Raw genomic sequence first — 54328 nt, forward strand, 5'->3', positions numbered from 1 at the left:
GCCACAGGCGCAGCATGTGGCGCCGCCTGTCCGGGTCCGGCCAGTCGCGAAAACCCATGCGGTCGTGCAGCAGCGAATGATTGTAGACGAACTGCATGTCGCCGGGCCGCAGCCGCATCGACAGGTTCAGCCTGACATTATTGGCAAGGCTGTCGAAGAGATCCAGCGCTTCGACATGCGCCGCGCTCAGCCGCATGGCATCCGGGAAGCGCTGCGCGCTGTCGATGTACTGGCGCTGATAGATGCCGGTCAGCAATCCTGCATGCCAGTTGAGGACCGGGATTTCGAAATAGGGTTTTTCGCCCTCCGGTATCTCGCCGCGCCGGTCGGTGGCGATCGGATCAAACAGCAGGCGGGCGAGATCCGGCCGGCTTTTGCGCATCTCGTTGTAGATCGTCACCGAGCTGACCAGCAGGGACTCGCCGCCTTGCATGGCATCCCTCAGGCAGAGCAGGCCGACGACATCGGCGGAGTCTGTATGAAACGTCTGGCGCTCCGCCGTCTGGTAGATGCGCGTCGTGGCGGCCTTCGCGTCGGCGCCGATGTCGCGGACATGGCCGAGTATATGGCCCTGGGCATTCTGGGAGCGAGCGCTTCCCAGATGGGCGCCAATCCCGCAGAAGATCGTTGCCGTCATTTCAGCGGAATATCTTTCGACCGGGAGACCGCGCAGCACCTCGAAGCCAATGCCCACGACCAGTTTCTCGCGAAGGGCGGCAAGATGACCGGCAAGTCGCGGCAAGGGGAAACCGGCCCTGGTCAGGCCGCCGATATCCTGCGAGCCGGCAAGAAATCCGGTTGCCGCCAATTCCAACTCGGCGATGTCCCGGGGATCCAATTCGACCAGCCAATTCTGGGGATCTTTCGCCATGTCCTCGCCGATCCATGCGGCAGGAATGTCGATCCGGTCCGGCGGCAGGTTTGTTGTCTCACGCATGAAGTTCTCCTGCGGCTGGCTGGCCCTCGACGTCGGCCGGGATTTCCCGGATCGATGACCACGGCGGAGATTGCCGCAATCAGGCGGGTTTTTAAACCGGCTTTCCCTGGTTGGCGGTGACCGTCGCCTCAAGCTCCCACATGAGGGCGTGGATGCATCCTTGCGGGACGTTCGCCGCGGGAGGATAATTTCGTATCGGATGCATTTTCTGGGCGACAACCCGGATGCCCGCCCCGGCCAAGCCGCCGTGTCCGTGGCCCCGGAAGGAGGCGTACCATGACGACCTACATCATGCTGATGAACTGGACCGAGCAGGGCGCGAAGAACGTGCGCGATTCGCCAAAGCGCCTCGACGCTGCCAGGAAGCAGTTGGCCGAGATGGGCGGATCGTTCAAATCGTTCTTCCTGACCATGGGCGAATTCGACATGGTCGCGGTGGTCGAAGCGCCCGACGATGCGGTGCTGGCGCGTTTTGCGCTGATGCTGGCCGTGAGCGGAAACCTCAAGTCCCGGACGCTGAAGGCCTTCCCGGAATTCGCTTACCGCGAGATCATCTCGTCGCTTGGGTGAAAGCGGCCGGTTTCTCGACGGCGATGACCAGGTGACGGCGTGACGGCGCTTTGCCGCAGGACGGAACGCTTCGCCGTGATAGGATGCGCCAGGGGAGATCGCGATGAAGAAAGTCTCGATATTGGTTGTTGGCCTTGCCTTGATATCGGAGCCGCCAATCGATGCCTACGCCGTCGCGCAAAAGCCGGTCGGCATGGCCAATCCGGCATCCCTGCATTGCGGCGAGATCGGCGGGCGCGTGGTGATCAGGAAGGACAAGGCCGGCAACGAATACGGATTTTGCCGCTTGCCCAATGGGCGCCTGTGCGAGGAGTGGGCGCTGTTTCGCGACAACAAATGCGTCGGGCCAAAGGCGGCCATGCGCGGCAAGTGACGCGCAGCGCGATATAGGGTGAGATCATGTCCGAGCCGCATTCCCATTCGCATCTCTGGCCCGGTGTGCCGCTGGCGCTTGGCTCGGCTATCCTGTTCGGAGCGACGCCGCCACTTTCGAAGCTGCTGCTCGATGCCGTGAACCCCTTCATGCTTGCCGGCCTGCTCTATCTCGGCGCCGGTGTCGGCCTCGCTTTCTATCGCCTGCTTCGCGGCAAGCAGGCCGCCGCCGGCGAGGCGCAACTGGCTGCTCGGGATATTCCGTGGCTGGCGCTGGCAATCGGCATGGGTGGCATCGTCGCGCCGGTGCTGTTGATGTTCGGCCTGACGTTGAACACCGCGTCCAGTTCGGCGCTGCTGCTCAATCTCGAAGGGCTGGCGACGATGGCGATCGCCTGGCTCGTCTACCGCGAGAATGTCGACCGGCGGCTGCTCGTAGGCGCCTTCGCCATCCTTGCCGGCGCCGTTCTGCTGTCGTGGCAAGGCGACGGCGTCGCCTTCAACCTTGGCGCCATGCTGGTCGCCGGGGCATGCCTGGCGTGGGGGCTGGACAACAATTTCACCCGCAAGATCTCGGCCACCGATCCGGTGGTGATCGCCATGCTCAAGGGGTTGGTGGCGGGTGCCGTCAATGTCGGGCTGGCCATGGCAGCCGGGGCTTCGTTTCCTCCAGCGTCAATCGTGGCGGCGACGGCCGCCGTCGGCTTCTTCGGCATCGGCGTCAGCCTTGTGATGTTCATCGTCGCGTTACGCCATCTCGGCACCGCGCGGACCGGCGCCTATTATTCGCTGGCTCCGTTCATCGGTGCGCTGCTGGCCATCGCCATGCTGGGCGATGCCGTCACCTTCAATCTGGTGATATCAGGGCTGCTGATGGGCGTCGGCCTGTGGCTGCATCTGTCGGAGCGTCATGACCATCAACACGACCATGAGGAACTGGAACACGAGCACAACCATGTGCACGACGAACACCACCAGCACCATCATGACGGGCCGGTGAGCGAGCCGCATTCGCACTGGCACCGGCACGCACCGATGCGCCATCGGCATCCGCATTATCCGGACCTGCATCATCGTCACGGCCACGGCTGAGCGTGCCAAGATCATGCTCAAGCCCAGGCCTGAACTGACCGTCTGGTACAACACGCGGTGCCCCGTCTGCGATGCCGGCATTGTCAGGCAGAAGCGGCGGCTGATCGAGGCGGTCAAGGCCGGGCGGATCGAATTTCGCGATATCAATCCGGAGCCGGCGGCACTTGCCGGATTTGGCGTCTCGCTGGAGGACATCCGCCGCCGGCTGCATGCCACCGACGCGGATGGCCGGCTGCTGGTCGGCGCCGATGTCGCCATCGCGGTGTGGAGGATCACGCCGGGCGAGGGCTGGCTGGCCGCGCTTTTCGGCAATCCGGTTGCCTTGCCGCTGACGCGCTTTGCCTATGATCGCTTCGCCGGTCTGCTCTATGCCTGGAACCGCCGCAAGGGCCGCTGGTAACGGCTGATCCGCTGCTCAAGATTTGAACCTGGATGCAGTTGCATCTTCCTGATTGGGAATGGTTTTCCAAAAGCCGGCTCTCATTTTGCATCTAATGGTGCGAGTGCGCGCGCAACTGATCTGGAACCAAGCGCGTCGACAATCCTCCGGCCTCGATCCAGGCCAGCGTCGATTTTTCGGCGTCATCGATCAGGGCGGCGGTGCGGGTGAAATCGTAGGCCGAGCCTGCCAGGGGACAGAGCGACGGCACGATCGCGTAGTCGATGTCGCTCGCCAGCGTGTCCAGTTCCCGAACCAGTTGCCTGGCGATCAGCAATGTCAACGCGTGCAGGCCGTTGGCGACCGCACCTTGCGGTGGTGTGTGCAAATTGCAGGAAAATCCGGTCGGCAGCACGATCAGGCGGCTTGCACCAAGGCCGACGGCGACCCGAACGGGCGTGTTCGAGGTGACCGCACCGTCGATCAGCAGCCGCTCGCCAATGCGCACCGGCGCGAACGCTACCGGAATGGCGCAACTGGCGGCTATGGCGTCGGCGGCACTGCCCCGCGACAGCACGACCGCCTCGCCGGAGAAGAGATCGGTGGCGATGATATGGATCGGGATCGGCGCGTCCTCGAGATTGCGATAGGGCAGGTTGCGCTCGATGAGGTTGCGGATGCCATGGGAGGCCGACAGGAAATCCCGCCGTGCCGCGAAGCCCAGCATCGTGCGCCAACTCATGGGAAAGACGTCGTTGCGTGTGATGCCGCGCCATAGGGTCTCCAGCCGCGCGATGTTTTCCACCGTGGCGGCCGCGGCGTAGCAGGCGCCGTTGATGGCGCCGACGCTGGAGCCGACGACGAAGTCAGCGGTCACGCCGGCGGCGACAAGCGCCTTCAGCATGCCGACCTGCACGGCGCCGAAACTGCCGCCGCCCGCCAGCACCAGTGCGGTCTTGTTGTCTGTAGCTGACGGCATGGCAACCTCCCTGCAAGGCCTTGCTTGGGTTTCGCAGCGGATGTCCGGTTTGTTTCGTGGGCGCGCCAGCGTGACAGCACGGGTTCGTGAAGCGGTGCTGGCGCGACATTCAGATACATCGTAAGATATATCTTGACTTCACAAGAGGGCGCGCCTAATTAAGATATATCGTAAGATAGAACTTAAGGAGCAATCAATGCACAGACACAATCATTTCGGCGAACGCATCTTCATGCACATGGCCGGCAAATTTGGTGGCAGAGGGGGCGGCGGCTTTGGACCGTTCGGACATGGCGGTCGCGGTGGCGGGCGTGGTGGCCCGGGTGACATGTTCCGCGCCGGCCGCATGCTGGCCGATGGCGATCTCAAGCTGATCACGCTGTCGCTGCTGGCCGAGGCGCCGCGCCACGGCTACGACATCATCAAGGCGCTGGAAGAGCGCACCAGCGGCATCTACAGCCCGAGCCCGGGCGTGGTCTACCCGACGCTGACGTTCCTGGAAGAAGCCGGCTATGCCGCTTCCGCCGCGGATGGCAACAAGAAGGTGTTTTCGATCACCGAGGCGGGCCAAGCGCATCTTGCCGACAATCGCGAGATGATCGACGGCGTGCTCGAACATCTCGAACGTTTCGGCCGCAAGATGGCCAAGGCGCGCGACTGGTTCGGCTGGAACGACGATGGCGAGGAGCGCCGCGGTGGCCGTGGCGGCCGTGGTGAGCGCTCGGAAACGCGTGACGAATTCCGTACCGTGCGCCACCGCCTGCGTGCGGCTCTCGGCGACATCGTCGATGCGCCGGCCGAGAAGCAGGCCGAGGCGATCGCCATCCTCGAAGCCGCCGCCGAAGCGCTGGAAGCGCTGTCGCATCGCTGATCCAGGCGCGATAAACGCACGAAAAAGCCCGGGGAGACCCGGGCTTTTGCGTCAGGGCAGGCCGACATCATTCCTTGCCGACATATTCGCTGATCAGCTTTTCGTTGCGCGCTTTCTCGATCTTGGCGGTCATCTCGGCCGACAGGCGTTCGTCGGTGCGGTATTTGACCAGGTTCACCAAGCTACCGGTCAAGAGCAGGATGCCCATTGCCCAATAGCCTTTGGTCGACAGGTCGACCGGTGCCAGCCACAGCGACAGGCCGAGCATGAAATAGGCGGCACCGACAGCGGCGGTGTTGAACATGATGTAGGTCTGGTTGGCGTTCATTGGAGTTCTCCGTTGATTTGACGATGGTTGGCTTGATGGAAATCAGGTTTGGAAAGTCTGGTTTTCAGTTGATGGTCTTCAGGCGCTCGAGCACGTCCCTGGCGCGGACCTTAACCGCCGGGCCATGACCGGCGTCGGCGAGGCGGTCGCGGATCGCTTCGTGACGCAGTTCGCCGTCGATCTCGTCGAGAATGCCGGCCTCCTCGAACGGATCGCTGGCTCCCTTGATGCGGGCGAGCAGTTCCTCGGCATCGTTGATGCTGGCGGAATGGCCGATCGACCTGACCAGGCGTGACTGCGCCTTGCGCTCGGCGTCGATGGCGCGGGCCGAGATCATGCCCTGGTTGAGGTCGATAATGCGGCGATGCGCCCGCTCCACTGAAACGCGCATCCGCAACGTCTTTTCGCCAAGGCTCTGCACGGTGGCGCGGCGGACTTCGCGTTCATTCTCCAGCTCGGCGATTGCAGCCGCACCGCTTTCGGCAAGCCCGCTGTTGCCGGCGGCGAGCGCGCTGATGGTGCGGCTTTCCAGATCGGCGTGACGGCGGTCGAGCTGGTCGAGACCGGCCTGCTCGGCACGCTGGCGAACGATCAGCGAGGCAAGCGTCTGCTTGGCGGCGGCAAGCCCCGTCTCGGCGTCGCGGATGCGCTGCGCCAGAAGGTCGATGGCGAAGCGGTCCTTGAGGCCGTCCTCGGCTCGTGCGCTGGCGCCGTCGAGCAATGTTCTGATCAGGCTAAGCATGGTTCTTCTCCCTTCGAATGTTTGCGGTGAACAATGTTCACGAAGCCAACGTAGCAGGAAATGAACAGTGTTCAAGAAGATTTTGAACACTGTTCACGAAATCCCTTATATGGTAAACGAGGGGAGATGGCGGCTCGAACCAACCTGCCGCATAGGGCGTATCCACAAGGACTGATATGGCACTGGACAGGGAAGAAATAAGCGGGCGGGTGCTGGCCATTGCCGAGGTGCTGCTCAACGAGGGCGGCATGGACAATCTGAAGGCGAGGACCATCGCCGAGCAGGCGGGCATCTCCGTCGGCTCGGTCTACAATCTGTTTGCCGATCTCGACGGGGTGCACCGTGCCGTCAACATGCGGCTGCTCGACCGGCTGGGCGCGGCAGGCGCGGCGGCGATGGCGGATCTCGGCAAACGCGGCGTCACAGATGTGCGCCAGCGCCTGCTGGCGCTGGCCGACGCCTATGTGCGCTTTGTCGAGGCGCATCCCGGCAGCTGGCCGGCGCTGCTCGCCTTCAACAGGCGGCGCCCGACGCTGACCGAGCCTGACGCCGATGAAGCGCGGCTCGACCAGCTGTTCGAGATCATCGCCCAGGTGCTCGCCGGCGGCGACTTCGACCTCGACGACGACACGCGCGGGATCGCCGCGCGCACGCTGTGGTCGAGCGTGCATGGGATCGTCACCAGCGGCTATGCGGCCAGATCCGTGCGCCGGCAGGCCGACGAGATTGACCGGCAGATCGAGCTCCTGGTCGCTGTCTTCATCAGGGGGCTGGAACGCGGCGGCACATTCGCGCATTCTGGGACGAAAACGTCGTGAATCGCGAATGGACCGCGGTGTGCAGGACGAACAAGGAGATTTGAGCGATGTCTTTTCTGAAACGTCTTTTCGGCGGTGGCGGTGAAGCGGCGGCCGAGCCCAAAAGTGCCGCGCCCGCCAAGCAGGTCGAGCACAAGGGCTTCCTGATCAGCGCCACGCCCTACAAGGCCGAGGGCCAGTACCAGACCTGCGGCACCGTCTCCAAGGAGGTCGACGGCGTGATGAAGGAACACAAATTCATCCGCGCCGACCGCTTCGCCGGCCTCGACGACGCCGTCGACATCTCGATCAAGAAGGGCATGCAATTGATCGACGAGCAGGGCGAGCGGATTTTCGGGTAGGGGGTAGGCGGCTTGCACCAGATGAGGCCCCTGGCTTTCATGCGGCTTTGTCGCCCGGTTGCCACCGGGTCAAGAGCAGTTCGCGGGCCTGCGCGAGACGCGACATCACGGTGGCGAGTGGCACTCCGACCACCTCTGCGATTTCGCGGTAAGGCATATCGTTGAACTCGCGCATGGCCATGGCTTCACGCAAGGGCGCCGGCAACGAATAGACAAGCTGCCGGATGGCTACGCCTTCCCTGGGGTCGGGGATCTCGGAGCCTGGCTCGGCCGGCAGCTTTTGCGCCTGTCGAGGATCTGCCGGGTCCACCGGGGTCTCCTGTTCCACACGCCGGGCGAATTGCGTGTAGCAAACGCTCCTGAGAATGGAGAGCAGCCAGGGCCTGACGGCCTCGCCGCGCCGGCCTTCGAAGTGATGCAGCGCACGCCGGTAGCATTCCTGTACGGCATCTTCCGCGTCCGTGCGGTTTCGCAGCAGGAAATAGGCGAGCCTGTAGGCGTCATCGAGGCATGGCAGGGCCGCGTCTCGAAACCGGCGCACGCGCTCGCTGTCGGCATTGTGGCGGCCGGCTACGTGGTGGCCGGCGGTGTAATATCCAGTCATTTCGTACCGTCTCGCAGGTGGCTTTACCTGAAACCGGCGGGGTGGTACCAAGCGGCTTGACCGCAGTCGTGGACTATCGCGCCAAGCGTGTGGACTGTGGTGACATGCGCCTGCCAAAGCAAAAACGATTGGCGCTCGTTTAAACTCGAATGCTTCACGATTCACGGTACAGGTCATGCGCCAGGCGCAGCCGCCAAATCGCCTTTCGATCTTTCACCACGGCCTGGCCAAGGGATCGGCCTACGAGGCCTGGCGTGAAGGTATTTGCCGCGAGTTTTGCCGACTCGATGTTGGACCGGCGCAAGATAACTACATCGATTGCCACAATGAATTCGTGCTGCTTGACTCGATCGCCATTGCCACTCCGAAGGGGCGCTCGGCACGCTTTGCGCGCACCCGCGACCTCTTGGTCGATGGCTGCGACGATCTGGTGCTGATTTCCGCCACGCGCGGCAAGGTGCGCGTGACCCAGGAAATGAAGACGATCGATCTGATGGCGGGACAAATGTGCCTGACCGAAATGAACATCGCCGGCACCTTGGACCTCAACCAGACCGGCGGATTTACGACCACACGGTTTCCCAGACGCCTGCTCTTGCAGGTCGCGCCGTCCGCCGAGACGCAACTGGCCCGCACGCTTGGACACGACCGGGCCTGGGGCGTCATGATCGAGCGTTATTCAGCGCTTTGTAGCGAGATTGGTGGAGAGCTCGATCTTGCCGGCCAGAAGGCGGCGGCGCAGCATCTGGCGGATCTGGTCGGTCACTTCATCGGAACAAGTGCCGAGCAGAAGAACCTGGCCGGGCAAAGCGATGTCTTGATCGCACGGTTGAACCTGATGAAAGCCGACATTCTCAAAAATCTCGGCGAGAGCCGCCTGACTGTCGAGACCGTCGCCAAAGCGAACGGCCTCAGCCTGCGACAGGCGCAGCGAATGTTCGCGTCCTCCGGCACAACTTTCTCGGAATTTGTACTGGAGCAGCGTTTGCTGCTTGCTCGCCAGCTTTTGCTGGGTGGATCGGCTCGCCATCGCAAGATCAGCGATGTCGCCTTCACGGTGGGCTTCAACGACCTTTCCTACTTTCACAGGACATTCAAGCGGCGGTTCGGCGTCACGCCTGCGGATATCCAGATGGAGCCAGGTGCGGGTCTGACGCAGTAGGCCATCGGCCATCATGCGACATTGCGTGAACCCCAAAACGCTGGGCTGTGCGCTGACGGTCCCGCCGGTATCGGTGGAACCGCGAATCTGTGCTAAGCCGCCGCCCGACCAACCAGAGGACGACACCCATGACCGAAGTGACCGTGGCCGAGGCGACCGAAAATATCTATGCCTCGCTCCGGGCGGACAATGCCGAGCTCGACGCCCATATCGCGGCGCTGAAGGCGGCGCTGACCCGACAGGGGATAAAACAGGCGGTGTTCGATCCGACCAAGCTGGCGCAGGGCAACCGCTCGGGCCGCAAGTTGATGCAGGCTTATTTTCGCCAGCGCGGCGTGAGCGTGAGTTTTTCGGAGCAGTAGAACCACGCCGGCGAGCTTACGAGCGCAACAACCAGCTCCCTCAACCTATTCCAAGCATTCGCGCTGGACCGTTGTCGCGTCGCCGTGCGCTAGCCTCAAGGTCGGAGTATCTTGCGGGGGCCGTTGTAAAAACTATTGCGGCCGCGTTTCCAGCCGGCAATCACGGGCGCGGCTTCGCGCACGGCCGCTGACGGTCCTTCACATTCGAGCAGCACGATATCGGCCTGCGCCCCGACCACCAGACCATAGGGCGCTGACATCAGCCGGGCAGGGCCTGATGTCACCATGGCAAAGACGGCGGCGATATCCGCGTCCAACGTCAGTTGCGCGACGTTCGCGTAGAGATTGGCCATGCGGATCAGCGAGGCATCCCCGAATGGCGTGAAAGGGTTCAGCACATTGTTGGTGGCGATCGCCACGGCGACGCCTGCTGCCGCAAGACGATCGGCGGGCGCAATCCCGCGCGGAACCAATCTGTCGTGGCCACGTCCGTTGAGGAAGAGATCAGTCGCCGGAAGCACCGCGAGTCCTATCCCCGCCGAGGCCAGTCGCGCGCCGATTTGGGAGACCTGATCGGGCGCCATTGCCGAAAGGTTGGTGACATGGCCGAGTGCGACGCGCCCTTGCCAGCCTCTTTTCACGGTCTCGGCGATGACGAACGGCAGATCCGTTCTGTCCGGGTCGAGGGTGAAATCCAGGTGAAAATCCGCCGCCAAATCGTATTTTTCGGCGAGATCGAAGATGAGTTCGATATGGCGCCGCGGATCGGGGTCCGTGTAAGGGCATCCGCCAACCAGATCGGCGCCGTCGCCAAGCGCCTCGTCCAGCATGGCGAACGTTTCGGTTTCATTGGTCAGCCCGTCCTGGGCGAAGGCGCAAATCTCGATGTCGATGGCGAAAGAATAGTCGGTGCGGATGCGTTTGATCGCCTCGAAGGACCGGAAGCCCGCACGCGGATCGATTTCCACGAAGCTACGAATCCGCGTCGTGCCGTGGCCGATGGCCTTTTCAACCACGCGCGACGCGCGTTCGTAGACGTCCGCTTCGGTGAAACCGGATTTGGCTTTTGACGTCTCGCGGACCGCCTCGGCCAGCGTGCCTTCGCAGATGGCGCAGCGATCGAGAAGGCAGGCCTTGTCGAGATGCATATGGGCGTCGACAAAGCCCGCGCAGGCAAAATTGCTGCCGGCATCGAACTCTTCATCCGCTTTGCCGGGAATGCGCGGATGGATGGCAACGATCCTGCCATCGGCAACGGCGATGTCGACGATTGGACCGGCATCTTCGAGCCGGACATTGCGGATAATCAGATCGAGGGTCATTCGCGTGTCACAAGCGGTTGGCGCCGCGTCGCTGAAGAGGCGTGCGGAATATCCGAGTTTGAAACTCCTTCTGCTTCGATCCCAAACGAGCACCCCTGTAAAGCCCAGCAGAGCGGGGTAGCTTTTCCTGGAATTGCTCTAAAGCCTGAGCAGCGGCTGTATGATGCGGCCAAGCCGGCTTTGAAGCACGATGTTGCCCTGGAGTGCTACGATACAGATGCAGGGGTCGCCCTCACACACGGTCGGCTTGTGTTCCATTGTCTCGTCGGCCTCGTCGAAGTCACCAGGGCCGTAGCGGCCGAACTGGTGTTCGAATGCCCCTTCGAGCACGCATGTCCATTCGTAGCCGGTATGCTTATGGTGTGGCAGCCTGGTTCCTGGCGCCGCCTTCAGCATGAACACCTTGATGTTCGAGACTTCAGGCACCGATACCGAACGTTGGCGCACGCCCGGCCCAACCCAACGCCATGGCCCAAGCCGATAGCGGTCAAGCGGTTCTTTTGGTCTTGTCTCGGGGGCAGCGGAGTTCTCTTCGATCAGGCGCAAAACATTGCCCAGCGCGCCTGGCTCCATTGATACCGGTGTTGCCTGTTCAAGAAGCTCGCCACCTATCGCCTCGTACCCTTCCACCTTGCGGCTGCAGGCAGCGCACAAGGACAGATGCATCGAAACGACGAGCCCGCGCGCTTCATCAAGCGTGCCCGAAGCAAAGGCCGCGAGGGTCTCGTCGGTCGGATGATGGGCAATGGCCTCAGTCATTTCAGCTCACCAACTCTGTCTCTCAACCTTTGCAAGGCAAGCCTGATCCGCGACTTGACGGTGCCCAGCGGGATGCCGAGGAGATTTGCGATCTCGGCGTGTGCAAGGCCATCGAAGAATGAGAGGCGAATGACGCGCAACTGTTCATCCGGCAGTGCACCTATCGATGATCTGACATACGCTTCACGCTCAGCGACGAGCAGTTGACCCTCAGGCTCGTCATTGTCTTGCTCTTCCAGCATGCCATCGTCCTCGATCCATGCGGTGGCGCGGCCTTCGCGGCGACTCTCATCGACGCTGACATTGCGGGCGATCGCATAAACCCAGGCCGACGCAGTCGCTCGCTCGGGATCATATTGTGCAGCCTTGCGCCAAAGTCTGATCAATGTTTCCTGCGCCAGATCTTCTGCACGGTCACGACTTGCGCCTCGCCGGATCATCATCGCCTTGATGCGCGGCGCATAATGTTCGAACAGTTCCGCGAACGCGTCGCGATCCTGACTCGCCGCGACACGCCTGATCAGCCGGGCTGGATCGAATTCCACCATCGCTCTGCTATACGCTCTATCCTGCTCCGGCTGGCAAGGCAGCGTTACTGGCTTTCTCGAGTCCATTACGCGTCAGGCGGCCTTTTGGATCACTGATTTGACCCACCTCTGACTTTCAGATCACTTTTGTCCGCCAGCCATCCGTTTTTCAGCGAGCTGTGATCCATTTCGGCCCGGCAACCGTATTGCGACTGAAATGATCAGAACCCTGTGCGCCGAGGGCAGCTCCTAAGGAGGCAGGCATCGTGATCCTTGACGAAAGGTGTGCGTACACGCTCAGCAGGCGCGCACGGATCCAAGACGCAAACAGGAAGGGGGCCTGACATGCCAAATGTTGTCTTGATCGTCGGCAGCGCACCAGATGCCGTTCGATGCGGAGATTGGTCCAGAGGGGCGTTCTCCTCCATTGTCGTCATAAACAATGCCTGGCGAGTACGGCCTGATTGGGACTATTTGATTCACCCTGACGATTTTCCTGATGACCGCCTGCCGAACGATCAACGTTCCGGGCTGGCATCGATCATTAAATCCGATGCCTTCGTCCCCGCCCAGAATGCATTCGGTGGGTTTGTCTATGCGGGCGGCACAATGGCGTTCACCGCTGCCTATTGGGCTCTGAAGGCCCTCAAGCCTGATGTGATGGCGTTCCTGGGCTGCGACATGATTTATCCCAACAACGCGCCGACGCATTTCTATGGCGTTGGAACAGCTGACCCGCTGCGCGACGACGTGACATTGAGGGACTTGGAGGCGAAATCTGGAAGGCTGTTCGCCAAAGCCCTGCGTTGCGGAACAATCTGCCTCAATCTTTCAAACCTTCCTGAAAGTCGTCTTGCCATACCGCGGGTAACCCTGCGGTTTATCGAGCGACTTACCCCGCTTCGGATCAAGGCGATTAAAGCGATGCTTGATGGCGCCATCGATCCGATTTCCATCGAGACCGCCGACACACTCGAGGATGAACTCGGCTATTTTGTCGAACATGGCAGGTACTGGGAACAGGCGTCGGATTTCGACGAAGCCGCGCTGGAGAAGATCGATCAGCGCTGGCGTTCCTCGGTGAACCACCTGCCAGCGTCGGTTGCTCCGAGCGATGGTTGCTGGGGACGCGGTCGAGCGCGCAAGGGCGATATTGTTCAACCGGAGCGTCGGGTTGGTCGCGACGCCCCCTCCCATTCCGCCGAAGGCGCATAGATCCAAGTGGCTGAAGGACAGGAGCCGCTTTGGAAGAGGGCTGCGTCTTGCTGACTCGAGACGAGATAACAAAGCTCATCTTGCGAACGAGCATGCGTGATCGAGACGCGTTCGATCTGCTCTACAGACATACGTGCGCGAAATTGTTCGGTACATGCGTGCGTATTTTGGGCGACAAAGGGGAAGCTGAGGAGGCACTGCAGGACGTCTATGTAAAGATATGGACAAAGGCTGATCGATATGCGGCCTCGGAACTCAGTCCGATCTCCTGGCTTGCGGCGATTGCGCGCAATCATTCGATCGATCTTGTCAGATCACGCCGCCCTCCAGCTTTCGACCTGGCGGCCGCGGGCGATATTGCCGACATGAGACCATGGGCCGAAGAGCTGCTGATTGAAAGCGACCAGACCGCTCTTCTCGACCGATGCATCGACGCTCTGAGCACAGAAAAAGCAGCGGCCATAAGGGGCGCATATCAGCAGGGCATGTCCTACGCTGAGCTTGCACAGCGTCACAATGTGCCGCTCAACACAATGCGAACCTGGCTTCGGCGCAGCCTGATCAAACTTCGAGAGAGCTTGGAGGAATGACTTCGCAATGGAGTTTCTTTCATGAGTCGCCCCCTCAAACCGCCAGCGAATACCCCAGGTCGCGCAACGGCAGCCGGCGTACGTGCTCACCGGTGGCGGCGAAGATGGCGTTGCCGAGGGCTGGCGCCCGTTCGCGGCCATTTCACCAATCTCGGCAAATGGCTGCAACGGCTGTTCGAACTCGGTGCAGAACAGGGAGCCCTGCATCCTGAGGCATCCCCCGAAATCGATGCCCAAGCCTTCATGGCGACCGTCTATGGAGCCATGCTCGCGGCCCGCGCGTTTGACGACCCAGCGGTTCAACGTGATTGTAGAAACGCTTTTTCGTCGCATTCGCACCTGACGCCAACGGCCGCTTGGCGGCGTGCACCGGTCAGGCTGGCCAGCCGCGCGGCCTCCCGGGCAAGACAGATCCAGCTCTTTGATCGTTTGTCTTACGCCGAGCCATTCCTGGCCGACTTCGCCAGTTCCTGTTCCAGATCTACCAGTTCCTTGCCGCCCGCCATCAGATTGAGCAGCTGGTCGCGGGTGATTTCGCCTTTGGCATAAGTGCCGGTGCTTCGGCCGCGCTTCAACAGCGTGAAGCGGTCGCCGACGACGTAGGCGTGGTGAACGTTGTGGGAGATGAAGATGACGCCGATGCCGCGCGCCTTGGACTGGACGATCAGCTTCAGGACTACCGATGCCTGGTGGACGCCCAGTGCCGATGTCGGTTCATCCAGGATCAGCACCTTGGCGCCGAAATAGACGGCACGCGCGATCGCCAGGCACTGCCGTTCGCCGCCCGACAGCGTGCCGACCGGCTGTTCGGGATCGCGCAGCTGGATGCCCATCGCCGACAGCTCGTCATAGGCGGTGCGATTGGCGAAGTCGGCGTCGAACTGGCTGATCGGCCCGAATTTGCGCATCGGCTCGCGCCCGAGGAAGAAGTTGCGCGCCACGCTCATCAGCGGCACCAGTGCCAGGTCCTGATAGACCGTTGCAATGCCGCTGTTGCGCGTATCGGCGGGCGAGGCAAAGCGTGTCGGTTTGCCCTGGACGCGGATCTCGCCTTCGTCGGGCGTGTAGACGCCGGACAGCGTCTTGATCAGCGTCGACTTGCCGGCGCCATTGTCGCCAAGCAGGCAATGCACCTCGCCGGGGCAGACATCGAAGGACACGTCCTTCAGCGCCACGACCGAGCCGAAATATTTGCTAACGGACTTCAGTTCGACATAGGGCTCGGCCATCACCGGCTCCTCATGGCCCGGTTGCGCACATAGCTGTTGAACAGCACCGCGATGACCATCATGGCGCCCATGAACAGCTTGAACCAGTCGGTGTCGATGCCGGTGTAGAAGATGCCCATCTGCACGACGCCGAAGATCAGGGCGCCGAACATGGCGCCGATGGCCGATCCGTAACCGCCGGTGAGCAGCGTGCCGCCGATGACGACGGCGATGATGGCCTCGAACTCCTTCTGCGTGCCGCGCAGCGTGTCGGCCGAGCCCGTGACCAGCACTTGGATCGCCGCGAACAGGGCGGCCGCGAGTGCCGTCATGACGAACAGCGTGATCTTGGTGCGCGCCACCGGCACGCCGAGATTGCGGGCGGCATTGGCTTCGCCGCCGGCGGCGAAGATCCAGTTGCCGAAGCGGCTGCGCGTCAACAGCCAGGTGCAGGCCAGCGTCAGCACGATCCACCACACGATCGACACCGGAATGCCCGATATCGACGGCAGGCCGTCGGCCCGCTTGCCGATCAGGCCGATGTCGGCAAGCCAGGCGATCAGGCCGGAAAACACCTGTCCCGAAAATAGGCTGTTGAGCGGATCGTGCAACGCCAGTTCATGCACGCCCGACACCTGGGTCCGCCCCGAGATGCCGCGCGTGAGGCCGAGCGTCAGGCCACGCAGCATGAACAGGCTGCCGAGCGTCACGATGAAGGAGGGCAGGCCGGTCCTGACGACGGCCAGCCCGTTCAGCGCGCCGATGCCGCCGCAGACGGCGAAGGTGAACAGCAGCGAGAGCCAGATCGGCCAGCCCCAGAACACGGAAGGGATGGCGATGAGGATGCCGGCAAAGCCGATCATCGAGCCGACCGACAGGTCGAACTCGCCGGCAATCATCAGCAGCGCCACGGGTGCGGCGAGAATGCCAAGCTGGGCCGAGACTTCGAGGAAATTGATGATGCCCTTGGCACTGAACAGTCCCGAGCCTCCCGCCGTGATGGCGAAGAACACGAAGACCAGTACGGTGCCGGCGGCCGCGCCAAGCTCGGGCCTGCTCAACAGGCGGCTGAGGCGTGAGACGGACCTGACCCGCTCGTCGCTCGTCTCTGAAACCATGGCTGCTTACCCCTGTGGATGAAACGGCCGGGGCGAGGCCCCGGCCGCCAGTATCAGCGCTTGCCGAGTTTCGACAATTCGATGACCGACGCCGCCGTGTCCTTGGTGACGAAGCCGGGACCCGTCGGATAGTCGGCGATCGGCATGATCTTGTACTTCTTCCAGAGGTCGAACATCGCGACCGGTATATAGCCCATGGCATATTGCTGGGCATCGATGCCCCATTCCATCTTGCCGGCAACGACGGCCTGCAGGATGGTGGGGGACAGATCGAACGTGCCGGTCTTCACCTTGCCCGACAGACCCAGTTCATCAAGCGCGGCCAGCGTCGGTTCGGCACCGCTGGCGCCGACGGCGAGGATGAACTGTGTGTCGGCATGAGCGGTCATGTAGGCGATCACGCGGTTCTTCATTTCCGTCGGGTCGATGACGCCGTTCATCACCGGCACGTCGACGCCGAGACCCTTGGCAAAGCCGGCGCAGCGGTCGTCGAGGCTCGAATTGCCGACCTCGTGGTTGGCGCAGACTGCCTTGGTGAGGCCAAGCGCCTTGATGCGCTCGCCGGCCATGACGCCTGCCTGGAATTCATCCTGCCCCATGAACAGCAGGCCGCCAAGATCATGGGTGAGCTTCGAGCCGCCGGAATCGATGACGATTACCGGGATGCCGGCGGCGACTGCGTTCTTGACCGGCGTCGAAAGGGCGGCCGCGTCGGGGATCGACACAACCATGCCGTCCGGTTTAGAGGCCGCGATGGCGTCGATCATCTGCGCCATCTTGGCCATGTCGAAGGTTTCGGGCGCCAGATATTCGGCCTTGACGCCGAGGGTCTTGGCGGCATCGTCCATGCCGTTCTTGACCACCGACCAGTAGGGGTCGCCGCTCTGGCCGTGGGTGACGAACACCACGCGCGTCTCATCGGCGGCCGCAAAGGTCGTGGCCGCCGCCATCATCGTGACGCCGGCCAGCAGGCCGAGCGCAGGCTTTACTAATTTCGCAAGCGAAAACATAGAAACCTCCTGTTTGTTTTCCGCCGCCGCAATTACGGTCGGCAGTCCAGTTGCCCCTTCATTCCAGTTTCATTCATCAGCACTGGTTCCTTGATGGGCCGCATGCGGCCCCGATCATTTCGTTACGGTAAATCCGGCTTCTCTCGCCATGCGCGACAGGTTCTGGAATCCCATCGTCGCATAGATCAGCGGGGTGGCCCTGCCGGGATCCTGCTCGGCCTCGACGACAAGCCAGCCGCTGTAACCATTGTCGGCCAGTACGCGCAAAATGGTGGGATAGTCGATGGAGCCGTCGCCGGGAACGGTGAAGATCCCTTCCATGACCGCGCCCATGAAACTCATGTCCCTGGCGCGGGCGCGCTCGAGCACGGCCCTGCGGGTGTCCTTGCAATGCACATGCACGACGCGTTTGACCTGCGCCTTGATTAGGGCCAGCGGGTCGCCGCCCGAAAAGATCGAATGGCCGGTGTCGTAGAGCAGGCCAACGGCTTCGCCGGTGTGGCGCATCAACAGGCCCACTTCGGCATCGGTTTCGACGATGGTTCCCATATGGTGGTGAAAGGCCATGCGCACGCCGAAATCCGCCATCCTTTCGGCGAGTGCGGTCAGCTTGCGGCCATAGGCCGGCCACTCCTCCGGGCTGAGGACTGGACGCTGCGAGATCGGCCCCCAGATGGCGTTGTGGCGCCCGCGCGAAGTGTCGGCATAGACGACATGGGTCGAGCCCATATCCTTCAAGAGCTGGAGATGCGGCGTGATCGCATCCATCTCCGCATCGACATCCTTTTCGTCGCAACGGCCGTCATACCAGCCGGAAATCACGTCCAGGCCATAGTGCTGCATGATCGGCTTCAGCTCGGCCGATTGGCGCGGAAACTTGCCGCCCAGTTCCGTGCCGGCATAGCCGGCCTGCCTGGTTTCGGCGAGGCAGACTTCAAGCGGCGTGTCGCCGCCGAGTTCCGGCACGTCATCATTAGACCAGGTGATCGGATTGATGCCGATGCGAACCTTCACGGGCGAACTCCTGATTGCTTCAACTGGGCAAGGTGATGGCGGGCAAGACCGGCCAGCAGTGTCATGTCGCGACGCGCATGCTCGGCGGTGTTGCGCGCTGGCGTGCCTTCGACGATCGCCGACCAGAAGCCTTTCAACTCCTCGACGAACGCCTCTTCATAGCCGCTGCGGATGTCGCGGCTGGAAAGCGTGTGGCCGTCGCCGGTGCGCACGGTCAGCCGCGTCGGCTGGTGGTTGAGATAGGGCGAGGGGAATTCCAGTTCGAGCGATGCGTCGTCGAAGTAGAGCGTGATGCGCTCGCGATAATCGGGCAGCTCGGGTATCGCGACATGCGCCATGGTCCACAGGGCCTGGCCATCGAGCAGCCGTACGGTGCCCTGGCCGCCTTCGCCCTTGGCGAACAGCGAGGCGCCGACGATTTCCCCATCGGCGACGCCAAGCGCATCAAGCAAGCCATGGACGGCGTTGACGTCGTGCACAACAGCCGAAGAATAGGCGCCGACGAAGCCGCGGAAGGCGTCGGGGTCGTCCAGTCCCGGCACGGCACGCGCCACCTGCTCGCGCTGCCTGGCTTCGGTCGAGGCAACGAGGTCCGCCGAGACGTCGTCACCCCGGCAAGTGGAGGTGTGCCGGATGAAGGGCCACGCATCGGGATCGTTGACCTCGACCGAAATGTAGCGAAGCGTGCGCGCCGTGCCCGGCAGCATTTTCAGGGCCGCTTCGTAGCTGGGGTCGAAACGCTTCATGTAGCCGACCTGGAGCACCTTGCCGGCGCGATCCCTGGCGGCAATCAATTCATCGATGTCGTCGGCGCTGTAGCAAAGCGGCTTTTCGCAGAATACATGCAGCCCCTTGGCGAAGGCGGCGAGGCTTTGTTCCCTGTGCAGTGCATCCGGCGAGGCGATGATCACGGCGTCAAGCGGCATGGCGAGCAGCGCGTCGAGATCGGAGAACGTCTCGAGGCCGAATTCCTCGCCGACAAAGGCACGGACCTTGGGTGATGGATCGTAGACGCCAACGATCTTGAACTGCCGGTGCAGCTTGAGCAGGTTTGGAATGTGCTCGACCTGGGCGACCCCGCCCGCACCGATCACGCCCATCCTTATGCACTGCATTGGTCAGCCCCATCTGAACCCGATCGCTTTTTTCTTGAGCCTAAGGCTGCTTTGGTTCCATTGTTAGAACCAGAGTCGATTGAATTTTAGGAACCAGATGAAGACCAGCTTTCCCGTCGACGGCATCGCGCTCGATCGCGACAGCCCGGCCAATCTGCACCGGCAGCTCTATGTCCAGTTGCGCGGCCTGATCGAACGGCGCGTGCTGCCGAGCGGCCACGCACTACCCTCGACGCGGGTCATGGCGCGGGATCTGAATGTCGGGCGCAACACGGTGATTGCCGCTTGCGACCAGCTGGCGCTGGAGGGCTATCTGGCGATACGGCCACGCAGACCCTCGGTGGTCATGGACCTGCCGACCCGCTCGATGGCAGCCGAACATGTGTCGGTCGAGGACGCCAATCCGATATCGCGGCGCGGACAGACAATGCTTGCCCAACCCTATCATCATGGCCGGCCGGGCATGCTCGCCTTTCATCCCGGCATGCCGGACCCGGATAATTTTCCGTTCAACACCTGGTCGAAACTGCTCAGCCGCCGCGCCAAATTCGCGCATATCGATCTTTTCGGCACCTATCACGTCAAAGGCTATCCGCCGCTTTGCGAGGCCATAGCGCGCTACCTCACCGCCTCGCGCGGCGTGAAGTGCACGCCTGAGCAGATCGTCGTCACCAATGGTGCCCAGTCGGCTTTCGATCTCCTGGCCAGGCTGCTGATCGATGACGGCGACACGGTGTGGATGGAGGAGCCGGGCTATTACGGCGCGGGGTCGGCCTTTGTCTCGGCCGGGGCGAGGCTGGCGCCGCTACACGTCAGCAATGCAGGCTGGGATCTCGATCCACCGCCTGTGGTTCCGCGCATGATTTTCGTGACGCCGTCCTGCCATCACCCGCTCGGCATAACCATGCCGATGGAACAGCGGCTCAATCTCCTGCACATGGCCGAGACCTGGCGCTCGTGGATCATCGAGGATGATTATGACGGCGAATATCGCTTTCAGGGGCAGCCCATTCCGGCGCTGCAAGGCATCGGCGCGTCAAACCGCGTGGTCTATGTCGGGACCTTCGCCAAGATACTCTTTCCGGCCATGCGGCTCGGCTTCATGGTGGCGCCCAAGGCGATAGACCATACGATCGTCTCGGCTCTGAGCGTGAGCGGCCAGTTCGCGCCCTTGCTGACCCAGGCCGCGCTGGCGGATTTCATGAACGAGGGGCATTTCACCCGCCATCTCAGGCGCATGCGGCGTCTCTATGCGGAGAGGCGGCAATTCTTCCTCGAAAGCGCTCAGAGGCATCTCGGAGAATGGCTGGACTTCCACGCCACCGAATCCGGCATCCAGGTCGTCGGCATTTTTCGCGGGAGATGCAGCGACAGGGCGGTTGCCGAGGCGGCGCTCCAGCAGGGCATCAACGTTTCGGCGCTGTCGATGCAGTACCGCCACGGCACGGAGCAGAACGGTCTTGTCATGGGCTTTGCCGCCGCCGATGCGCAGACGACCGAAAAGACGATGCACAAGTTTCGCGCCGTGCTGAAAGCGCATTTTTCGGCGACGGATAAGCAGAGATAGAACCCGGGATTGGGCGACGTGTACTAAAGATGCTGACGGAGGAAGGCTCCCACCATGTCGACGGCCTGACGCGCGGCTTGCAACTGGGCAAGGTTGGAGGGAAAGACATGAGTCATGCCTTCCCAGATATGCAATGCCGCGTCGCCGCCGGCGCTTGACGCCGCCTCGACCACGCGGCGTGAATCGTCGAGCAGGATCTCGTCATCGCCGACATGGACCAGCAGCGGCGGCAGTCCGCCCAGGGGCTGATAGAGCGGCGAGGCTCGCGGGTCGGTGGGGTCGGTGCCCTTGAGGTAGAGGTCGGCCGCTTTTTTCAGTTCGTCGCGTTTCACCAGTGGATCGGCTTGCGCTCTCGTCCGCATCGAGTCGCCGGCCAGCGCAAGATCGGTCCATGGCGACATCAGCACCGCGCAACGCGGCATGACGCCGGTGCCCTTTCTAGCCGTGGCCGCCACAAGCGCGAGCAACGACAGCGCAAGACCGCCGCCGGCCGAGTCGCCGGCAATCGCGATCGCCTCGTAGCCGAGGTCGCAAAGACCGGTGAATACACTGAGCGCGTCGTCTATGGCCGCCGGAAAGGCATGCTCGGGCGCCAGCCTGTAGTCGGGAATGAAGGCCGGTGCGCCGGCGCGCTGCACGATCTGGCTGACAAAGTTGCGGTGACCGATGGCGGAACCCAGAACATAGGCCCCGCCATGAAGATAGAGGATCACCGCTTGTGCGGCATTGGCCTTTGGCCGGCACCAGATGCCCGATACCGTTCCGACCGTGCCTGTCTCGAAACTGACACCGTCGGCGGCAGGCGTGTGTTGCATCAGCTCTTCGAAAACCGACCGCGATGCCGGGGCAAATTCCAGCGCCGGCAGCGTCGCCAGCATGTCGCGCATCGCTTGCATGACGGCGCGGTCACTCTCGTCCTCGGGGTGAATTTCGACGATCATGAGTTGGTCCTAAGGCTTGAGAAGTTCGGTGCGGAATTCCGGGGCGAGCGCCGCGGCCTTGGCGAGGAATGCGCCGAATTGGTCCTTTGTCAGTTCTGGCGCGGATGCCGTGCGGCTCTCGACCGGTGTGCCGACCTGGGCAAAAAATACCTCCTGCCCGGCGGGTGCGCACATGCACAACATGCGCACATCCGCGCCTGAGACATTCTTGAAGGAATGCGGCGCGTTGGCTGGGATGTTCACCGTCATGCCAGCCTTGGCCACGCTTTTCTCGCCACGGAAGGTGAATTCGATCTCGCCTTCCAGGAGATGGAACATTTCCTCGAAATCATGCCGGTGCGGGCCGGGACCGCCGCCATTCGGAACCTTCATGTCGATCAGGCAGAAGCGTCCGGCTGTCTGTGCGCCGGACAGCAGCACGGTGTAGGTGTCGCCGACCACGGCCAGATGCTGAAGCGACGCATCGTCGGGATCGACGACCGAGAGCTGGCGATCGAGGTCGTCCGGGGGGATTTCGAATTCGGGCATGTCTGGTCTCCAGGGATTGTATCGGCGGGGCTGCCAGCTGTCGTGTCATTGGTACCCGCTAGTTAGAGCCGGCACAGCAAAAAGCTCGTTCGACCGGCTAGACTCACTGTCCCACGGATGGAACAGTCGCCGATATGATCGATCTCAATGATTTGCGCGTTTTCGAGAAAGTGGCGGCGACCAGCAGCTTCTCGGTTGCGGGCCGCGCGCTCGGCCTGCCGAAATCGACGGTCAGCCGCAACATCGCAAGGCTGGAGCAGCAGCTGGGCGCGCGGCTGTTCCAGCGCACCACCCGAGCGGTGATCCTCACCGCCGCCGGGGAAGCGCTGCAGACACGTTGCGTCGAGCTGATGGCGCGGATCGACGAGACGGTGACCTATGTCGAGAGCCTCGCCGGCGAGCCACGCGGCCTGCTGCGCATCAGCGCCGGCATCGGCTTCGGCATCAATGTCCTGTCCCGGCATCTGCCCGCATTCCTCGCCCGCTTTCCGCATGTCGACGTGGCGCTCGATCTGACCAGCCGCGATCTCGATCTTGTCGCCGAGCGGGTCGACGTGGCGATCCGGATGGGGCCGCTGCCGGATTCGGCGCTGGTGGCGACGCGCCTGGGCAGCGTGCGCCGCTGCCTCGCCGCCGCGCCCGACTATCTCAGCCGGCATGGCACGCCGCTGACGCCGGCCGATCTATCCACGCATGAGTGTATCGAAATGCCGCGCGGCGACGGCCGGACGCGGACCTGGCATTTTTACCGGGGCGGCGAGATGGCCACGGTCGACGTCCGCAACCGGGTCAGCGTCAACGATGCGCTGACCATCCACCAACTGGTCCGCAATGGCTCTGGTCTCGGCATGCTTTCCACGTATCTCTGCCTCGACGACTTCACTGAGGGCCGTCTCGTCCCGTTGCTCACCGATTGGGACATCGCGCCGGTCGAGGTCAACCTGTTGTTCCCGAGCAAGCGCGAGCTGTCGCAGACCGTGCGCAGCTTCGTGGATTTCATGCGCGAGGTTTCGGTCCCCACCGAGCATTGGCAAGGCGGCATCGCCGGGACGGATTGATGTCCCTTATTCTCTCGCTTGCGTCACCTCAGATCGGCAATTCCGACGTGTATTTGATCGTCCAGCTCGGGACGTCGGTCTTGACGTTCTGGACGCCCTTGATGCGGCTGAGATGCTCCGACTGGAAGCGGCGGTAGTCGTTGATGTCGGCCGCCACCACGCGCACCATGGCATCGCAGTCGCCTAGCATCAGGTAGCATTCCATCACTTGCGGCAGCTTGGCCACTTCGGCGGCGAAATGCTCGATCGTGTCCTCGTCCTGCGTCTTCAGCCAGATGCGGGTGAAGAAGGTGAGGCCCTTGCCGATGCTGGCCGGATTGAGCACGGCGACATAGCGGTCGATGACGCCGGCCTCCTCCAGAAGCTTCACGCGGCGCAGGCAAGGCGAGGGCGACAGGCCGACCTCATTGGCCAGATCGTTGTTGGCCATCCGCCCGTTGCGCTGCAGCGCCCGCAGGATGCGCCTGTCGATGTCATCGAGCTTCATGGCGTTCAATTCCATATCTTCCGTAAATCGTGACATTCAATGCCAAAATAATGGCAAAGACAACAATCTTCGCAACCAAATTGCGGGGCCAACTTTATATGGTTGCGCCGACACCATCACCATTTGACGCGTAACCGCGAACGGCGGCGGCGAGGCCGGCCAGTGGAAAATCATGAGCGTTTCTGAAGCAACATTGCCCGAGGCGATTGACGGCGGATCGGGTTCGGAGTTCCGGCGCGGGGTTGTGTCGTGCGTGCCGGTCCTGCTCGGCACAATCCCCTATGCGCTGGTGCTGGGTGCGCAGGCGACACAGAAGGGCCTCAGCGCCGTCGAGCTGCCTCTGATGACCGGACTGAATTTCGCCGGCGGTTCGGAATTCGCGGCCATTCAGCTCTGGACATCGCCGCCGCACATCGCGCTCATCGTCGCCATCACCTTCCTGGTCAACAGCCGTCACTTCCTGATGGGGGCAGCCCTGGTGCCATTCCTGGGGCATTTGCCGCAGCGCAAGGTGTTTCCGGCACTGTTCTTCCTCTGCGACGAAAGCTGGGCGCTCGGCCTGGCCGACGCCAAACAGCGTGCCGACGCCGGCATCACCCCAGCCTTCAGCCTGCGCTACTACATGGGCGCGGCGCTGGCGATGTATCTGGCCTGGGTGGGCTTCACGGCGACGGGCGCGCTGCTTGGCCCGATGCTCGGCGATGTCCAGCATTACGGTTTCGATATGGCGTTTCCGGCCGTCTTCCTGGTGCTGATGCGCGGCATGTGGAAGGGGACGGCGGCGGCGCGGCCCTGGCTGGTCAGCCTGGTCGTTGCCGCCCTTGTCTATCTCTTCGTTCCCGGCGCCTGGTACGTCGCGGCGGGCGCGGTGTCGGGGCTGGCCTCGGCCTGGCTGATGGCAGGTGATGCATGATCGGCGCAGCAACCCTTCTCACCATCGTGCTGATGGCCGGCGTCACCTATCTGACGCGCATCGGCGGCTATGTCGTGCTGCGCAACCGCACGCTCAGCGCACGTGCCACGGCGGTGATGGAGGCAGCGCCCGGCTGCGTGCTGATCTCGGTCATCGCGCCGGCCTTCGTGTCGCGGAACCCTGCCGACCTTCTGGCGCTGGCCATCACCTTTGTCGCCGCGACGCGGTTGTCCATGCTGCCGACCGTTTTAATCGGGGTCGCTTCGGCGGGTCTGCTCAGGCACTTCATCGGATAGAACGAAAAAGGCAGGCGCGGGCGCCTGCCTTCGAGCTCAGATGGATGGTTGTTTACGCAGCCGCAGCAACCTGCTGGCTGGCGGCTACGACCGCGTCGACCTTGGCGGTCGCCTTGGCGAGTGCCGCGGTCACCGCATCCGGGCCCATGCCGACACCTTCGATGCGGATGACGTCGACATCGGTCATGCCGAGGAAGCCGAGCACGCCGCGCAGATAGGGGACGGCGTGATCGAACTGAACGGCGGCGCCTTCCGAATAGATGCCGCCCGAAGCCAGCACGATATAGACCTTCTTGCCGGTGACGAGGCCCTTGGGGCCGCCTTCGCCATAGGCAAAGCTCTTGCCGGAGCGGGCGATGTGATCGACCCAGGACTTCAGCGTCGAGGAGATGTTGAAGTTGATGAAGCCGGTGGCCAGGATCACCGTGTCGGCGGCGAACAGCTCGTCGAGCACGACGTCGGAGACGCCGACCACTTCAGCCTGGCGCGGGGTGCGGGCTTCGGCAGGGGTGTAGATGCCGGTCGCATAGTCGGCATCGATATGCGGTAGCGGGTTGGCGACGAGGTCGCGCACGACCAGCGTGTTCGAAGGATCGGCGGCAACGAGCTTTTCGGCGAATTCGGTGGCGATGCGGGTCGAGTGCGAGGCAGCGCCGCGCGGGCTCGAGGTAATGAGAAGAATGGACATAGCGGGTCTCTCCAGTGGAATGAATTGTCCCACCACATATGGGGTATCGACCCATCAGATAAACTGGTATATTTTCTATACGATCCATCTATAAAATAGATACAGTGATGCAGCCTAATCCGACCCTCGACCAGCTTCAGATCTTTGTGGCCGTTGCCGAGACCGGGAGTTTCTCGGCCGCTGGCCGCAAGCTCAACCGGGCGCAATCCGTCATCAGCTATGGCATTGCCAATCTCGAGGCGCAGCTTGGCCTGAAACTGTTCGAGCGCGAAGGCACGCGCGAGCCGCAGCTGACCGAGATCGGCCGGGCGATGCTGGAGGACGCAAGGCGCATGATCGGCGTGCTGCAGCGCATGCGTTCGCGCGTCGATGGCCACCATCACGGGCTGGAGGCCGAAGTGGCTTTGTCGGTCGATTCCGCGTTGCCTTCGCCGGTGCTGGTGCGGGTGCTGAAAGCTTTCGAGGCGCAGTTTCCGACTGTGATGCTGCGACTGCATATAGGTTCCCTTGGATTGATCCCCGACCACGTCGTCAATGGACAGGCCGATCTTGGCATTGGCGGCCTGCTGGGCGAGGTCGACATCCATCTTGTGCGCATCGGCTTTATGTCGATCGTGCTGGCCGCGGCGCCCAGCCACCCGCTGGCATTGCTGCCAAAGCCATTGGCGCTCGAGGATGTGCGCGAACACACGCAGCTTGTCGTCACCGACCAGTCCGAACGCACCAAGGGACGCGACTTCGGTGTCTTTGCCTATCGGACCTGGCGCCTCACGGATATGCGCACCAAGCACATACTCATGCGCGAGGGGCTGGGCTGGGGCGGGCTGCCGCGCTGGCTGATAGCAGACGACCTGGCGAGCGGCCGCCTGGTGGAACTCGACCTCGAACCCTTTAGCGAGGTGAAGTCGCCTATGTTTGCCATGCATCGCAACGACAGCAGCCCGAAGCCGGCGGCGGCGTGGCTGATCGAACGGTTCAAGCGCGGGCTCGGTTGCTTCAACGAGTTCGAGCCGGGCGAGGTGCCTGAGGAGGAGCCAGCCCATCGATCAGCGCCATGAGGACAGCTCTGTAATCGTGCGCTGACGCACCGGCCTCGATGGCCAGTGCCGCCCTGTCGAAGGCGGATGCAAGCAGCGCGGTCAGCGCTTGCGCCGGCAATCTCGTCATCCTGTTGGCCCGCATCGCGGCAACCAGGCCCTCGCGTAGCGCACGGTTGCCGTGGCGGTTGTCGATCTCATCCATGGCGGCGCGGCCAAGCACAGCCGGACCATCGAGCAACAACAGCCGCGTACGGCCGGGTGCACGCATGGCGTCGAGGTAGGCGTCGGAGCCGGCGATGAGCGCATCGCGGGCTTCAAGCGAGGGTGGCGAAGCGCGGTCGATCTCTTCCGCCACCGCCTGTGCCTCCTGCTCGACCACGGCAGCAAACAGCGCCTGCTTGTCGGCAAAGTGGTGATAGAGCGCGCCGCGCGTGACGCCGGCGGCGGCAACGATCTCCGGCGTGCCTGTCTCGGCATAGGATTTTTCCGTGAACAGTTTTCGCGCCGCGGCGATCAGATCGGCGCGTGTCGCCTCGGTGCGGTCGCGGTTGGAGCGGCGCGCGGATTCCTGTTGCATACATGCAGCCTGTATGTTAATTCGATCTACATGCAGACTGTATGTTAATTGACGGGAGAAGGAAAGATGAAGACCACGAGCTATTACCCGGTGCTGATGACCGGCGACGTTGCCGGTACGGCGGCTTTCTACGTCAAGCATTTCGGTTTCCAGCCGCTGTTTGAAAGCGACTGGTACGTGCATCTGCAATCGGTCGACAACAAACGCGTCAATCTCGGCATCGTCCAGGGCGACCACGAAACAATCCCGGAAGAGGGGCGGGGGCGCACGTCGGGCCTGCTTATCAATTTCGAGGTCCGCGATCCCGACGCGGTCTATGAGCGGATCCTTGCCGCCGGCCTGCCAATCCTGCGGACGCTGCGCGACGAGCCGTTTGGGCAGCGCCATTTCATCACCAAAGACCCCAACGGCGTGCTGATCGATGTGATCAAGCCGATCCCGCCGAGCGAGGAATTTTTGGCGCAGTATGCTGAGGGCGCGGCTGGGGCATGAGTGGCAGCCTCAGCTGGCCCTTGCCGCCGGCGTTACCGTCACCTGGCTGACGCCGGTGCGGCGCACGACGGTGCACAGTGTCTCGCGGCCGATGCGTTCGGCGTCGAGCATACGCACCAGGTCGTCGACGCCGGTGACCGGACGGCCGTCTATTGCCGCGATGATGTCGCCTTCCTTCAGGCCTGCTTTGGCCGCCGGGCCGTCCTTCTCGACACTGCGCAGCCGCACGGCGGTGCTGGTCGACACCTGTGACAACAAGGCCGCGCGGCGCGGCAGGTTGGTGGTGTCGGCGGATATGCCGATGAAGGCACGGCGCACGCGGCCGAAGCGGATGATCTCCGAAATGACGAAATTGGCGGTGTTGGAAGCGACCGCGAAGGCGATGCCTTGGGCGCCGTGGATCATGGCGGTGTTGACGCCGATGACCTCGCCGGCTGACGAAACCAGCGGGCCGCCGGAATTGCCGGGGTTGAGCGCTGCGTCGGTCTGGATGACGTCGTCGATCAGCCGGCCGGTCGAGGCGCGCATGGAACGGCCGAGTGCGGAGACGACGCCCGAGGTGACGGTCCATTCGAAGCCGAGTGGATTGCCGATGGCAATCGCGATTTGGCCGCGCCGCAGCCGCTTGGAATCGCCGAGTGGCGCCACATCGGCAAAGCTGCCGTCGGCGCGGACCAGGGCGATGTCGGTGTCGGGATCGCGGCCCAGCACGCGGCCCTCGCTGGAGGCTCCATCCGGCATCGAGACGCGCACCGTCTTGGCGTCGCCCACCACATGGAAATTCGTGACGACCAGTCCGTCCGGCGCAATGACGAAGCCGGAGCCATGGCCGCCCTGGCCGACAATACGCTCGATGCGGCAGACGGCCGGGCCTATGCGGTCGACCGCATCGGCCACCGTCGTCGAATAGGCGTCGAGCAATGTATCGTCGGGTTCAAATTTGGCAGCGGCGAGGGCCATGGTCGGGCTCCGTGTTTTCAGGCTTGATCGTGAGTTTTTTCCTGTGCGTGTCGTTATCCCAAAACCGCCAAGCACTTTTGGGCGACACGCACTATATGTGCGGAGCGGCCGGAACCGCCGCGACCTGACCAGATGGCCAGTCAAACCAGCAACTAGCCGTCAGGCGAGTACCTGCGGACGCACTGCCGAGCGATATCTGGGGCATGAGAAAACCCAGGAGATATTCATGAGCGACTTCAATCTGAATGCATTTTCGCAGGCCATCGCTGATCTCGCGGCACAAGCGGCGCCGGCAACGGCTGGTTTCGCCACCCATCACCATCGCACGGCGAGCGCCTTTCACTGGCGCGACGGCTATTTCGTCACCGCCGAGGAAGCTGTCGAGGCCGGTGAGGAAATCGAGCTGACGCTGGCTTCGGGCGAGACCGTGAAGGCCGAGCTGGTCGGCCGCGATCCTTCGACGGGCGTTGCCCTTCTGAAGCCCGCGGATGCTGCCACTGCGCCTGTCCTTGCCAAGGCCGATGCCGTTCGGCCGGGCAACATCGCCATCGCCATCGGCAGCAGCCAGGGTTCTTCGCTTGCCGTATCGGGTTCGGTGGGCGAAGTCGGCCCGGCCTGGCGCTCGATGCGCGGCGGCACCATCGACCGGCGCATCAATCTGGCCGTTGGCGCCGGCGGCCGCTTCGAGGGTGGCCCGGTGCTCGACGCCAAGGGCGCGCTGATCGGCATGCTTCTATTCGGGCCGCGCGGCCGGGCGCTGGTCATGCCCTATGAGACGATCGAGCGGGCGGTAGCGACGCTGCGCGAAAAAGGCCATGTCGCGCGCGGCTATCTCGGCGCCGGCCTGCATCCGGTGCGTGACCGCGATGCGCATGGCGCGATGGTGATGAGCCTCGACGACAACGGTCCGGCCAAGGCTGCCGGCCTGTCGCTGGGCGATATCATCGTGGCGTGGAACGGCGAAGCGGTGCATGGTCCGCGCGACCTGATCCGCAGGCTCGGACCGGATAGCGCTGGTGTTTCGGTGACGCTTGGCGTGGTGCGCGGCGGCGAACAGCGTGAGGTCGCGCTGACCGTTGGCGAAAAGCCGCTGAGCTGAGAGGGCTGATGGAAAGCGACACGCTGACAAGACCTGACGCGGCTGGGCCCGATAGGATCGGCCCGGACGTGGCGGGCGGCGAACGCCCCCTCGTGGTGCTGATCGCGCTGCGCGATGCCGCGCGCGCCGAGCACTTGTCAGCTTTGCTTGCCATGGTGGACAATCTGCTGCCGGTCGTGGCCGGCGGCGGGGTCGCCGATGTCGCCGTCATCGATGATACCGTTGCCAACAGCGCGGCCTGGGTCGATCGGGTGAGGGCTGGCCATATCCCGCCTCCACAGGTGCTGCTGTCCGCGCGCGCTATCCGGCCGGAAGGCCAGGTGTTTGCGGTGCTGCCGTTGAGCGCAGATGCCACCCTGATAGCGGCCGCTGTCAGGTTGGCGGCCGCCGGCTACCGGGTGTCCGGCGACGGGCGTTCGACTCCAGGTCGCCATGACGATTTCGATGGCGGTGATGCAGTCAGTGGTGGGGCTGGAAGCCATAGTGGATTGTTCGGCGAGGAACCGCTCGACGATGGCGCCGCCCCTCGGCCAGCTCTGTCGCCACGCGAGGCGGAAGTGCTGGCGCTGCTGGCCGAAGGCGCGCCCAACAAGGTGATCGCACGGCGGCTCAACATTTCCGTGCATACGGCGAAATTCCACGTCGCCGCGATCTTGATCAAGCTGGGGGCCGCCAACCGTACGGACGCCATTGCGATTGCGATGCGGCAGGGGCTGGTGCTGGTCTGATATTGCTCAGACCGCCGCTTCGATATCGGTAAGCCGGAAATCATCGCCCTTGAACAGCAGCGGCATGGCTTCGAGCCGCGCCGTGGCGTAAGCGATGCAGTCACCGAAGTTTAACGCTGCCGGATGCCGGCCCTTGCCGTAACGCAGGAAGGCTTGGCGGGCGACAACTGCGTGGTCAGCCGTGAATGGGATTGTCTCGATCGAGGCGGTGTACAGAAAACGGTCGAGGCGATCCAGGATGTCATCTTGCCGGCCGCCCGCGAGCACCATCGTCGTCTCAAGAAAGGTTGGCGCTGCCAGCAGCCGTTTCCTGGCTTGCGTGATCGCGAGCACGAAGCGTTCATAGCCTGGCTCGAGACGCAAAATGGCGACCAAGACCGAGGAATCTATGATCATTTCGTCGGGATTCCAAACTCATCGTAACCGAGGATTTCGTCTTCGGTCATCGCATTTTCCCGTTCGGGGATTTTTCCGGCACTATCGGCGATTGCCATCAACCGCTGAAACAGATCTGTGGCTTCGTCGCGCGGCACCAGCCGCTCGCGCGCAACTTCCCGCACGAGGCTTTGGCGGATCGCCTCCGTCACGGACACGCGGCGGCGCCGGGCGAGTTCTCGCGCCAGTTCCTCAACTTCCGTGTTCTTGATCGAGAGTGCCATTCTATATTCTACCTGTCTGTATAGAATATATATCTGACGGCCGTTTAAGCCAACAGATTTCGGGCACCCGTCCGGCCAGCCTCCCCAGCGTCACCATGGCTTCCCGGCGCAGGCTCTTGTATCCGGCAGCGGCGCGGGCAAGGATCGCGCAAACGATCACAATTCACGTGGAGGAAAAATGTCGCTCAAGGGAAAGACGCTGTTCATCTCCGGCGGGTCGCGCGGCATCGGACTGGCGATCGCGCTGCGCGCGGCTCGCGACGGTGCCAATGTGACGATCGCCGCCAAGACCGCTGAGCCGCATCCGAAGCTGCCGGGCACGATCTACACGGCGGCCGAGGAGATCGAGCAGGCGGGCGGCAAGGCCTTGCCGATGCTGTGCGATATCCGCGAGGAGGCGCAGGTCGCCGAGGCTGTTGCCAAGACCATTGAAAAATTCGGCGGCATCGACATTTGCGTCAACAATGCCAGCGCCATCCAGCTCACCGGCACGCTGGAGACCGACATGAAGCGCTACGATTTGATGCATCAGATCAACACGCGCGGCACCTTCCTGGTGTCCAAAATGTGCATTCCGTACCTGAAGTTGGCTCAAAATCCTCACATCCTGAATCTGGCGCCGCCGCTCGACATGAAGGCCAAGTGGTTCAAGAACCATGTCGCCTACACGATGGCCAAATTCGGCATGTCGATGTGCATGCTGGGCATGAGCGCGGAGTTTGCCAAAGACGGCATCGCGGTCAATTCGCTGTGGCCGATCTCGACCATCGATACGGCCGCGGTGCGCAATCTGCTGGGCGGCGCAACGGTTGTGGCGATGAGCCGGTCACCCGACATCATGGCCGACGCCGCGCATGCCATCTTCATGCGGCCGTCGCGCGAGGCATCGGGCAATTTCTACATCGACGAGGAGGTGCTGCGCGCCGAGGGCGTCAGCGACTTTTCGGTCTATTCACCAGGCGCGACCGGGCCGCTGGCCGGCGACTTTTTCGTGCCCGACGAGGTGTTTGCGCGGTCGGACAGCAAGATCAAGAATATCTACTGACGGGAAGGCGATAGCTGCCTCACACCTCGTCCTTCTTGCCTTTGCTCAGGCCCATCAGCCGGTCGATATAGGCCAGCATCAGCGCCGAGACGACGAAGGCGAGATGGATGATGGTCAACCACATGTTCGTCGGTGTAGGTGGACGAGTTCAGGAACACCTGCAAGAGGTGGATGGACGAGATGGCGACGATGGTCGAGGCGACCTTGACCTTGAGTGAACCGACATCGATCGTGCCCAGCCAATGCACGCCAGCGCCATCTTCGTCGTCGAACCGGCTGACGAAGTTCTCATAGCCCGAGATGATGACCATCACCACCAGTGAAGCGACCAAGGCCGCGTCGATCAGGCCGAGCATCTTCAGGATGGTGTCGGTGTCGCCGAGCGTGAACGCCACGGTGACGAACTCGTAGAGCTTCTTGCCGAACGACAGCGCATAGACCGCCAATGCCAGGGCCAAGCCGATATAGAAGACGACCAGCAGCCAGCGCGAGGCGAGGATGATCGATTCGATGGCGAGTTCGAGACGCTTCATGGCTGGATCCGCTTGGTTCTCTTGTCGGTGTCGGGCCGTATTTCGGCCAGCTTACCGCGGTTTGCAAGACAAATTGATGGACAGGTTCGCCGTCCCAAGGCGACGCCGAACAGCTATATCTCGGTGTTTTTGACGCAATTCCCGCGAAAAAAAGATTTCACACTTTTCCTGGAACTGCCCTGAGCAAAAAACCCCGCCGGGAGGGCCGGCGGGGCTCAATGCATCCCGCTGGAGTCGGGACGGGGCAGGGAACGCCCAGACAAGAATCTGGGGTGTGTGAGCCCGTGATTCAATGAGCCGGCTCTAATGCCCGTACAATTCTTGTTGACCCAGCGCATGCTGTCGGCCGTTCTTCCCATCCCGGTTGACCGGGATGGGTTCTGTTTGCCGACCTGATTCCAGAAGCCACTGCAAGCTACTGGAAAATCAGGTCAATTGTTGCTGGCGACGGGTGCCACCAGCGAGGTGATGCGGCGGATGGCAACTCGCCGGTTCTCGCGGTTGGGTGCCGATGTGTTCACCTTCAGATACTCCTCGCCATAGCCCTGTGTCGTCAGGTTCTCCGGCGGGATGCCGAAGGCGTTGGTGAGCGCCTCGGCCACCGATTCGGCGCGGCGATCCGACAAGGCCAGGTTGGCCTCCGGCGTGCCGACCGCATCGGTGTGGCCTTCGATCAGGAAGGTTTCGGCCGGGTTCTTCTTCAGCAGCTTCTCCATGGCGTCAGCGACGCCCTCGAGCTTCTGCACCTCGGTGTCGGAGATCGAGGCCGAACCGAATTCGAAGTTCAGCGTGTCGAGGTCGACGCGGCGTGCGATGTCGCGCACGCGGGCCGAGCGCTTGACCTCGTCGATCGAATAGAGACGCTGGACCTTCTCCACCGGCGGCTGTTCGAGGAAGGTGTAGTAGTCATCAGGGCTCTCGACGTCCTCGGAATCGAGGATGTATTGCCGGCGCGGAATGGTCAGCCGCATCGGCGGCAGGTCGTCGCCGGGATCGCGCCAGTCGCCTTCATCCTGATAGCTGCGCTCGTCGACATAGCTCAGTACATATTCGCGGCCGTCCGGCGTAATGCGTGAACGCTGGATGACGTCGCCATAGCGATTGCGGATGGTGACGATCTGGACGCCATTGCCGCGCTCGACGGTTTCGCGGGTGCGATTCTGCGGCAGATCCTCATAATAGACATCCTTGGCGCCGCGGTTCATGCGCGTGCCGTCATTGCTCTGCACGATCGTCTGGCCGCCGAGCTGGATGATGACGCGGTCGCCGATCTCCTTGAGCACGTCGACGCCCTTGGGGCGGCGGCGGTCGCGGATGTTCTCGTCGGGCGCGCGGTCGAGGCGCTTGCCTTTTTCTTCCGTCACCGGGACGAATTTTTCAGGCTTGATCTGCTGCTGAGCGGCCTTATCGTCGGTGGGCGGCGGACCCTGGTCGACGGGGGCGACCACCGGCTTCTTTCCTTGATCGGCGCCTTGCTGGGCATTCTGGCCACCATTCTGGTCACCGCCATTCTGCTGGCCGTTCTTGTCGCCATGCTTGCGGCCGCCACCTTTGCGCTCGGCATCCTTCTGGCTGTCGAGGATAGGGGCAGCATTCGGATCGGTGGGCGCCTCGCCTTGCACCGGGGTTTCACCTTGGACAGGTGCTGCCTTGTTGCCATTGGCAGGCTGTTCACCTGTCGCGGGCTGCTTGCCTGTCTGCGGCTGTTCGCCATTGGCGGGTTGCTCGCCATTCGCAGGCTGTTCACCCGCCTGCTTCTTGCCGTGCTTCTTTGTCTTGTCCTGGGGCTGTTCGCCCTGGACCGCCGGCTGTTCGCCGGCAGGAGCCGCCTCAACCTTAGGCGTCGTTCCTTCGCCAGCGGGCGCTTCTTTCGGCGTTGGGGCAGCTTCCGGTGTTAAGGCCGGTGCCTCCTTCTGCTGGTCCTGCTTGTGTTTCTTGCCGGGCTTGACCGGCTGGTTGTCGTTGGCGGGCTCGGCCTGGTTGGCGGGCGCCTGCGCGGCAGGGGCTTCGGTCTGCTGCTGGTCGCGCTTCTTCTTGCGCGGCTGCTGTTCGCCGGTTGCAGGCGCGGCTTCGCCTGTTGGCGCCTGCTCGGTCTGCTGCTGCTGATCGCGCTTTTTCCTGCGCGGCTGCTGCTGGTCGTTTGCGGGAGCGGCTTCGCCGGCAGGTGCCAGCTCGATCTGCTGTTGCTGCTGATCGCGCTTCTTCTTGCGCGGCTGCTGCTGGTCGTTTGCGGGAGCAGCCTCGCCGGCGGGTGCCTGCTCGGTTTGCTGCTGCTGATCGCGCTTCTTCCTGCGCGGCTGCTGCTCGTCGGTTGCGGGAGCGGCTTCGCCGGCTGGCGCCTGCTCCGTCTGCTGCTGTTGGTTGTGTTTCTTGCGGGGCTGCTGCTCGCCTTGCGCAGGTTGCTCGGCAGGCGCCTGTTCGGTCTGCTGCTGCTGGTCACGCTTCTTGCGCGGCTGCTGCTCACCTTGTGCCGGTTGCCCCGCCTGGGCGGGCTGCTCCTGCTTTCTCTTCCCTTGCTTCTGCGCGCAGGCTTCGGCCGATTCGCCCTCGGCGCAAGCGGCTTGCGCCAAAATGAACGGGGCTGACGTGCGCTGGGCCAGGCCGAATGCGGCATTGCCTTGCAGCGGGTACGCGCCCAACGGCGCGGATGCCATCAACAGGCCAAGTGCGGTGCCTGCCAGAATCCGTGGTTGGCGTTTCATCGAAAACTCTCCTTGTGGGATCCCATCCTTGCCGAAACCGATCTTGGAGCGATTGGTTCCAGTATGGCCCAGTTATACACCGTACGGGGCGATTGGCCGGCCTTTTGAAGGCAACTTCGTGTCTTTCGGCCGGGTTGCGGCCGCATTTCAACCGTTGCCGCGCTTGACCTCGGCGCCTGCCGGGGCCACATCCCCAAAATGGAAACGCCGTTCTGGAAAACAAAGGCGCTGGAAGCGATGAGCCCGGCCGAGTGGGAATCGCTGTGCGACGGCTGCGGCAAATGCTGCCTGTCGAAGCTCGAGGACGAGGATACCGGCGAGATCTACTGGACCAGCGTCGGCTGCCGCCTGTTCGACGCGCAGAGCTGCCGCTGTTCGGACTATGCCAACCGGCTGGCGCGCGTTCCCGATTGCGTTGGGCTGACACCGCAGAATGTGCGCACCATCAGCTGGCTGCCCAGCACCTGCGCCTACCGGCTGGTGGCCGAGGGCCGCGACCTCTATTGGTGGCACCGGCTGGTGTCGGGCAGCGCCGAGACCGTGCACGAGGCCGGCATTTCAATGCGCGGCCGGGTCAAGGCCAGCGAGACCGAGTTGGCCGAGCCCGAGGATTATTTTGACTATATGCTGGACGACGAGCCATAGGGCTCGCGCCGGGATGAGGAGCCCTTGAGACGACTGTCCGCATGGCACTTCGAAGCCAGGAACCGGGGCAGGGCGTTTGAGGATTTTTTTGAAGGCCGGCGCAGATTTCACGCCACATGAACCGCAGATGAACGGCAAGTTCGTAAACAGTTCAGACAAGCCAGTGCATTCTCCCATCATCGGTTTCAAGAGGACGGGCTCAAGCCCGCAACAAGGAGAGAGAACCATGTACAACGCGATCAAGACGGCGGCCCTTTCGGCGTTGGTCGGCCTCGGCACGCTGGCGGCCATACCCGCCCATGCCGACAACCTCTATCTCGGCTTCGGCAACAACAACGATCCGCGCGTCGGCGTCTATGTCGGCGAGGACGGCTATCGCCACCGCCGCGACGAGCGCCGTGACGATGACCGTCGTGACGACTGGCGCCGTGGCTGCTCGCCGGACCGGGCCCTCGACAAGGCCGAGCGCATGGGCCTGCACCGTGCCCGCATCGTCGACGTCAACCGCCGCACGGTGAAGGTGATGGGACGCCAGGACGGCGACCGCGTCGTCATCGTGTTCGCCAATGAGCGCGGCTGCCCGGTTATTTATCGCTAAAGTTTGCGGCATAACCCTCTGCGAGGGTTAGCCTGTAGTAGCTGAGAGCCCCCGTACCTCTGCACGGGCGCGGCTCGAACAAAACCCCGCGGGAGCGATCCCGCGGGGTTTTTCATGCACGATATCCGCCAACTGGACAATGCCCGGCCGAGCAAGGCTCGACCAGGCATTGTTCGAGCTGCTTACTTCAGTTCGAAGGTAACGGTGACCTGAACGTTGTAGGCGTTCTCGCCGGCTTGCGTCGGCACTGCCGCGCCGGCGGCGGCGTCGAAGGCCTTGGCGTTGATCGCCATCGGCGGCGGCGCGATGTTCTGGTCGGTAATCTCCAGCACCCGGCCGATGGTCACGCCGGCGGCTTCGGCAAGCGTCGTGGCCTTGGCCACGGCATTGGCCACCGCCTTCTTGCGCGCCTCGGTGATCGTGGCGTCCGGGTTGTCATTGGTGAAGGAAATGCCGCCGCCCTGGTTGACGCCGAGCGAGACAGCCTTGTCAAGGATCTCACCGGTCTTGTCGATGTCGCGCACCCGCACCGCAAGCGTGTTGGTCACCTGGTAGGCGACAAGCTCGGCATCCTGGCTGCCGTCGGGCTTGTTGGTGTAGTTGTAGCGCGGGTTGATCTGGATGCCAGCGGTCTGCAGGTCACGATCCTTGATGCCAGCCGCCTTCATCGCCGCGATCACGGCGGCCATGGCGTCGTTGTTGGCGTCGAGTGCCGCGCGCGCCGTCTTGGCTTCGCGCATCACGCTGAGCGACAGCAATGCGAGGTCCGGAGGCGTGGTTGCTTCGCCCTCGCCGGTAACAATGATGCGGGGCGGCGTCGGCAAATCGGTGGCTCCAGCCATCGCCGGAAAAGCGATTGCAGCGGCGAGCGCGAGGGGCAAAAGATGTCTGGTCATGAAAATCTCCTTGGTCTGCGATCCAGTCGCAGGCGTCGCGTAGAGCGCGATTATGGGTTGATTTGGGCGATCTGTGAAAGCCCGCCGGGAAAGCCTTGTGCCGCGAGGCGAAAAACATTAATCCAGCCCGCGTGGGGCCTGTAGCTCAATGGTTAGAGCCGGCGGCTCATAACCGCTTGGTTGGGGGTTCGAGTCCCTCCGGGCCCACCATTATCGTTATTTATCAATTACTTATCTGAATTTTTGACCTCGGTTAGCCAAGTCGGAACTGGCGAACCTCCGTGCATCTTATTGATTTTATTCATTTATGGTGGACTTCGGAGAGCCGTCGGTTTGCGTAACCAACTTCGCTGATTGCGTGGAAACCCAGCGTCGTGCTGACAGTCGATGCCTAGGAAACCAAAATGACGGACAGTGGCTCGGCGCAGAAGAGATGGTCTGTCACGGCTTTGACACCGGCGACGTTCTCAGCGGCGACACGAGCCGCCAGACGCTGGCGTTCGTCAAAGATTGCTCCGCTCAGTTCGGCGATACCCTCGTCGACATTGACGTGGATCATGCTGGTGCCGGACCAGATTTGACCAGCCAGTTCCGTGACTATGTTCTGGCGGATCTGTTCGTCGGCGATCCCCGACGAAGCCGAAATTGGCAGGACGCGAAGCAATGCACGCAAAAGATCGGAGCGGGCGATGATGCCGACAACTCTGCCGCCTTCGACCACCGGAAGGCGTTTGACATGGTGACGGGTCATCAATTCGACGACGTCCTCAAGGGATGCGTCACGGGTCGTCGTAACGACGCCGTCCGACATCACCTCTTCAACCCGACGTCCGTTGGCGTGGACATATTCGTCGGCGACTTTTCCGGGACTGACAAGAAATTCGAGCCAACGCGAACGCTGGCGTTTCGTGCCCAGTTCTCCCCGGCGGAGGAAATCGCCCTCGCTGACAATCCCCACCAGAGCGCCGTCGCTGCGAATGACGGGAAGACCGCTGATCTTCCTTGAGAGCATCAACTTTGCCGCATCGGCGATCGACGCGGATGGTTCGATGCCGACGACGGGTGATGTCATGACTGCTTCGACTTGCATGTCCTTGTCCTTCAGTCGTCTCGCGGAATCTTGTGACTGGTCGGTATTGGCTAGTGGGGCGTTCACCGATCGCGGCCGCCGGCGCCGGGCCTGCTCGCCTGTACGGCTACAGTTCGACGATCCTCGCGCATCTCGAACCACATGGCGTTGAGTATGGCGAAGGAGCAGGCGAGGCCGACCCCGAGGATCCAGGAAAAGTACCACATGACGTTCAATCCTTCAGTAGGCGTTTGGGTTGCGGCCAATCGATGTGGCCGTGACGGTGCCGCGCATGACGCGGTAGACCCATGCGGTGTAGGCGATGATCAGCGGCAGGAAGACGATGGTAGCCAGCAGCATGACGAACAGGGTCAGATGGCTAGAGGATGCATCCCAGACTGTCAGGCTTGCATTGGGATTGATTGAGCTCGGCAGCAGGAAGGGAAACAGCGACAGGCCGGCTGTGGAGATGATGCCGACGATGGCCAGGGTGCTGCCGAGAAGGGACGTTTTCCAGGCATGGCCCTTCAAACCGAGATAGGCGACGACCGGGCCCAGCAGTCCGAGGGCGGGCGCCATGATCATCCACGGATGGGCACCATAGTTGGCGAGCCATGCGCCTGTGCTCGTCGTCACCATTTTGTTGAGCGGATTTGATGGACCGAGCGGATCCTGCACGCTGGTGACCACATAGCCGTCCATCAAGAATGACACCCATAGTCCTGCAAGAGCGAACAGCACGATGCTGGCGACAGCGGCATAGCGGCCATAGACCCTTGCCCGCAGGGCGACCATGCCTTCGGTTCGCGCCGCGATGATAACAGCACCGTGCGTGACCAGCATGGCGACGCTGAGCAGACCCGACACCAGCGCGAAGGGCCGCAACAGGCCGAAGAAGTTTCCGGCGTAAGAAGGCCTGAGCGTGGCATCGAGGTTGAAGGGGACGCCAAGCAGGACATTGCCGACCGCCACACCGAAGATCAGCGCGGGCACGAAGCCGCCGATGAACAGTGCCCAGTCCCAGGTAGCGCGCCAGCGCGGATCCTTGATCTTGCCGCGGAACTTGAATGCGACCGGCCGCAATATGAGCGCCAGCAGGACCGTGATCATGGCCAGGTAGAAGCCGGAGAAGGATGCGGCATAGAGTGCTGGCCAAGCCGCGAAAATGGCACCGCCACCCAGGACGAGCCAGACCTGGTTGCCTTCCCAGGTCGGGCCGAGCAGGTTGATCAGGACGCGCCTTTCGTCATCCGAGCGAGCGACGAACGGCAGAAGCGCACCGACACCAAGGTCGTACCCGTCCATGACGGCGAAGCCGATGAGCAGGACGCCGAGCAGAAGCCACCAGATGAGCCTGAGTGTTTCGTAGTCGAGGGGGATCGTGTTCATGATTGCGTGCTCCTCGCTCAGCGTTCGGGATGGGCGAATGCGCCCTGGGGGATCTGGACCGCGCCATCCACGTCATCGATGGCGACATCTTGCGGGCCGGGGCCGGCCTTGATGGCCTTGAGGATCAGGATGACCATGACGATCAAAAGGCTGGTGTAGAGCGTCAAGAAGAAGCCCAGGCTGATTGCAAGGTCGGTCAGGGTCAGACCAGATGCGGCGTAGAAGGTGGGAAGTACGCCTTCGATCGCCCAAGGCTGCCGGCCATATTCCGCCACAAGCCAGCCAGACTCGATCGCGATCCAGGGGACTGGCAAGCTGAACAGTGCGATCCTGAGCAAGATGCGGTTCTCGCCGAGCTTGTTGCGTGCGCTCAGCAGGAAGGCGGTGGCGAAAAACAGGATCATGTAGAAGCCGAGCCCGACCATGATCCGGAAACTCCAGAACAGGGTGGCGACGTCGGGGATCGTATCGAGCGCGGCCTTGTGGATTTCCTCGGGCGTTGCAGCCTGCACATCGTCACGATAGCGCTTGAGCAAAAGCGCATAGCCAAGATCGTGCCAATTCTGTGCGAAGTCGGCGCGCGCCACCTTGTCGGTAGGGCTCTTGCGGATCGCGTCGAGATCCGCCGATGCGGTGATGCCGTTGCGGATGCGTTGTTCGGCGTGATCGACGAGCTGGTGGATGCCGGGGAGTTCGGTGTTGAGGCTGCGCGTGGTGACCAGGCCCAGAACCCAGGGGATCTTGACCTCGAACCTGTTGCCGTTCTTGCCGGGAATGGCAAAGAGCGTGAGGCTCGCCGGCGCGGGTTCCGTGTCCCACATGGCCTCGAGCGCGGCGATCTTCATCTTCTGCTGTTCGGTGGCGACATAGCCGCTCTCGTCACCAAGCACGACGACCGATAGCGCCGAGGCGAGGCCGAAGCTGGCCGCGACCACCATGGATCGCTTGGCGAGCTCGATATGCTTTCCACGCAAAAGGAAGAATGCGCTGATGGCCATCATGAACATGGCGCCGGTGGTGTAGCCAGCGCTCACCGTGTGGACGAATTTGGCTTGCGCCACCGGATTGAAGATCACCGCCATGAAATCGGTGACCTCCATCCGCATCGTATCGGGATTGAAGACGGAGCCGACCGGGTTCTGCATCCAGCCATTGGCGATCAGGATCCACAGCGCCGAGAAATTGGCGCCGAGCGCGACCAGCCAGGTGACGGCGAGGTGGCCGACCCTCGGCAGCCTGTCCCATCCGAAGAAGAACAGGCCGATGAACGTCGCCTCGAGGAAGAAGGCCATCAGCCCTTCGACGGCGAGCGGTGCGCCGAAAACGTCGCCGACATAGTGGCTGTAATAGCTCCAGTTCATGCCGAACTGGAATTCCATCACAATGCCGGTGGCGACGCCCATGGCGAAATTGATGCCGAACAGCGTGCCCCAGAACAGTGTCATGCGCCGCCAGATATCGCGGCCTGTCATGACATAGACGCTCTCCATGATGGCCATCAGGAAGGAAAGGCCGAGCGTCAGCGGCACGAACAGAAAATGGTACATGGCGGTGGCCGCGAACTGCAGCCGCGAAAGGTCGACAACGGTGAAATCGATCATGCCTGCCTGTCCCGATTGATGCCGGCCGGTTGCCGGGCGTCTCTTCAGCTAGGCCGTGGCGATGGGGTCGGCATTGATTTCGATCAAAGCGATACGGCGCGCCTGCGGGCAAGAGCTAACGACATGCGCCGCGACATCAGGACAAACGGAATGCAGCAGACCGATTCAACGCAAGTCGACGCTATCCGTGACCAGGGGCGCTGGATGATGCGTCTATGGCGGCATGCGCGCGCGCCGGTGGTTGTCGCGATCACACTGCCCCTGATCTCGGGCCTGCTGCTTGTCGCTCAGGCCTATCTGCTTGCTTCGGTTCTGCATCGTGCGATCGTCGAAGGCGCTTCGCCGCATACTCTGCTGACACCCGTGCTTTGCATTGCCGGCCTTCTCGCCGTTCGCATCGGGCTTGCGATCGTCGCGGAACGCTGCGGCATCCTGGCCGCCGAGCGCATCAAGTTCTTTCTGAGATCGGCGTCTCACGCGACCCTGCTGGATCACAGGCCCGACTGGACGGCAGCCCGATCCTCGGGAGCACTGAGTTCTGCAATCATCGACCAGATCGAATCCCTGGATGGATTCCTTGTCCGCTTCCTGCCGGCGATGGCTCAGGCGGCGATCCTGCCGCTCGCCTTCGCCGTCATGGTTCTGCCTGTCGACTGGGTCGTTGGCCTGCTCTTTCTCGTCACCGCGCCGATGATCCCGCTGTTCATGGCGTTGGTTGGATGGGGCGCGGAAGCAGCCAGCCAGGCGCAGGCGGCAGCGTTCACGCGCCTGTCCGGCCTGTTCGCCGATCGCTTGCGCGCCATCGTTACCCTGAAGCTGTTTGGCCGGGCCGAAAGCGAGACCCGCTCGGTTATGGCGGCGAGCGAGGGGCTGAGGCTGCGCACCCTGGCTGTCCTTAAGATCGCTTTCCTGTCGTCCGCGGTTCTGGAGTTTTTCGCAGCGCTCGGAGTAGCAGGCGTGGCATTGTATGTCGGCCTGACTCTCCTCGGTTTCGTCGATCTTCGCCTTTCGGTGCTGACGCTTCAGGCCGGACTTTTCTGTCTGCTGATGGCGCCGGAGGTCTATCAGCCATTGCGGCTGCTGGCGGCGCATTATCATGACCGTGCCGCCGCCAAGGCGGCAGTGGCTGAACTGGCCAGGCAGTTCGATGGCCTGCCGGAATCCGCTGGGCCCCAGGCAATCCTTAAGCCGACTTCCGACACCCATTCAGCCGCGCCAATCGCCGTGGACATGGAAAGAGTTTCCTTGCACACACCGGACTCTCGCCGCCTCGTCATCGACAGCACGTCGCTCTTGGTTCCTGCCGGGCGACATGTGGCGCTGGTCGGCGAGAGCGGCATCGGCAAGTCGACGCTGCTCGAGGCCGTTGCCCGCATGCGGGCTTTCGAGGGCACGATCCGGCTTGACGGTCAGGACACTGCTGACGTTGCTGAGCCTGAATTGCGGACGCGCGTTGCCTTTCTTGGCCAGCGCCCCCGCTTGTTCCATGGCACCATCGCCGAGAACATCAAGCTGGGCTGTCGATCCGCTGGCGATGCCGAAGTGCACGAAGCCGCCCGGCGCGCCGCGGTCCTGCCTTTCGCAACCCAGTTGCCGGATGGCCTCGATACGCTGATCGGGGAGGGCGGGATCGGGCTTTCGGGTGGAGAGGCGCATCGCGTGGCGCTTGCGCGGATTTTCCTGCGCGATCCCGGGCTCGTCCTTCTCGATGAGCCCACCGCGCATCTCGACGCCGAGACTGAGTCTCAGGTGCTCGATGCCTTGATGGCCTTCGCCGCCGGCCGGACGATGATCGTCGCAACCCATTCGGCGGCCGTCGCCGACCGCATGGACAGCGTTTACAGGATTGTCGGGGCGAAGGTCCTATCGGGGCCGCATGTGCGGGCCGCGCGGCCGGCAGTGGCATTGAGGAGCGTGGCATGACGGCATTGTGGTTCTTCCGCCCCCTGTTCCAGCGCCATGCCGCACGATTGGCGTGGACGCTGCTGTTGTCCGTCGTCACGCTCGCTGCTGGTATCGCGCTTCTTGCCGTCTCCGGCTGGTTCCTGACGGCCGCGGCGCTGACGACGGCGGCCGCGAGTTTCAACCTGTTTGGTCCATCCTCGCTGATACGCGGGCTGTCCTTCATTCGCATCCTGTCGCGCTATGGCGAGAAAGTCTTCGGGCACGACGCAACGCTCCGCCTTCTGGCTGATCTGCGGGGATGGCTGTTTGCCAGCCTGTTTCCGCGCGTGCCGCTGGCCGACCGCAGCCTTCGCCATGGCGATCTCGTCAGCCGCCTGACCGCCGACGTCGATGCGCTGGATACGGTATTCCTCGTCGCCATCGGCCCCATGCTCGCCGCACTCGTGCTTGGATCAGCCATGGCGACCGCGCTCTGGGTTTTTATCCCGGCGGCGGGCCTTACCTATGCCGTATTGGTTGGCCTCGCCATCCTGGCCGTGCCGGTCGTGCTGATCCTGGCATCCCGCCGCATGGGAATGGAGTTGGTCGAAGCGTCGGCCGCCGCACGCATCGCGGTACTGGATGGCATTGACGGTCACGCCGACCTGATCGCCTTTGGTGAGACCGGGCAGGCGCGTGCATCTTTTGCGGCTTCGGCGGCGCGGCTCGCTACCGCGCGCCGCCGACTGGGAATGGCCGGCACGCTGGCGGCAGCAGCCACCCAGGCGCTTGCCGGCGCCGCGATGGTCAGCGTGCTCTGGTTCGGGATTGCGACCGTTCATGCCGGAACGATCGGCGGGCCGTCACTCGCGGGCCTGCTGCTAGGCACCATCGCCAGCTTCGAGGCTACCGGCGCGGTCGTCCGCGGCGTGGCCAGATTGGGCGTATCCGCAGCTGCCGCCGCAAGGCTCAAGGCCATCGCGACAGCTAAGCCGATGGTCAATGACCCGGCCCGTCCGGAGCCCTTGCCCAACGGCGACGTGTGCTTTGAAAGCGTCGTCTTCGGTCATGACCCTCGGCGCCCTGTCTTGCGTGGCCTCGACCTGTGCGTGAAGCAGGGCAGCCGTGTCGCAATCATCGGCCCGAGCGGTTCGGGAAAATCGACCGCTCTCGCTCTGCTGTTGCGCCTGTACGACCCGCAGGCCGGCACGGTCTCCATCGGCGGCGCGGACATCCGCACCGTCGCCCAGAGGGATTTGCACGAGAAGGTTTCGTTGTTGAGCCAGGACTCGCCTGTTGTGCTGGGGACCATTCGCGAGAATCTTTTGATCGGCCGTGCCGATGCAAGCGACGCCGCGCTCTGGCATGCACTGGCCAGTGCCCGACTTGCGGATTTCGTGCGTGGGCTGCCCGAAGGGCTCAACGCATTTGTCGGCGAGACTGGGCGAACCCTCTCCGTCGGCCAGGCACGTCGGCTTTGCCTGGCGCGGACGCTGCTGTCGCAAGCCGAGATCCTCGCCTTTGATGAGCCGACTTCGGGGCTCGACCGGGAAGCAGAGCTGGCATTCCTGGCCGATCTCTACACGGCAACGGCCGGGCGCACCGTCATTCTTGCCACGCACGCCGCACTGCCGCTGGGTGCGGCTGATCACATATTTCGTATGGTGGATGGACGGTTGGAGACTGCTTGAGAAACCGTGCCGACGGCAGAGCGACTATTCGCCCATCCCATGCAATGCATCCCATTTCGCGATTTCAACGGTGCGCAAGGACGGAAGCCTGATGATGCCTCTCTCCTTGAGCTTCGAGAAGATGCGCGACACTGTCTCGATGGTCAGGCCGAGATAGTCGCCAATGTCGGTGCGCGACATGGGAAGCTCGACATGGCTGAGTCCGCCCTGGCGTTCCGCCATATCGACAAGGAATGCCGCGACGCGCTCGATGGCATTTTGCCGGCCGAGCACCAGGAGATGCTCCTGAGCCCTGATCAGGCCACGGAGGGCGAGGGGCAGAAGCTCGCGGGACATGTCGACGCCAGTCGCGAGGCGGAATGAACGAATGCCTGTACCGCAGATCGCCTCGGCGAAGAAGTGATGCGTGGCATCCGCCTCGAAGCCGAATATCTCTCCCGACAGATGGAAAGCGCTGATCTGCCTGCGGCCGTCGGCCAGCAGGCGATAGACGCGGACGGCGCCGAACTCGACCTGATAGAGGCTGCCGGCGTTTTCCCCTTGGGCGTAAATCTCTGCCCCGGCGGGAAAGAAGCTGCAGGGTTGCGGTTGCGTGGGTGCAAACGAGTGTGAAAGGGCGGGATGAAGGGGATCCGAAGGCTGCAATGGAACTGCGGTCCTGGACGTGGTGTAGGCGAGCATCGCTGTCTCCCGTTCAATTCGTTGGAGCAGCAATGGGCGCAATCCGCAGTCTGCGAAATTCGGTTATGTCCCTAAGGGAAATTACCTAGACCGCAATACCATTCGCTATGGCCTGTTCGACGGCTTCGATCAGCGCGTTGCCAAGGAGCGGTTTGACAAGGATCACAACGCCGTCCGGCTCAGGGGAAGGCCAGGGGCGGTCGACCAGCAGGATGACCGGTCTTGGAAAGCGGGCCAGGTCGTTCCAGCCTTTCGTCCTGTCCCGGACGGCGTCTTCATCGACGACCGCGCAGCGTATCTCCGGATTGATCGGAGATGCGATTGCCCTTGCAAGGTCGGCTTGGGAATCCACGCCATAGCCTTCGGCCTCAAGTGCAAACTCGAGTGACTTCCGAAGCCCCGGATTTGGGGCGACGACAAGAACCATACGGACGATGGTCAAAGGAATGAATCCTCCAGAGAGCGGCCGTGCAGGCATCAAGCCGGCTGCGATTGGTCGGTATAACGGGAAATGGCAGGGGTACGCCTTGCGCTGCATCAATTCAGGGCGAAGGCCCGAACTGCGCTCAGGCGGGGCCGAACTTAACCGCCAGCGCCATGCGCACCAGCTCGGGCAAGCTTTTTGCCTGCATCTTCGACATGACGTTGGCGCGATGGACCTCGACTGTACGTGGGCTGATGCTGAGATCGTAGGCGATCGTCTTGTTGGGATGGCCAGCGACGACTCTCGAGAGCACCTGCTGTTCGCGCTCCGTCAATTCCTTGAGCCGTGCCTGGATGGCCGCGACATCATTGGCAGCCGGCTGCGGTTCCTCGAGCCGCTCGGCCGCACGCCCTATGGCCTCGATGAGGATCTGGTCCTCGAACGGCTTCTCTATGAAGTCCAGCGCACCGGCCCTCATGGCCTCCACGGCCATCGGAACATCGCCGTGCCCGGTAATGACGATGGCGGGCAGCATCGCTTGCGTTGCCTGAAGCGCGCGTAGCAGTTCGACGCCGCTCATGTCGGGCATGCGCAGATCCGTCACCAGGCAGCCGTTGCTGATGCCGGGTGCGAATGCAAGAAAATCCGTCGCCGAATTGTGCACCCGCACGGCGAAGCCATTCATGGTCAGCAGGAACGCCAGGGACTTCCTGACTGCCTCCTCGTCATCGACGATGTGGACCGTGTAATCAGTGATCGCCATGGCGGACGTCATCCTCGATTGTCGGCAGCGTGAAACGGAAGGTGGCGCCGCCATTGTCATTCCTGGCCACCGATATTTTGCCGCCATGGGCTTCCACGATGCGCTTGGAGATGGACAGGCCAACACCCATACCGCCAGGCTTGGTGGTGACGAAAGGCTTGAATAGCTGCGCGGCGATGTCCTCGGAAATGCCAGGACCAGTATCGGAAACCTCGATGACGACGGCTCCATCTCCAGTGGAAGTCGTGCTGACCATGAGTTCGCGCCGTTCACTGTCGCGCATTGCCTCCATCGCGTTGCGCATGAGGTTGATCAGGACCTGTTGAACCTGGACGCGGTCCGCCATGACCATCTTGGCTTCCGGCGCGAAATTGTACACGGAGCGAATGCCGCGCTCGCGAGAGCCGACCAGCGCCAGCGTGCCGGCCTCTTCGACCAGTTTGCGGATGTCTTCTGGCGCCTTTTCGGTTTCGCCCCGCGTTACGAACTCGCGCAGATGACGGATGATCTGTCCTGCGCGCAGGGCTTGCCGCGCGGCCTCGTCCAGGGCTTCTCGCATTCTGGACGCCAGAGCGTCGTCGACGTCGCGAAGCAGGCGGCTGCAGCCCTGGACATAGTTTGCAATTGCCGAGAGCGGCTGGTTCAATTCATGGGCGAGGGTGGAGGCCATTTCGCCGAGTTCGTTGAGCCGCGCCATCCTCGCCAGCTCGCCTTGTATTTCCTCGAAGCGAGCCGCCGACTCTTCGCGCTCAGTGAGATCGCGAATGAATCCGGTGAAAAAGGTTTTGCCGCCTGTTTTCATCTCGCCGACCGCCAGCTTCATGGGGAATGTGGACCCATCCTTTCGCCGTCCAACGACGACCCTGTCGATACCGATGATGCGCTTTTCCCCGGTTGCGAGATATCGGTTCATGTAGCCATCGTGTTCATGATGGTATGGCTCCGGCATCAGGATGTGGACGTTCTGCCCGACCACTTCTTGCTCGGCGTAACCGAATTGCCGGATCGCGGCAGCGTTGAACGAGACGATGGTGCCGTCCTTCTCGATGACCACGGTTGCGTCGAGCGCCGTGTCGAGTATCGAGCGAAGATGCGCCTCCCTGGCATCCAGCGCGCTTTGCGTGCTGTCCATCAATCGTCTTGCATGATGAAGCAGCTCTCCCAAAGCAGCGATGACCACGCCCGTGATCCCGAACACAGCCAATTCGAAGGTATTGCCGGGGCGCTCCGACTGTAGCGCGATCAAGTACAAAGCGGTTGGAAAGGACAGGAGGACCGCCAAAAGTCCCGGCCCGATCCCGCCGGCTATCGAAGCGACCAGAATGGCCGGTACGAAAAGAATGAAGATGGCCTTTTCGTCCAGAAAACCTTGCAGCGCGAACCGTATGGCGAAGGCTATCGCCACGACCAGAATCGCCAGCACATAGCCGTCTACGCCTTCGAAGCGGCGGGAAAGGACCAGCTGCAGGAAGCGGCCTTTCAATCCGGTAATATCCCTTGCCGGCATGATACGGCCACCAATTTTCGAGAACGACTATCTGTTTCGGCGATTCTCAATGCACTCAATATGATCCGCCACCGGCAAGCAATGCGCATCCCAGGCGCTTGGCGCCAATCACGGTCCTGGCTTAACGGAACGAAACGGGGCTGCCGCCAGGCGAAAACAGCTAATCCTTGGCCTCTCGGCCGGAGACCGCCACAACTAGAATCCGGAAAAACACATGCGGTGCGCTGTCCGCCACCGGAGGCGCGACCGGCTTGAGCGCGCCCGGCTCCCACCAGTCGGAGTGCTTGCTGCTGAGCAACGACCATGCATGGTCGCGCTCCAGTTTGTGGCCGACGCGGTCCGGCAGTTCTTCGTAGCGGCCATCGACGACCACGCTTTGCCAACCCCGCCCTTCGCCGCGTTCTTCAACCTGAACAGACACCAGTGGATTGGCGCGCATCCATTCGATCTTCTTGCCCGGCATCGAAAACGCATAGAGATGATTGTCGGCATGGGCATAGTGGATCGGCACGATGTAGGGCTGCCCGTCCTTCGCGCATGCCAGGCGACCAACACGATTGGCCGTCAGCAATTTCGTACATTCCAAGGCGGTAAGCGTGCGGATCTGCATTGGTGCGATCTCCTGGTTTCCGAGCGTCCTTGTGTTTTCGAACCGAGCGACCTCAGTCAGGCCGCATCGTCTCCAGCGTCGCCAGGACTGAACCGGGTTCGATAATGTCGTTCACCACAGCGATAATCGTCGCACGCCCATCCGCCGGGGCGACAATGTCGTGCAGTGCGTCTTCTATGCGAATTTCGGCAATTCGCTCGCCAGCCCGGATCGCGGCACCACTGACGATAAACCATCGCTCAACGATTCCCTCAGGCATCATGGCAGACGCCCACAGGTCGCCATCGGTCTTGATATATTGCATCGCTATTCTCCTTTGGCCGAGAGTCTTAAGGCGGATCGCCGGGAACGAGCATTGATCGCAATCAAAGAAGAGCGCCGATCAATCGCACCAAGACGAAAACGGATCTTCTTGATCGGCATCAAAGCGTTGGCGGTTACCAAGTGCTTTTCGTAGCCGCGGAGCTGAGGGCGTCGCCAGACAGAGACACCCCAGACAGAGACACCCTTGTGGCAACCAAATCGTCCACCAGCCGTTGCTGATGGCAAGTTCGCGTCGCGCGAGCAGAACAGTGATCAAATCGTATCATGGCCGATCCTGTTCTCCTGAGCTTCAATCCCGGATCCTCGACGATCAAGCTCGGCCTATTCGTGATCAAGGCGGATGTGCCGCATCGCCTTGGAAAAGGTGTCACCGACCTGCGCCATCAGCCGCTGGCGCTTCAGATAACTGAAGGTCCGACCGTCGCGAATATTCCGCTGAAGGCGGCTGTTTCCGACGATCTGCACGAAGTCATCGAAGAAACCCTCGGTTGGTTGGCGCACCATTTTTCAGTGAATGCGCTGGCTGTGGTTGGACACCGCGTCGTTCATGGCGGCGACCGGTTCGCTGGGCCTGAGGCGATCACCGACGAGACGCTGGCTGCAATCGAGGCGCTGGTGCCTCTGGCCCCGCTGCACCAGCCGCAGAGCGTTCGCTTGATTAAGGCAATCCGGCATCTGCGGCCCGACCTGCCGCAGGTCGCATCTTTCGATACGGCCTACCATCGCAGCCAGAGCGATCTCGTGCGCCGCTTCGCGCTGCCGCGTTCGCTCTTTGACGAGGGCATCAAGCGCTATGGCTTTCACGGCCTCTCGTACAAATACATTGCCGCGCAACTGCGGCAGGTCGCGCCGGACATCGCCAGCCGCCGCATCGTCGTGGCGCATCTGGGCAGCGGCGCAAGCCTGTGCGGACTTGAAGGCGGCGTCAGCCGCGACACCAGCATGGGGTTCTCGACGCTGGACGGCATCCCCATGGCAACACGTTGCGGAGATCTCGATCCGGGCGTGCTGATCCATCTGGTGAAGCAGCGCGGCCTGTCGATCGAGGCGGTTGAGGACATGCTCTACCACCGCTCCGGGCTGCTCGGCGTTTCCGGCATCAGCGCCGACAGCCGCGATTTGATCGGCAACGACTCATCGGCCGCTCGCGAGGCACTGGACCTGTTTGCCTTCCGCATCGCTCGCGAGACCGCGGCAATCGCCAACACGCTGGGCGGGCTCGACGGCATCGTCTTTACCGCCGGTATCGGCGAGCATCAGCCCCAGATCCGAGCAGCCGTCTGCGGCCATCTTTCATGGCTCGGCGTTGCCATCGATCCCGTGGCGAATGCAGCGAACGCGACGCGGATCGAGGCGCCGGATGCCAGAGTAGCCGTCCTCGTCATTCCAACCGACGAAGAACAAGTCATAGCCGAGGAAACCTGTTCGGTCTTCCAGGCAGCAAAGGCGCGTTGATGATCTCGGCAGCCAATCTCGCGAACAAGCCTGCACGGGAAATACGCCCCGATAACCTCGCTGCGTTCTGGACGCGCACGCCGGATTTTCTCTACACGGCTCTTCATTGCGGCGGCGACGGCCTGAGCTCGGCGGATGCCGAAGCCAGGCTTGCCCAATATGGTCCCAACAGCGATGCGGCGGCGAAGACCGACGGTTTGTGGCGCGCGATCCTGCGACGTCTTCTCGAGCCGCTTTCGCTGATCCTGCTGGCGGCGGGCATAGTGTCGTTGGCGACGGGCGACGTGATCGGAGGCGGGATCATCGTCGCGATTCTTGTGCTTTCAATCGGCCTGGATACCGTGCAGGAGGGACACGCGGTCAAGGCGGCCGAAGTGCTGCGGCGTTCCGTTGCGCTGAAGGCCGAAGTCAAGCGAGACGGCTCCTTTCACCAGATCGACGTCGAAAACGTCGTCCCGGGCGACATCCTGCGCGTCCGCGCCGGCGACATCATCCCCGCGGACGCCCTGATCCTCGACAGCACGGCCTGCACCGCCGGCGAGGCGGCGCTGACCGGTGAACCCTATGCGGTCGAGAAGCGTTCGGGCGTGGTCACGGCGACAAGCCCCGGAGAAGCGTCGAATGCCTTGTTCCGGGGCGCGGTCACGCAGACCGGTGAAGCGATAGCGCTCGTCGTCGGCACCGGCCGGTCGACTGTGTTTGGCGCCGCCGCGTCGGCACTCGCCGAGGCGCAAGCTCCATCACCGTTCGAGCGCGATCTGCATCAGTTCGGCCTCGTCATCGCGCGGCTGAGCCTGGCGCTGGTGGTTGTCGTCCTTGCCACCAGGGTGCTGCTTGGCCGCTCAGTGCTGGACTCGGTGCTGTTCGCGGTGGCGCTTGGCGTCGGCCTGACGCCCGAGCTTCTGCCGATGATCACGACAGTAACCCTGTCGCGCGGCGCTATGCGCATGGCGCGTCGCAAGGTCATCGTCAAACGGCTTGCCTCGATCCATGACCTTGGCGCGATGACGGTGCTGTGCACGGACAAGACCGGCACGCTGACCTCGGCGGAGATCACGCTTGCCCGCAGTCTCGACCCGGCCGGTAGCGAGGATGCGCGCGCCGCCCGGCTCGGCGCCATCGCGGCCGATCTCGGTGGCGATCGCGGTTCGCTCGATGCGGCGCTGATCCAGGGCTCGGCCGATGCATCGCGGGGTTGGACCCTGTCGGGCCGGCACGCCTTCGATTTCAGCCGGCGGCTGGGTTCCGTGCTCGCGGCCGGTCCAGAGGGTCCGCTGCTCATCGTCAAGGGCGCGCCGGAAGCGGTGCTGGCGCTCTGTTCCGCGCAGCGAACCGGAGGCACGTCGTCACCGATGGGAGAGACCGAACGAACCCAGGCGATCGAGCGGGTCCATGCTTTGGCGGGCGACGGCCTGAGAACCATTGCCGTCGCCTCGCGTCCATGGTCGGGATCGTCGCATGAGGTGGGATCGGCCGATGAGGCAAACCTCGTCTTCGAGGGGCTCTGTGCCTTCGCCGACCCGCCCAAGCCGACTGCCGCCGCCGCGATAGCCCGGCTTGCAAATGCCGGTGTCAGGCTGAAGATCCTGTCCGGCGACGATCCGGTTGTGGTCAAGCGACTTGCCGGACTTGTCGGCCTGAATGCCGGGAAAGTCCTGTCCGGCGCCGACATCGTGGCGTTGAGCGATGAAGCGCTCGCGGTCCAGGTCCAGTCGGTCGACGCCTATGGACGACTGGCGCCGGACCAGAAATCCCGGATCATAAAGGCGCTGCAGGCCAGGGGCGCCATTGTCGGCTATCTCGGCGACGGCATCAACGACGCGCCAGCCCTCAAGGTTGCCGACATCGGTCTCTCGGTCGACGGCGCAAGCGGAGTGGCGCAGGCCGCCGCCGACATGATCCTCCTGGCATCCGACCTCGAAGTCGTCGCAGACGGCGTCGAGGAGGGCCGGCGGACATTCGCCAATATCCTCAAATATGTGCGCATGGGCGCCAGTTCGAATTTCGGCAACATGCTGTCGATGGCGGTCGCGGCCATGGCACTGCCATTCCTGCCCATGCTGCCGACGCAGATCCTCTTGAACAACCTGCTCTACGACCTGTCCGAACTCGGCATTCCATTCGACGGCGTCCGGGCCGAAGCCACGGCGCGGCCGCAGGTCTGGGACATGCGCGGCCTGATGCGGTTCGCCGGCGTCATGGGACCGCTCTCCTCGCTGTTCGATTTCATGACCTTCGGGGCGCTGCTGCTGATCTTCCATGCCTCTGCCGCGGAGTTCCGCACCGCCTGGTTCCTGGAGTCCATGGCGACGCAAATCCTAGTCATCTTCATCATCCGCACCAATGGCCGGCCCTGGCAGGATCTTCCCCGCTTGCCCCTGGCGGCCTCCTCGCTCGTGGCATTGGTCGTTGCCATGGTGCTGCCGTTCACGCCGCTCGGAGCCTGGTTTGGTTTTGAAGCGCCTTCCGTGCCGATGTTGGCAGGCATCGGCGTCATCGTGGTCGCCTACCTCGTGTCGGCGGAACTGTTGAAACCTCTGGCCGTCGGCCCGGCATCGCGCGGGCGGGCCGGATCCACGCGTGACCCTTCATTTTTGACGACATCAGGAGCATCGCAATGACAGTACATAAACCTCAGGGTTTGGCGGCAGAACCAACTGTTCTGGAGCCGAATACGCTCAAGCTCATGCACGCCTGGTGGCGCGCGGCGAATTACCTGTCGGTGGGACAGGTCTATCTCCTCGACAATCCGCTCCTGCGCGAACCTCTCAAACTCGAGCACGTCAAACCGCGCCTGCTCGGCCATTGGGGGACGACGCCAGGCCTGAACTTCATCTATGTCCATCTGAACCGGATCATCAAGGCGAGGGATCTCGACGTCCTGTTCATCGCCGGCCCCGGACATGGCGCGCCAGGTATCGTCGCAAACACCTATCTCGAGGGCACGTACAGCGAGCTCTATCCCGACATCTCCCGGGACGAGGACGGATTGCGCCGCTTTGTGCGGCAATTCTCGTTTCCCGGCGGAATTCCAAGCCATGCC

General features: G+C 62.8%; 60 protein-coding genes, 1 tRNA gene and 1 pseudogene (2 of these 62 only partly in view). 28 read left to right on the forward strand and 34 right to left on the reverse strand.

Features of this window, described 5'->3' with window-relative positions:
- A protein-coding gene (locus A3A9_RS0110055) for a TauD/TfdA family dioxygenase (RefSeq protein ID WP_033838451.1) crosses the window boundary here: on the reverse strand, positions 1-937 show its 5' portion. It extends 119 nt beyond the left edge of the window; only the first 937 of its 1056 coding nucleotides appear in the window; its start codon is at positions 935-937; its stop codon lies beyond the left edge, outside the window.
- A gap of 276 nt (positions 938-1213) precedes the next feature.
- Between A3A9_RS0110055 and A3A9_RS0110060 the strand changes: the two genes are divergently transcribed.
- The 4 genes from A3A9_RS0110060 (at position 1214) to A3A9_RS0110075 (ending at position 3371) form a co-directional block, all read left to right on the forward strand.
- Positions 1214-1507, forward strand: coding sequence for a GYD domain-containing protein (locus A3A9_RS0110060; protein ID WP_027058673.1), 294 nt, complete (start codon positions 1214-1216; stop codon positions 1505-1507).
- Positions 1508-1610: 103 nt separating this feature from the next.
- Entirely contained in the window at positions 1611-1880 is a 270-nt protein-coding gene (locus A3A9_RS0110065) for a putative hemolysin (protein ID WP_027058674.1), read from the forward strand.
- A gap of 26 nt (positions 1881-1906) precedes the next feature.
- Complete coding sequence (locus A3A9_RS0110070; protein WP_027058675.1) at positions 1907-2971, forward strand: DMT family transporter; 1065 nt, start codon at positions 1907-1909, stop codon at positions 2969-2971.
- 13 nt (positions 2972-2984) lie between these two features.
- Entirely contained in the window at positions 2985-3371 is a 387-nt protein-coding gene (locus A3A9_RS0110075) for a thiol-disulfide oxidoreductase DCC family protein (protein ID WP_027058676.1), read from the forward strand.
- A gap of 91 nt (positions 3372-3462) precedes the next feature.
- Here A3A9_RS0110075 and A3A9_RS0110080 read toward each other — a convergent pair whose 3' ends face one another.
- Positions 3463-4329 (reverse strand): patatin-like phospholipase family protein, encoded by an 867-nt coding sequence (locus A3A9_RS0110080; protein ID WP_027058677.1) that lies wholly within the window; start codon positions 4327-4329, stop codon positions 3463-3465.
- Positions 4330-4525: 196 nt separating this feature from the next.
- Here A3A9_RS0110080 and A3A9_RS0110085 point away from each other — a divergent pair, with 196 nt between their 5' ends.
- Complete coding sequence (locus A3A9_RS0110085; protein ID WP_027058678.1) at positions 4526-5200, forward strand: PadR family transcriptional regulator; 675 nt, start codon at positions 4526-4528, stop codon at positions 5198-5200.
- 67 nt (positions 5201-5267) lie between these two features.
- Here the strand turns inward: A3A9_RS0110085 and A3A9_RS0110090 are convergent, their stop codons facing one another.
- Both A3A9_RS0110090 and A3A9_RS0110095 read right to left on the reverse strand, forming a co-directional pair.
- Positions 5268-5528: a YiaA/YiaB family inner membrane protein gene (locus A3A9_RS0110090; protein WP_027058679.1), complete on the reverse strand. Its 261-nt coding sequence runs from the start codon at positions 5526-5528 to the stop codon at positions 5268-5270.
- 64 nt (positions 5529-5592) lie between these two features.
- Positions 5593-6270 (reverse strand): PspA/IM30 family protein, encoded by a 678-nt coding sequence (locus A3A9_RS0110095; protein ID WP_027058680.1) that lies wholly within the window; start codon positions 6268-6270, stop codon positions 5593-5595.
- A 176-nt stretch (positions 6271-6446) separates the two neighbouring features.
- On the opposite strand from A3A9_RS0110095, the gene A3A9_RS0110100 reads away from it, so the two are divergent.
- Positions 6447-7088 carry a TetR/AcrR family transcriptional regulator gene (locus A3A9_RS0110100; protein WP_027058681.1) on the forward strand — a complete coding sequence of 214 codons (642 nt, stop codon included), beginning with the start codon at positions 6447-6449 and terminating at the stop codon, positions 7086-7088.
- A gap of 47 nt (positions 7089-7135) precedes the next feature.
- On the forward strand, positions 7136-7429 hold the full coding sequence (locus A3A9_RS0110105; protein ID WP_027058682.1) for an HlyU family transcriptional regulator: 294 nt from the start codon (positions 7136-7138) through the stop codon (positions 7427-7429).
- 37 nt (positions 7430-7466) lie between these two features.
- On the opposite strand, the gene A3A9_RS38560 is transcribed toward A3A9_RS0110105, so the two are convergent.
- Positions 7467-8033 (reverse strand): sigma-70 family RNA polymerase sigma factor, encoded by a 567-nt coding sequence (locus A3A9_RS38560; protein ID WP_051370842.1) that lies wholly within the window; start codon positions 8031-8033, stop codon positions 7467-7469.
- Positions 8034-8208: 175 nt separating this feature from the next.
- Here A3A9_RS38560 and A3A9_RS0110115 point away from each other — a divergent pair, with 175 nt between their 5' ends.
- Both A3A9_RS0110115 and A3A9_RS0110120 read left to right on the forward strand, forming a co-directional pair.
- Positions 8209-9195 (forward strand): AraC family transcriptional regulator, encoded by a 987-nt coding sequence (locus A3A9_RS0110115; protein WP_027058683.1) that lies wholly within the window; start codon positions 8209-8211, stop codon positions 9193-9195.
- A gap of 128 nt (positions 9196-9323) precedes the next feature.
- Positions 9324-9557, forward strand: coding sequence for a hypothetical protein (locus tag A3A9_RS0110120; RefSeq protein ID WP_027058684.1), 234 nt, complete (start codon positions 9324-9326; stop codon positions 9555-9557).
- A 95-nt stretch (positions 9558-9652) separates the two neighbouring features.
- Here the strand turns inward: A3A9_RS0110120 and A3A9_RS0110125 are convergent, their stop codons facing one another.
- The 3 genes from A3A9_RS0110125 to A3A9_RS0110135 form a co-directional block, all read right to left on the reverse strand.
- Positions 9653-10879: an amidohydrolase family protein gene (locus tag A3A9_RS0110125; RefSeq protein ID WP_027058685.1), complete on the reverse strand. Its 1227-nt coding sequence runs from the start codon at positions 10877-10879 to the stop codon at positions 9653-9655.
- A 138-nt stretch (positions 10880-11017) separates the two neighbouring features.
- On the reverse strand, positions 11018-11638 hold the full coding sequence (locus A3A9_RS0110130; protein WP_027058686.1) for a ChrR family anti-sigma-E factor: 621 nt from the start codon (positions 11636-11638) through the stop codon (positions 11018-11020).
- A complete protein-coding gene (locus A3A9_RS0110135; protein WP_033838452.1) occupies positions 11635-12186 on the reverse strand; it encodes a sigma-70 family RNA polymerase sigma factor in 552 nt (183 codons plus the stop codon). Before A3A9_RS0110135 ends, A3A9_RS0110130 begins: the two co-directional genes overlap by 4 nt.
- A gap of 324 nt (positions 12187-12510) precedes the next feature.
- Between A3A9_RS0110135 and A3A9_RS38565 the strand changes: the two genes are divergently transcribed.
- Positions 12511-13380 (forward strand): hypothetical protein, encoded by an 870-nt coding sequence (locus tag A3A9_RS38565; protein WP_202596361.1) that lies wholly within the window; start codon positions 12511-12513, stop codon positions 13378-13380.
- A 50-nt stretch (positions 13381-13430) separates the two neighbouring features.
- Entirely contained in the window at positions 13431-13970 is a 540-nt protein-coding gene (locus A3A9_RS0110145) for a sigma-70 family RNA polymerase sigma factor (protein ID WP_027058688.1), read from the forward strand.
- A gap of 434 nt (positions 13971-14404) precedes the next feature.
- Here the strand turns inward: A3A9_RS0110145 and A3A9_RS0110150 are convergent, their stop codons facing one another.
- From A3A9_RS0110150 to A3A9_RS0110170, 5 genes are all read right to left on the reverse strand, one after another.
- On the reverse strand, positions 14405-15199 hold the full coding sequence (locus A3A9_RS0110150; RefSeq protein WP_027058689.1) for an ATP-binding cassette domain-containing protein: 795 nt from the start codon (positions 15197-15199) through the stop codon (positions 14405-14407).
- A complete protein-coding gene (locus A3A9_RS0110155) occupies positions 15199-16296 on the reverse strand; it encodes an ABC transporter permease (protein ID WP_027058690.1) in 1098 nt (365 codons plus the stop codon). Before A3A9_RS0110155 ends, A3A9_RS0110150 begins: the two co-directional genes overlap by 1 nt.
- 53 nt (positions 16297-16349) lie before the next feature.
- Positions 16350-17306, reverse strand: coding sequence for a sugar ABC transporter substrate-binding protein (locus tag A3A9_RS0110160; RefSeq protein ID WP_033838453.1), 957 nt, complete (start codon positions 17304-17306; stop codon positions 16350-16352).
- Positions 17307-17420: 114 nt separating this feature from the next.
- Positions 17421-18320: a myo-inosose-2 dehydratase gene (iolE, locus tag A3A9_RS0110165; protein WP_027058692.1), complete on the reverse strand. Its 900-nt coding sequence runs from the start codon at positions 18318-18320 to the stop codon at positions 17421-17423.
- Positions 18317-19435 (reverse strand): Gfo/Idh/MocA family protein, encoded by a 1119-nt coding sequence (locus A3A9_RS0110170; RefSeq protein ID WP_027058693.1) that lies wholly within the window; start codon positions 19433-19435, stop codon positions 18317-18319. The genes iolE and A3A9_RS0110170 overlap by 4 nt, the downstream gene beginning before the upstream one ends.
- Positions 19436-19532: 97 nt before the next feature.
- Here A3A9_RS0110170 and A3A9_RS38570 point away from each other — a divergent pair, with 97 nt between their 5' ends.
- Complete coding sequence (locus A3A9_RS38570) at positions 19533-21002, forward strand: PLP-dependent aminotransferase family protein (RefSeq protein WP_033838454.1); 1470 nt, start codon at positions 19533-19535, stop codon at positions 21000-21002.
- 23 nt (positions 21003-21025) lie between these two features.
- Here the strand turns inward: A3A9_RS38570 and A3A9_RS0110180 are convergent, their stop codons facing one another.
- Together A3A9_RS0110180 and A3A9_RS0110185 are read right to left on the reverse strand one after the other, a co-directional pair.
- A complete protein-coding gene (locus tag A3A9_RS0110180) occupies positions 21026-21943 on the reverse strand; it encodes an alpha/beta hydrolase fold domain-containing protein (RefSeq protein WP_202596362.1) in 918 nt (305 codons plus the stop codon).
- A gap of 9 nt (positions 21944-21952) precedes the next feature.
- Positions 21953-22471, reverse strand: a complete 519-nt coding sequence (locus A3A9_RS0110185) for a cupin domain-containing protein (RefSeq protein ID WP_027058695.1) — start codon at positions 22469-22471, stop codon at positions 21953-21955.
- 134 nt (positions 22472-22605) lie between these two features.
- Here A3A9_RS0110185 and A3A9_RS38575 point away from each other — a divergent pair, with 134 nt between their 5' ends.
- Positions 22606-23529 carry a LysR family transcriptional regulator gene (locus tag A3A9_RS38575; protein WP_051370845.1) on the forward strand — a complete coding sequence of 308 codons (924 nt, stop codon included), beginning with the start codon at positions 22606-22608 and terminating at the stop codon, positions 23527-23529.
- Between the two features lie 28 nt (positions 23530-23557).
- On the opposite strand, the gene A3A9_RS0110195 is transcribed toward A3A9_RS38575, so the two are convergent.
- Positions 23558-24016 (reverse strand): Lrp/AsnC family transcriptional regulator, encoded by a 459-nt coding sequence (locus A3A9_RS0110195; RefSeq protein WP_027058696.1) that lies wholly within the window; start codon positions 24014-24016, stop codon positions 23558-23560.
- A gap of 172 nt (positions 24017-24188) precedes the next feature.
- Here A3A9_RS0110195 and A3A9_RS0110200 point away from each other — a divergent pair, with 172 nt between their 5' ends.
- Together A3A9_RS0110200 and A3A9_RS0110205 are read left to right on the forward strand one after the other, a co-directional pair.
- Positions 24189-24929 (forward strand): AzlC family ABC transporter permease, encoded by a 741-nt coding sequence (locus tag A3A9_RS0110200; RefSeq protein ID WP_027058697.1) that lies wholly within the window; start codon positions 24189-24191, stop codon positions 24927-24929.
- On the forward strand, positions 24926-25225 hold the full coding sequence (locus A3A9_RS0110205; RefSeq protein ID WP_027058698.1) for an AzlD family protein: 300 nt from the start codon (positions 24926-24928) through the stop codon (positions 25223-25225). Before A3A9_RS0110200 ends, A3A9_RS0110205 begins: the two co-directional genes overlap by 4 nt.
- 52 nt (positions 25226-25277) lie before the next feature.
- Here the strand turns inward: A3A9_RS0110205 and A3A9_RS0110210 are convergent, their stop codons facing one another.
- On the reverse strand, positions 25278-25913 hold the full coding sequence (locus A3A9_RS0110210) for an FMN-dependent NADH-azoreductase (RefSeq protein WP_027058699.1): 636 nt from the start codon (positions 25911-25913) through the stop codon (positions 25278-25280).
- A gap of 107 nt (positions 25914-26020) precedes the next feature.
- Here A3A9_RS0110210 and A3A9_RS0110215 point away from each other — a divergent pair, with 107 nt between their 5' ends.
- The gene (locus A3A9_RS0110215; protein WP_027058700.1) at positions 26021-26971 is read left to right on the forward strand and encodes a LysR family transcriptional regulator; all 951 of its coding nucleotides are present in this window, start codon (positions 26021-26023) and stop codon (positions 26969-26971) included.
- On the opposite strand, the gene A3A9_RS0110220 is transcribed toward A3A9_RS0110215, so the two are convergent.
- Positions 26910-27530, reverse strand: a complete 621-nt coding sequence (locus tag A3A9_RS0110220; protein ID WP_027058701.1) for a TetR/AcrR family transcriptional regulator — start codon at positions 27528-27530, stop codon at positions 26910-26912. The two genes, A3A9_RS0110215 and A3A9_RS0110220, sit on opposite strands and share 62 nt — an antisense overlap.
- Before the next feature lie 66 nt (positions 27531-27596).
- Here A3A9_RS0110220 and A3A9_RS0110225 point away from each other — a divergent pair, with 66 nt between their 5' ends.
- Positions 27597-28022 (forward strand): VOC family protein, encoded by a 426-nt coding sequence (locus A3A9_RS0110225; protein ID WP_027058702.1) that lies wholly within the window; start codon positions 27597-27599, stop codon positions 28020-28022.
- A gap of 9 nt (positions 28023-28031) precedes the next feature.
- On the opposite strand, the gene A3A9_RS0110230 is transcribed toward A3A9_RS0110225, so the two are convergent.
- The gene (locus A3A9_RS0110230) at positions 28032-28982 is read right to left on the reverse strand and encodes a S1C family serine protease (RefSeq protein ID WP_027058703.1); all 951 of its coding nucleotides are present in this window, start codon (positions 28980-28982) and stop codon (positions 28032-28034) included.
- A 226-nt stretch (positions 28983-29208) separates the two neighbouring features.
- On the opposite strand from A3A9_RS0110230, the gene A3A9_RS0110235 reads away from it, so the two are divergent.
- Both A3A9_RS0110235 and A3A9_RS43910 read left to right on the forward strand, forming a co-directional pair.
- Positions 29209-30081: a S1C family serine protease gene (locus tag A3A9_RS0110235; protein WP_027058704.1), complete on the forward strand. Its 873-nt coding sequence runs from the start codon at positions 29209-29211 to the stop codon at positions 30079-30081.
- 8 nt (positions 30082-30089) lie between these two features.
- Positions 30090-30809 carry a response regulator transcription factor gene (locus A3A9_RS43910; RefSeq protein WP_051370847.1) on the forward strand — a complete coding sequence of 240 codons (720 nt, stop codon included), beginning with the start codon at positions 30090-30092 and terminating at the stop codon, positions 30807-30809.
- 6 nt (positions 30810-30815) lie between these two features.
- Here the strand turns inward: A3A9_RS43910 and A3A9_RS0110245 are convergent, their stop codons facing one another.
- Positions 30816-31205 (reverse strand): type II toxin-antitoxin system VapC family toxin, encoded by a 390-nt coding sequence (locus A3A9_RS0110245; protein ID WP_027058706.1) that lies wholly within the window; start codon positions 31203-31205, stop codon positions 30816-30818.
- Entirely contained in the window at positions 31202-31468 is a 267-nt protein-coding gene (locus tag A3A9_RS0110250) for a type II toxin-antitoxin system VapB family antitoxin (protein WP_027058707.1), read from the reverse strand. Before A3A9_RS0110250 ends, A3A9_RS0110245 begins: the two co-directional genes overlap by 4 nt.
- 178 nt (positions 31469-31646) lie before the next feature.
- Here A3A9_RS0110250 and A3A9_RS0110255 point away from each other — a divergent pair, with 178 nt between their 5' ends.
- Positions 31647-32513, forward strand: a complete 867-nt coding sequence (locus A3A9_RS0110255) for an SDR family oxidoreductase (RefSeq protein WP_027058708.1) — start codon at positions 31647-31649, stop codon at positions 32511-32513.
- Positions 32514-32532: 19 nt separating this feature from the next.
- Here the strand turns inward: A3A9_RS0110255 and A3A9_RS41125 are convergent.
- Positions 32533-33046: pseudogene (locus A3A9_RS41125) on the reverse strand (TIGR00645 family protein).
- Positions 33047-33477: 431 nt separating this feature from the next.
- A complete protein-coding gene (locus tag A3A9_RS0110265; RefSeq protein WP_027058709.1) occupies positions 33478-35748 on the reverse strand; it encodes an OmpA family protein in 2271 nt (756 codons plus the stop codon).
- Between the two features lie 198 nt (positions 35749-35946).
- Here A3A9_RS0110265 and A3A9_RS0110270 point away from each other — a divergent pair, with 198 nt between their 5' ends.
- Together A3A9_RS0110270 and A3A9_RS38585 are read left to right on the forward strand one after the other, a co-directional pair.
- Positions 35947-36393, forward strand: coding sequence for a YcgN family cysteine cluster protein (locus A3A9_RS0110270; RefSeq protein WP_027058710.1), 447 nt, complete (start codon positions 35947-35949; stop codon positions 36391-36393).
- Positions 36394-36619: 226 nt separating this feature from the next.
- The gene (locus A3A9_RS38585) at positions 36620-36991 is read left to right on the forward strand and encodes a hypothetical protein (RefSeq protein WP_027058711.1); all 372 of its coding nucleotides are present in this window, start codon (positions 36620-36622) and stop codon (positions 36989-36991) included.
- A gap of 182 nt (positions 36992-37173) precedes the next feature.
- On the opposite strand, the gene A3A9_RS0110280 is transcribed toward A3A9_RS38585, so the two are convergent.
- Positions 37174-37887, reverse strand: coding sequence for an SIMPL domain-containing protein (locus A3A9_RS0110280; RefSeq protein WP_027058712.1), 714 nt, complete (start codon positions 37885-37887; stop codon positions 37174-37176).
- A gap of 134 nt (positions 37888-38021) precedes the next feature.
- On the opposite strand from A3A9_RS0110280, the gene A3A9_RS0110285 reads away from it, so the two are divergent.
- Positions 38022-38097, forward strand: a tRNA-Ile gene (locus A3A9_RS0110285).
- A 181-nt stretch (positions 38098-38278) separates the two neighbouring features.
- Here A3A9_RS0110285 and A3A9_RS0110290 read toward each other — a convergent pair.
- The 4 genes from A3A9_RS0110290 to A3A9_RS0110305 all read right to left on the reverse strand — a co-directional run bounded on the left by A3A9_RS0110290 (position 38279) and on the right by A3A9_RS0110305 (position 41943).
- Complete coding sequence (locus tag A3A9_RS0110290; RefSeq protein WP_027058713.1) at positions 38279-38977, reverse strand: CBS domain-containing protein; 699 nt, start codon at positions 38975-38977, stop codon at positions 38279-38281.
- A gap of 62 nt (positions 38978-39039) precedes the next feature.
- The gene (cydX, locus tag A3A9_RS42160; protein ID WP_063827772.1) at positions 39040-39183 is read right to left on the reverse strand and encodes a cytochrome bd-I oxidase subunit CydX; all 144 of its coding nucleotides are present in this window, start codon (positions 39181-39183) and stop codon (positions 39040-39042) included.
- A 13-nt stretch (positions 39184-39196) separates the two neighbouring features.
- The gene (gene cydB, locus A3A9_RS0110300) at positions 39197-40345 is read right to left on the reverse strand and encodes a cytochrome d ubiquinol oxidase subunit II (RefSeq protein ID WP_027058714.1); all 1149 of its coding nucleotides are present in this window, start codon (positions 40343-40345) and stop codon (positions 39197-39199) included.
- 17 nt (positions 40346-40362) lie between these two features.
- A complete protein-coding gene (locus A3A9_RS0110305; protein ID WP_202596365.1) occupies positions 40363-41943 on the reverse strand; it encodes a cytochrome ubiquinol oxidase subunit I in 1581 nt (526 codons plus the stop codon).
- Between the two features lie 153 nt (positions 41944-42096).
- Here A3A9_RS0110305 and cydD point away from each other — a divergent pair, with 153 nt between their 5' ends.
- Together cydD and cydC are read left to right on the forward strand one after the other, a co-directional pair.
- Positions 42097-43869, forward strand: coding sequence for a thiol reductant ABC exporter subunit CydD (gene cydD / locus A3A9_RS38590; protein WP_051370849.1), 1773 nt, complete (start codon positions 42097-42099; stop codon positions 43867-43869).
- Entirely contained in the window at positions 43866-45521 is a 1656-nt protein-coding gene (gene cydC, locus A3A9_RS0110315; protein ID WP_027058716.1) for a thiol reductant ABC exporter subunit CydC, read from the forward strand. Before cydD ends, cydC begins: the two co-directional genes overlap by 4 nt.
- A 24-nt stretch (positions 45522-45545) precedes the next feature.
- Here cydC and A3A9_RS0110320 read toward each other — a convergent pair whose 3' ends face one another.
- The 6 genes from A3A9_RS0110320 to A3A9_RS0110345 form a co-directional block, all read right to left on the reverse strand.
- Complete coding sequence (locus tag A3A9_RS0110320) at positions 45546-46202, reverse strand: helix-turn-helix domain-containing protein (RefSeq protein WP_027058717.1); 657 nt, start codon at positions 46200-46202, stop codon at positions 45546-45548.
- 85 nt (positions 46203-46287) lie between these two features.
- Positions 46288-46644, reverse strand: coding sequence for a hypothetical protein (locus A3A9_RS38595; RefSeq protein ID WP_152536094.1), 357 nt, complete (start codon positions 46642-46644; stop codon positions 46288-46290).
- Positions 46645-46768: 124 nt separating this feature from the next.
- The gene (gene fixJ, locus A3A9_RS0110330) at positions 46769-47383 is read right to left on the reverse strand and encodes a response regulator FixJ (protein WP_027058718.1); all 615 of its coding nucleotides are present in this window, start codon (positions 47381-47383) and stop codon (positions 46769-46771) included.
- Positions 47376-48896, reverse strand: coding sequence for a PAS domain-containing sensor histidine kinase (locus A3A9_RS0110335; protein WP_027058719.1), 1521 nt, complete (start codon positions 48894-48896; stop codon positions 47376-47378). Before A3A9_RS0110335 ends, fixJ begins: the two co-directional genes overlap by 8 nt.
- A 160-nt stretch (positions 48897-49056) precedes the next feature.
- Positions 49057-49506 carry a pyridoxamine 5'-phosphate oxidase family protein gene (locus tag A3A9_RS0110340; RefSeq protein WP_027058720.1) on the reverse strand — a complete coding sequence of 150 codons (450 nt, stop codon included), beginning with the start codon at positions 49504-49506 and terminating at the stop codon, positions 49057-49059.
- A 52-nt stretch (positions 49507-49558) separates the two neighbouring features.
- Complete coding sequence (locus A3A9_RS0110345) at positions 49559-49810, reverse strand: biotin/lipoyl-containing protein (RefSeq protein WP_027058721.1); 252 nt, start codon at positions 49808-49810, stop codon at positions 49559-49561.
- A 281-nt stretch (positions 49811-50091) separates the two neighbouring features.
- Between A3A9_RS0110345 and A3A9_RS0110350 the strand changes: the two genes are divergently transcribed.
- The 3 genes from A3A9_RS0110350 to A3A9_RS38605 all read left to right on the forward strand — a co-directional run.
- On the forward strand, positions 50092-51285 hold the full coding sequence (locus tag A3A9_RS0110350; protein ID WP_202596366.1) for an acetate/propionate family kinase: 1194 nt from the start codon (positions 50092-50094) through the stop codon (positions 51283-51285).
- Positions 51285-53906: a magnesium-translocating P-type ATPase gene (mgtA, locus tag A3A9_RS38600; protein WP_051370853.1), complete on the forward strand. Its 2622-nt coding sequence runs from the start codon at positions 51285-51287 to the stop codon at positions 53904-53906. Before A3A9_RS0110350 ends, mgtA begins: the two co-directional genes overlap by 1 nt.
- A 65-nt stretch (positions 53907-53971) precedes the next feature.
- Positions 53972-54328 carry the 5' end (the start) of a phosphoketolase family protein gene (locus tag A3A9_RS38605; RefSeq protein WP_245279009.1) on the forward strand. It continues 1995 nt past the right edge of the window, so 357 of the gene's 2352 nt are visible here — the first part of the coding sequence; it begins with the start codon at positions 53972-53974; its stop codon lies off the right edge, out of view.

This window comes from Mesorhizobium loti CJ3sym (genome assembly GCF_000472785.1).
GTDB classification, from domain to species: Bacteria; Pseudomonadota; Alphaproteobacteria; order Rhizobiales; family Rhizobiaceae; genus Mesorhizobium; species Mesorhizobium loti_E.

Bases quoted from the DNA above. Each gene is read 5' to 3' on its own strand.
- A3A9_RS0110060 (WP_027058673.1), top strand. From the start codon at position 1,214: ATGACGACCTACATCATGCTGATGAACTGGACCGAGCAGGGCGCGAAG.
- A3A9_RS0110065 (WP_027058674.1), top strand. From the start codon at position 1,611: ATGAAGAAAGTCTCGATATTGGTTGTTGGCCTTGCCTTGATATCGGAG.
- A3A9_RS0110070 (WP_027058675.1), top strand. From the start codon at position 1,907: ATGTCCGAGCCGCATTCCCATTCGCATCTCTGGCCCGGTGTGCCGCTG.
- A3A9_RS0110075 (WP_027058676.1), top strand. From the start codon at position 2,985: ATGCTCAAGCCCAGGCCTGAACTGACCGTCTGGTACAACACGCGGTGC.
- A3A9_RS0110080 (WP_027058677.1), bottom strand. From the start codon at position 4,329: ATGCCGTCAGCTACAGACAACAAGACCGCACTGGTGCTGGCGGGCGGC.
- A3A9_RS0110085 (WP_027058678.1), top strand. From the start codon at position 4,526: ATGCACAGACACAATCATTTCGGCGAACGCATCTTCATGCACATGGCC.
- A3A9_RS0110090 (WP_027058679.1), bottom strand. From the start codon at position 5,528: ATGAACGCCAACCAGACCTACATCATGTTCAACACCGCCGCTGTCGGT.
- A3A9_RS0110095 (WP_027058680.1), bottom strand. From the start codon at position 6,270: ATGCTTAGCCTGATCAGAACATTGCTCGACGGCGCCAGCGCACGAGCC.
- A3A9_RS0110100 (WP_027058681.1), top strand. From the start codon at position 6,447: ATGGCACTGGACAGGGAAGAAATAAGCGGGCGGGTGCTGGCCATTGCC.
- A3A9_RS0110105 (WP_027058682.1), top strand. From the start codon at position 7,136: ATGTCTTTTCTGAAACGTCTTTTCGGCGGTGGCGGTGAAGCGGCGGCC.
- A3A9_RS38560 (WP_051370842.1), bottom strand. From the start codon at position 8,033: ATGACTGGATATTACACCGCCGGCCACCACGTAGCCGGCCGCCACAAT.
- A3A9_RS0110115 (WP_027058683.1), top strand. From the start codon at position 8,209: ATGCGCCAGGCGCAGCCGCCAAATCGCCTTTCGATCTTTCACCACGGC.
- A3A9_RS0110120 (WP_027058684.1), top strand. From the start codon at position 9,324: ATGACCGAAGTGACCGTGGCCGAGGCGACCGAAAATATCTATGCCTCG.
- A3A9_RS0110125 (WP_027058685.1), bottom strand. From the start codon at position 10,879: ATGACCCTCGATCTGATTATCCGCAATGTCCGGCTCGAAGATGCCGGT.
- A3A9_RS0110130 (WP_027058686.1), bottom strand. From the start codon at position 11,638: ATGACTGAGGCCATTGCCCATCATCCGACCGACGAGACCCTCGCGGCC.
- A3A9_RS0110135 (WP_033838452.1), bottom strand. From the start codon at position 12,186: ATGGTGGAATTCGATCCAGCCCGGCTGATCAGGCGTGTCGCGGCGAGT.
- A3A9_RS38565 (WP_202596361.1), top strand. From the start codon at position 12,511: ATGCCAAATGTTGTCTTGATCGTCGGCAGCGCACCAGATGCCGTTCGA.
- A3A9_RS0110150 (WP_027058689.1), bottom strand. From the start codon at position 15,199: ATGGCCGAGCCCTATGTCGAACTGAAGTCCGTTAGCAAATATTTCGGC.
- A3A9_RS0110155 (WP_027058690.1), bottom strand. From the start codon at position 16,296: ATGGTTTCAGAGACGAGCGACGAGCGGGTCAGGTCCGTCTCACGCCTC.
- A3A9_RS0110160 (WP_033838453.1), bottom strand. From the start codon at position 17,306: ATGTTTTCGCTTGCGAAATTAGTAAAGCCTGCGCTCGGCCTGCTGGCC.
- A3A9_RS0110170 (WP_027058693.1), bottom strand. From the start codon at position 19,435: ATGCAGTGCATAAGGATGGGCGTGATCGGTGCGGGCGGGGTCGCCCAG.
- A3A9_RS38570 (WP_033838454.1), top strand. From the start codon at position 19,533: ATGAAGACCAGCTTTCCCGTCGACGGCATCGCGCTCGATCGCGACAGC.
- A3A9_RS0110180 (WP_202596362.1), bottom strand. From the start codon at position 21,943: ATGATCGTCGAAATTCACCCCGAGGACGAGAGTGACCGCGCCGTCATG.
- A3A9_RS0110185 (WP_027058695.1), bottom strand. From the start codon at position 22,471: ATGCCCGAATTCGAAATCCCCCCGGACGACCTCGATCGCCAGCTCTCG.
- A3A9_RS38575 (WP_051370845.1), top strand. From the start codon at position 22,606: ATGATCGATCTCAATGATTTGCGCGTTTTCGAGAAAGTGGCGGCGACC.
- A3A9_RS0110195 (WP_027058696.1), bottom strand. From the start codon at position 24,016: ATGAAGCTCGATGACATCGACAGGCGCATCCTGCGGGCGCTGCAGCGC.
- A3A9_RS0110200 (WP_027058697.1), top strand. From the start codon at position 24,189: ATGAGCGTTTCTGAAGCAACATTGCCCGAGGCGATTGACGGCGGATCG.
- A3A9_RS0110205 (WP_027058698.1), top strand. From the start codon at position 24,926: ATGATCGGCGCAGCAACCCTTCTCACCATCGTGCTGATGGCCGGCGTC.
- A3A9_RS0110210 (WP_027058699.1), bottom strand. From the start codon at position 25,913: ATGTCCATTCTTCTCATTACCTCGAGCCCGCGCGGCGCTGCCTCGCAC.
- A3A9_RS0110215 (WP_027058700.1), top strand. From the start codon at position 26,021: ATGCAGCCTAATCCGACCCTCGACCAGCTTCAGATCTTTGTGGCCGTT.
- A3A9_RS0110220 (WP_027058701.1), bottom strand. From the start codon at position 27,530: ATGCAACAGGAATCCGCGCGCCGCTCCAACCGCGACCGCACCGAGGCG.
- A3A9_RS0110225 (WP_027058702.1), top strand. From the start codon at position 27,597: ATGAAGACCACGAGCTATTACCCGGTGCTGATGACCGGCGACGTTGCC.
- A3A9_RS0110230 (WP_027058703.1), bottom strand. From the start codon at position 28,982: ATGGCCCTCGCCGCTGCCAAATTTGAACCCGACGATACATTGCTCGAC.
- A3A9_RS0110235 (WP_027058704.1), top strand. From the start codon at position 29,209: ATGAGCGACTTCAATCTGAATGCATTTTCGCAGGCCATCGCTGATCTC.
- A3A9_RS43910 (WP_051370847.1), top strand. From the start codon at position 30,090: ATGGAAAGCGACACGCTGACAAGACCTGACGCGGCTGGGCCCGATAGG.
- A3A9_RS0110245 (WP_027058706.1), bottom strand. From the start codon at position 31,205: ATGATCATAGATTCCTCGGTCTTGGTCGCCATTTTGCGTCTCGAGCCA.
- A3A9_RS0110250 (WP_027058707.1), bottom strand. From the start codon at position 31,468: ATGGCACTCTCGATCAAGAACACGGAAGTTGAGGAACTGGCGCGAGAA.
- A3A9_RS0110255 (WP_027058708.1), top strand. From the start codon at position 31,647: ATGTCGCTCAAGGGAAAGACGCTGTTCATCTCCGGCGGGTCGCGCGGC.
- A3A9_RS0110265 (WP_027058709.1), bottom strand. From the start codon at position 35,748: ATGAAACGCCAACCACGGATTCTGGCAGGCACCGCACTTGGCCTGTTG.
- A3A9_RS0110270 (WP_027058710.1), top strand. From the start codon at position 35,947: ATGGAAACGCCGTTCTGGAAAACAAAGGCGCTGGAAGCGATGAGCCCG.
- A3A9_RS38585 (WP_027058711.1), top strand. From the start codon at position 36,620: ATGTACAACGCGATCAAGACGGCGGCCCTTTCGGCGTTGGTCGGCCTC.
- A3A9_RS0110280 (WP_027058712.1), bottom strand. From the start codon at position 37,887: ATGACCAGACATCTTTTGCCCCTCGCGCTCGCCGCTGCAATCGCTTTT.
- A3A9_RS0110290 (WP_027058713.1), bottom strand. From the start codon at position 38,977: ATGCAAGTCGAAGCAGTCATGACATCACCCGTCGTCGGCATCGAACCA.
- cydX (WP_063827772.1), bottom strand. From the start codon at position 39,183: ATGTGGTACTTTTCCTGGATCCTCGGGGTCGGCCTCGCCTGCTCCTTC.
- cydB (WP_027058714.1), bottom strand. From the start codon at position 40,345: ATGAACACGATCCCCCTCGACTACGAAACACTCAGGCTCATCTGGTGG.
- cydD (WP_051370849.1), top strand. From the start codon at position 42,097: ATGCAGCAGACCGATTCAACGCAAGTCGACGCTATCCGTGACCAGGGG.
- cydC (WP_027058716.1), top strand. From the start codon at position 43,866: ATGACGGCATTGTGGTTCTTCCGCCCCCTGTTCCAGCGCCATGCCGCA.
- A3A9_RS0110320 (WP_027058717.1), bottom strand. From the start codon at position 46,202: ATGCTCGCCTACACCACGTCCAGGACCGCAGTTCCATTGCAGCCTTCG.
- A3A9_RS0110335 (WP_027058719.1), bottom strand. From the start codon at position 48,896: ATGCCGGCAAGGGATATTACCGGATTGAAAGGCCGCTTCCTGCAGCTG.
- A3A9_RS0110340 (WP_027058720.1), bottom strand. From the start codon at position 49,506: ATGCAGATCCGCACGCTTACCGCCTTGGAATGTACGAAATTGCTGACG.
- A3A9_RS0110345 (WP_027058721.1), bottom strand. From the start codon at position 49,810: ATGCAATATATCAAGACCGATGGCGACCTGTGGGCGTCTGCCATGATG.
- mgtA (WP_051370853.1), top strand. From the start codon at position 51,285: ATGATCTCGGCAGCCAATCTCGCGAACAAGCCTGCACGGGAAATACGC.